Source organism: Pseudomonas lopnurensis, from assembly GCF_015070855.1.
In the GTDB taxonomy this organism is placed as follows: Bacteria; Pseudomonadota; Gammaproteobacteria; order Pseudomonadales; family Pseudomonadaceae; genus Stutzerimonas; species Stutzerimonas lopnurensis.
The window spans coordinates 88,517-146,187 of record NZ_JADDIX010000033.1 but is presented as its reverse complement, the minus strand read 5'-3'; the positions used below and the strand labels follow the sequence as shown (position 1 = coordinate 146,187).

Below are 57,671 nucleotides of genomic sequence, written 5' to 3'. Positions count from 1 at the left end.
CGGCTGTTCGCCCGCGACTTCGCCAGGACCTATGAGGAGCAGGTGCGCCTGATCGCCACGCTCGATTCCACCCATCAAGGATGATTCCCATGCCCCCTCGCATCACCCTGGCCCTGCTGGCCGCGCTGCTCATGCTGAGCGGCTGCTCGACGCTGTCGCCCTATTCCAGGCTGACCAAGCTGGACCTCGAACTGCACGGCAGCGACCGCCTCAACCCCGATCTCAACGGCCGTCCCTCGCCGATCGTGCTGCGCCTGCTGGAACTCAAGCACCCGGTGGCCTTCGAGAACGGCGAGTTCTTCGCCCTCTACCAGCGGCCCAAGGAAGCCCTGGCGCCGGATCTGGTGAGCTTCGAGGAACTCGAACTGCGCCCGGGCGAAAGCCGCGAGCTCAGGCTCTCGGTACAGGACGGCAGCCGTTACGTCGGCGTACTCGCCGCCTATCGCGACCTGCCGGAAGCCAGCTGGCGCTACGTCATCGCCCTGCCGCCGCAGGAGCGCACCCATGTTGCCCTGAGCCTGGACGAGCGCGGCATCGCCCCGTTCGATCCGCTCGCCGAAGAAGGGAAATGAGCATGAGCCTGCACAAAGTTGTCTGGCAGGAAGGCATGCTGCTGCGCCCGCAGCACTTCCAGCAGAATGATCGCTACTACGATCATCAACTCAAGGCGCGTACCCAGAAGCTGGCCAACTACGCCTGGGGCTTCTTCACCCTGGAGATCGACCGTCAGTTCCTCAACCAGGGCAAGCTGGTGCTCAGCCAGGCCAGCGGCATTCTCCCGGACGGTACGCTGTTCGAGCTGGGCAACGAGCGCGAGCCGCTGGCCCTGGACATTCCGCCGAACACCGGCAGCACGCCGGTGTACCTGGCGCTGCCGCTGGTCACCGGCAACCACATCGAAACCCGTCGTCCCGAGCAGAAGGACGTGCTGGCACGCTATACCGCCCATGAGCGTGACGTCGCCGACTCCAATGCCGGCGACAGCAGCACCAGCCAGGTCAGCACCGGCCTGCCGGATTTCCGCCTGCTGCTCGGCGAACAGCAGAGCGACCAGGCCTACGTGAAGCTGCAGCTCTGCGAGGTGCTGGACACCACGCCGGACGGTGTGATCGGCCTCGACCCGGAATTCATCCCCACCTACGTCAACTTCCAGGCCTCCGGCTACCTGCTGTCCTGCCTGAAGGAAGTGATCAGCATGCTCGCCCACCGCGGCGACACCCTCGCCGAGCGTATCAGCGCCACCGGCAAGGTCGGCGGCGCCGAAGTCGGCGATTTCATGATGCTGCAGCTGATCAACCGCCACGAACCGGTGCTGCGCCATTACCTGGGCGTCGAGCAGGTGCATCCGGAGCAGATCTATCGGGACCTGCTCGGGCTGCTCGGCGAGCTGGCGACCTTTTCCGGCGAGAGCAAGCGTCCGCGCCTGGATGGCCGCTATCAGCACAGCGACCAGGGCGCCAGCTTCCGCAAGCTGATGGATGCGATCCGCCAGGTGCTGTCGATGGTGCTCGAACAGCACGCCATCGAGCTGCTGCTGCAGCAGCGCCAGTACGGCATCCAGGTGTCGCCGCTGCACGATCACAAGTTGCTCGGCTCAGCCTCCTTCGTGCTCGCCGCCAGCGCCCAGTGCGACTCGGAGACCCTGCGCACGCGCCTGCCGGCGCACCTGAAGATCGGCCCGGTAGAGCGCATCCGCCAGCTGGTCAACCTGCATCTGCCCGGCATCCGCCTCAAGCCGCTGCCGGTGGCGCCGCGGCAGATCCCCTTTCACGCCGGCAAGACCTATTTCGCCCTGGAACTCAGCGCCGAGGACCAGGCGCAGCTGGAGCGCTCCGGCGGCTTCGCCTTCCATGTGTCCGGCGACTTCGCCGGGCTCGAACTGAAATTCTGGGCGGTCAGGGACTAGCGACATGATCAGGGAAATGCAACAGAACGACCGTACGGTCATCATCAACCGCACCGGGGAAGCGCCGGCGCAGAGCCCGTTGACCGACTTCGACACGCCGCCGCGCTTCGAACAGCTGGAAGAGCGGATGATCTACGCCGCCCGCCTGCGCCCGGCGGAAACCTTCAACATCAGCCTCAACCCGCTGGTGGCCGCCGCCTCGCCGCTGCTCTCCGAGGTGGTGCGGCTCAAGCACAGCCAGGAGAGCGAAGACCTGCAGGCGCTGCACCACCAGCTCGGCAGCGCGATCAAGCTGTTCGAGCACCGCGCCCTGCACGACGGCGCCGAGAGCAGCCAGGTGATGGCCGCACGCTACGTGCTCTGCACCGTGCTCGACGAAGCCGTGGTGACCACCCCCTGGGGCAACGAGAGCGAATGGTCGCAGATGAGCCTGCTGTCGAGCTTCCACAACGAGACCTTCGGCGGCGAGAAATTCTTCCAGCTGCTCGAGCGGCTGGCGCGCAACCCGGTCAAGCACCTGCCCATGCTGGAACTGATGTACCTCTGCCTGTCCCTCGGTTTCGAGGGCAAGTACCGGGTGCTGCCGCGCGGCATGCTCGAGCTGGAAGCGGTGCGCGACAGCCTCTACCGGCAGGTCCGGCAGATGCGTGGCGACGTCCCGCGCGAGCTGTCGCCGCACTGGGAAGGCCTCAGGGACACCCGCCGGCGCCTGGTGCGCATCGTGCCCTGGTGGCTGGTGGCGCTGTTCAGCCTGATTTGCCTTGGGGTGATCTATGGCGGCTTCGCCTGGGTACTGGGCGAACAACGCGAGGCCGTGCTGCAACCCTATCGGGCGCTCGAGACGGATGCCGTGGATTCAACGCTTTCAGGGATGGAATGAAATGAAGAACTTCTTCGCCAAACTCGGCGCCTTCCTGCGCCGGACCTGGGTCTGGAGCCTGCTGCTGGTGCTGCTGCTCGCGGTGCTGGTGTGGTTCGCCGGGCCGCTGCTGGCCATCGACGATTATAAATTCTGGGAATCCCCCAGCAGCCGCCTGCTGAGCATCAGCGTGCTGTTCCTCGGCTGGGGGCTGGCCATGGTCTTCGCCAGCTGGCGCGCCAGCGCGCGCAGGAAACGCGACGCGGAAGACCAGGACGTCCAGGAGCAGTTGCGCCGCGACGGCCTGATCGGCGAGGAACAGCAGGAACTGCGCCATCGCTTCAAACAGGCGCTGCGCACGCTGAGAACCTCCAGCCTCTATCGCGGGCGCAGCGAGAAATGGCGCAGCGAATTGCCCTGGTACCTGCTGCTAGGCCCGCAGGGCAGCGGCAAGACCAGCCTACTGGACTTCTCCGGCCTGGATTTCCCGCTCAACCGCGGCGAACGGCAGCGCCTGACCAAGGACGTTTCCGGCACCCGTCATGCCGACTGGTATTTCGCCGACCATGCGGTGCTCATCGACACCGCCGGCCGTTACCTGACCCAGCCCGACACGCAGGTGGACGGCAGCGCCTGGGACACCCTGCTCGGCCTGCTGCGCAAACGCCGTACGCGTCCGCTCAACGGCGTACTGGTGAACGTCCCGGTCGAGCAGTTGCAGGGCGGCAGCGAGCAGGAACTGGAAAAGCTCGCCCGCCTGACCCGCCAGCGCCTGCACGAAATCCACCAGCGCCTGAACGTCGACGTGCCGGTCTATCTGGTACTGAGCAAGGCCGACAAGGTGCTCGGTTTCGACGAGTTCTTCGACCCGCTGTCGCGCGAGGAAAGCGACCAGGTGCTCGGCGCCAGTTTCCGCAAGGAACAGGACGCCAGCGACGCGCAGGTGGTGCGCCAGGAATTCGAGGAACTGCTGCGCCGCCTGAACAGCCAGGTGATCATGCGCATGCATCAGGAACGCGATGCCCGGCGCCGCGGGCGAATCCTCGACTTCCCCCACCAACTGGGGCGGATCGGCGAGCGCCTGAGCCTGTTCATCGAACTGGCCTTCGCCGGCAATCGCTATCAGCGCGCCAGCCAGCTGCGCGGCTTCTACCTGACCAGCGCACCGCGGCTGCAGCAGGAACTCGACCCGCTCACCGCCGGCATCGGCCGCCAGCTGGGCCTGGCCAGCGACGCCCTGCCGACCTTGCGCAGCGGCCGGGCCCGCTTCATCAACCAGTTGCTCAGCCGGGTGATCTTCCCCGAAGCCGACCTGGCCGGCCTCGACCAGCGCGAAGTACGCCGCATCGACTGGGGCCAGCGCGCACTCCATGCCGGCGCCTTCGGTTGCCTGCTGCTGTTCGGCACGGCCTGGGCACTGAACTTCTCCGGCAACCACGAGCGCCTCGAGCAGCTGCGCCACATCGCGCAGCAACTCGGTGGCGAACGTCAGGCCATCGCGGCCGGGGACGAGGCCCTGAGCACCCTCGCGGTGCTGGACGGCAGCTATGCGGCGACCCAGGTCTTCCCACCCCGGGATGAAGTCTTCTGGCTGCGCCGCGGCGGCCTGTACCAGGGCGAAGCGGTCGATCCAACGCTGCACCTGGCCTACCGCCGTGACCTGGAAAGCCTGCTGCTGCCGCGCGTCGGTCGCCAGCTGGAGGCGCAGATACGCGCCAATATGAACGACCGCGAGCGGCTGCTCGGCAGCCTGCGCGCCTACCTCATGCTGAACCTCGCCGAGCGCCGCGATGCGGCGTTCCTCAAGGACTGGCTGGCCGCCGACTGGTCGCTGCGCCATGGCGGCAACGCCGTCGCCCAACAGGGCCTGAACACCCACTTCGCCCGTCTGCTGGAAGAGTCCTTCGCCCCGTACCGGCTGAACGACAACCTGGTGGCCAAGGCGCGCGCCCAACTGCGCAGCGAATCGCTGGCCAACGTGGTGTACCGCATGTTGCGCGACCAGGCCGGCAACTTACCGGACTATCGCCTGAACCAGCGGCTCGGCCCACAGGCCGGGCTCTTCGTCGGTGGCGACTACGCGATTCCCGGCTTCTATACCCAGCAGGGCTATCAGAAGCTGTTCGTCGCCCAGGGCACCGACCTGGTCCGCGAAATCCTGCGCGACAACTGGGTGCTCGGCGAAGGCGACAGCCTCAGCGCGAAGGACCTCGGCCGCCTGCTGACGGAAATGGAACAACTGTACTTCCGCGATTACGCCGCGCACTGGAGCGAGGCGATCGCTCAGCTGAACATTCTTCCGGCGGGCAGCGCGGCCCAGGGCGCGACCCAGCTCGCCGGCCTGACTGCCGCCAACTCGCCACTGCTGCAACTGCTGCTGGAAGTGCGCGAGAACACGCGCTTCGCCGGGCTGGCCGAGGCCTCCGAGCAGGCCGGCGAGGTGGCCGAGGCGGCCCACGGCGCCGGCGGCAAGCTCGGCAAGGCGGCCAGGCTGGCCACTGCCGCGGCCGAGCAGGCCCAGGCGGCGCTGCTGAAAAACCTGCCGGATACCGCGCGCAAAACCCTGGAGCGCCGCTTCACACCGCTGCACCAGCTGCTCGACGACAACGGTGGCGCGGGCCCCGAACTGGCCGCCAGCCTGCAGGCACTCGATGCCCTGCAGCTGCAACTGGCGTCGCTCGCCCATGCCAGCGCGCCGGAGCAGGCCGCCTTCGAACTGGCCAAGGCGCGCATGAGCGGCCAGCGCGATGCCATCAACCAGTTGCGCAACAGCGCCGCGCGACTGCCGCAGCCACTGGGCCAATGGCTCGGCCTGCTGGCCGAGGACAGCTGGTCGCTGGTGCTCAGCGATGCCTATCACTACCTCAACCAGCGCTATCGCAACGAGCTATACGCCAGCTACCGTGGCGCGCTGCGCGAGCGCTATCCGTTCAGCGCCCACAGCGCCAGCGACGTCGCCCTGGCCGACTTCCGCGAGTTCTTCAAGGCCCAGGGCCTGGCGGACAGCTTCTTCGAGCGCTACCTCAGGCCCTTCGTCAGCGGCAGCGCCGGCCAGTACCAGCTGCGCCGCGTCGACGGCCGCGGCCTGCCGCTGTCGGAACAGTTCCTCGTGCAGATGAGCCGGGCGCAGACCATTCGCCGCAGCTTCTTCGCCGAGAACCCCAACGAACCGCAGATCCTCTTCAAGCTCGAACCCTACTCGCTGGACTCCAGTCTCGGCCGCGCCGACTTCCGCTTCGGCAACCAGCAGCTGGAATACCGCCACGGCCCCATCGTGCAGACCGCCTTCCGCTGGCCCGCCGAGGCCGACGAAGGGCGCACCAGCCTGGTGGTGGAAGAGCTCGGCGGCCGCCGCGTCGGCATCGAGAAGAACACCGGGCCCTGGTCGCTGTTCCGCCTGATCGACCTGATGCAGGTCGACTACCACAGCGGCCGCGACGTGCTGATGCTCAAGGCCGACCTCGGCGGCCTGCGCGCCAACTACCTGCTGCATGCCCAGCGCTCGCCGAACCCGTTCGACCTCGCACTGCTGCGCGGCTTCAAGCTGCCGGCGACGCTGTGATGACTGCTACGGCCTGCAGCTGGCGCAGCACGGCGCGCACCGACACCGGCAAGGTCCGCGCGCGCAACGAGGATGCCTTTCTCGACCTGCCGCAGGCCGGCCTGTGGGCCGTGGCCGACGGCATGGGCGGACACCAGAACGGCGCGCTGGCCAGCCGGCTGATCGTCGAGCAGTTGGCCGAACTCCCGGTCATCGGCGATCTGTCGGAGCGGCTGCGGGCGCTGCGCCGTTGCCTGCACGAGCTGAACCGTCGGCTCAGCCAGGAACTCACGGTGACCGCCGCGCGCCCCGACCCGGTGATCGGCAGCACCGTGGTCGCCCTGCTGATGGACGAGGATCGCGCCGCCTGCGTCTGGGCCGGCGACAGTCGCTGCTACCTGTGGCGCGGCGGGCGGCTCTACCAACTGTCGCGCGACCATTCGCTGGTACAGCAACTGATCGATGAGCAGCAGCTTAGCCCCGAGCTGGCCGCCCGACACCCGGCCGCCCATGCCCTGACTCGCGCGATCGGTGCCAGCGACAGCCTGGAGCTGGATATTCTCGAATTCGCGGTCTACCCCGGCGACACCCTGTTGCTGTGCAGCGATGGTCTTTACCAGAGCATGTCCGCCGATGCCCTTGGCGCGGCAATGAGTCTGCCCTCGACCCAGCTGACACTGGAGCGCCTGTTTCGCCAGGCATTGAAGGGGCCGGCACGGGACAACCTCAGCGCCGTGGTGATCCGTCGATGAACGCGCAGCAGCCAGCCAGCGACCTCACCTACGTCGCCCTGGCGGCCACCGCCGCCACGCCAGCGCAAACCGAGCCACGCGTGACACCCGGCGAGCTGCCGGACGTGCTCGTCGGGCGCTACCGCATCGAACGGCTGCTCGGCGTCGGTGGCATGGGCGCGGTCTATCGCGCCCGCGACCTGCTGCGCGAGCAGTACGGCGATCCGCAGCCCTGCGTGGCGCTGAAGACCCTCAGCGAAGATTTCGCCGAATACCCCGACGCCAGCGCCCTGCTCTACAGCGAATACGCCCTGACCACGCGGCTCAGCCATCGCCATGTGGTACGCCTGTACAACTTCGAGGTCGACCCGGCCAGCCAGCGCGCCTTCATCACGCTGGAATTGCTCAAGGGGCCGACGCTCGACGAAGTGCTCGCCGAGCGTTCCGAGGGCTTGCCCTGGGAGGAGCTGCGCGGCATCGCCCTGCCGTTGCTGGAGGCCCTGGCCTATTCCCACGGCCGCGGCGTGCTGCACGGCGACCTCAAGCCGAGCAACGTGATGCTCGCCGACGACGGCCTGCGGCTGTTCGATTACGGTCTCGGCCAGCCGCTGGAAGGCCTGTTGCCCGGCCTGCCGCGCCTGTGCCGCAGCCGTTTCGCCGCTTGGACGCCGCGCTACGCGGCGCTGGAACTGCTCGATGGCGGCGAGCTGGCGGCCGCCTCCGACGTCTACGCGGTGGCCTGCGTGCTCTATGAGCTGGCCAGCGGCAATCACCCGTTTCGCCGCCTCGCGGCCCGCCAGGCCAAGGCCCTGCAGCTGGACCGCACGCTGCAGCGCCCACGGCATCTGCCGGCGCACTGCTGGCCGGCGCTGCGTACCGCACTGGCGTTCGAAGAAACGCAGCGGCGGATCGACGCGGCGGGGCTGCTGCAAGCCTTTCGCCATGCCGCCACCGGCCGCCTGCGGCGCTGGTTCGGATACACCCACGGATGACACGCACACAAGGAAATCGCCATGTTCAACGCGGCCAATGAAGCCCGCTTCAGCCTGACCATCGAGGGTATCGAACACGACCTGCAGGTGCTGGCCTTCGACGGCCACGAGGCCATCAGCCAGCCCTATCGCTTCGATCTCGAACTGGTCAGCGAACGCCCCGACCTGGACCTCGAAGCCCTGCTGCACCGGCCGGCATTCCTGACCCTCGATGCCGATGGCACGGGCATTCACGGTCTGATCCATCGCGCCGCCCAGGGCGAGTCCGGCAAACGCCTGACCCGCTACGGCCTGACGCTGGTGCCGCAACTGACCTACCTCGCCCACCGCACCGACCAGCGCATCTTCCAGCACCTCAGCGTGCCGCAGATCGTCGCGCAGGTGCTGGAAGGCCAGGGCATCCAGGCCGATGCCTACCGTTTCCAGCTCGGCCCGGTGCTCTATCCCGAACGCGACTACTGCGTGCAGTACGACGAATCCGACCTGCACTTCATCCAGCGCCTGTGCGAAGAAGAAGGCATTCACTACCACTTCGAGCACGGAAGCCGGGGGCATGTACTGGTCTTCGGCGACGATCAGTCCGCCTTCGCCAGGCTCGGCCGGCCCACCGCCTATTTGCAGGACAGCGGCATGACCGCCGACGAGCCGGTGATCAGGCGCTTCGGCATGCGCCTGGAAACCCGTACCCGCCGCGTCAGCCGCCGCGACTACGACTTCGAGCAGCCAAGGCTATGCATGGAGGCCACCTACCGCGGCGAGCAGGCAACTGACAACCACCCGCTGCCGGAGCTGGAAGACTACGACTACCCCGGCCGTTTCACCGACCGCGGTCGCGGCAAGCATCTGTCGCAGCGCGCCCTGGAGCGCCACCGCCACGACTATCAACTGGCCGAGGGCCACAGCGACCAGCCATTGCTGGTCAGCGGTCATCTGCTGGAAATTTCCGAACATCCGCGGCGGGAGTGGAACGACCTCTGGCTGCTCGGCGAAATCCATCACGAAGGCCGCCAGCCGCAGGTGCTGGAAGAAAGCATCACCTCCTCGAGCCCACACGGACCAACCCCCTCTCCCCTTGGGGGGGAGGGAGATAACTTCCAGCAAGGCTACCGCAACCGCTTCCTCGCCACGCCCTGGGACGTACCCTTCCGCCCGCCCCTGAAACACCCGAAACCGAAAATCCTCGGCAGCCAGACCGCCGTGGTTACCGGCCCCGCCGGCGAGGAAATCCACTGCGACGAATATGGCCGGATCAAGGTCCAGTTCCACTGGGACCGCGAAGGCGCGCATGACGACAAGGCCAGCTGCTGGCTGCGTGTCTCCAGCAGCTGGGCCGGTGACCGCTACGGCGGCATCGCCATCCCCCGGGTGGGCATGGAAGTGCTGGTCACCTTCCTCGAAGGCGACCCCGACCAGCCGTTGGTCACCGGCTGCCTCTATCACGCCGAGCACGTCGTGCCCTACGAGTTGCCGGCGCACAAGACCCGATCGGTATTCAAGACCCTCTCCAGCCCCGGCGGCGACGGCTACAACGAGCTGCGCATCGAGGACAGGACAGGCGCCGAACAGATCTTCATCCATGCCCAGCGCGACTGGGACCAGAACATCGAGCACGACCAGAAGATCCGCGTCGGTCACGAGCGTCACGACCGCGTGGAAGCCAATAGCTATAGCGAATTCCAGGCCGAAGAACACCTGACCGTCGTCGCCGATCGCAAGGTGGAAGTACGGCCCGACGACCACCTCATCATCGGCCAGGCGCAACACATCAGGCTCGGCAATACCCAGGCGCTCAAAACCGGCCGCGAAATCCACCTCAAGGCCGGGCAGAAGATGGTCATCGAGGCCGGCAGCGAACTCACCCTCGCGGCGGGCGGCAGCTTCATCAAACTCGACGCCGGCGGCATCACCCTCGGCGGCCCGCTGGTGCGGATCGATGCCGGTGGCTCGCCGGGCACAGGTTCCGGTATCGCCATCAAACTACCGGTATTGCCGGTAATGGCGAACGAGGATAACGCAGGCAAGAAAACTCGAATCGCGCCAACCAATTCTCAGCTTCAAATTGCTCCTAAAACACTCCAACTTAGAGCAAATGGTAGTCAGACTTTGGCTTTCGAGAAAGGTAATAGTTTTCTTCCATCGCAGGTATTGACTACTCCCCATAGCAATCTTCCAAATTCCGTAGCCTCAACATCCGACATCACGACTTCAATACATGCCCAAAGCGGTCCTGGTAAATGGGTTACGCAGGAAATTGATTACGACGGCATAAACAACTCATTAAAGATGCTCATGAACCGCCTGGGCTCGCTTGGTGACGAAGGGCGAGTCTTTGGCTCTGATGGCAAGGATTACCAAAACACCACCCGCAATGTTATCCAAGTTTGGCAAGCTCTGGATGAGAATGAGCAGCACTTGGCGGAAGGCTCGGCTACTCATGATTATGGCAAGCAACGCACTATCACTCAGCACTTTCTTGAAGGCACAGATAATTGGCATATTTCTGGAAAATCCTGGCACTGGCAGCCAGTAACAGCCAATACCGTTTATGAAAGAAAGGATCCCCAACTATGAAGACAGAAACAACACGTGATAAACGCAACACCATTTTTCTCTTTTGGGGAGTATTGGATGCCTTTTACATCGCCTGGTATTGCACTAATAGTTTGCTGGGTGGGCGCATGCCTTATCTCAGCGACCTCAGTGCGAGCGTTACATTACTTGAACGACAAGGCGGAGTTAATATAGCCACGGCCATCCTATCATGGCTGCTACAGTTTTCGATCATCATCTCATGCCTGATGTTCCTGTTACGAAAAGGCTGGGTGAAATACCTTGCTTACGCACAGATTCCTTTTCGTTTGTTTTTTCTTATACCCTCGCTCTCGGTAATATTGCTTGCTGCGCAGCTACTACCTGGCTATGGCTTGATGCTTCTAGCGCTGATCATTGTCTCTGAAATACTAAAAACCTGGTCATTATGGAGGTTTGCATGATGCAGGTTGAACAGCACCTTAACCAGACAGCTACTACGCATGAACGGCTCACTGACCCTCTTGCTCAAAAAAGCGAGCTGACTGATCGTTGACCACTTCAAAATCTGCTCAGATGTTGCAGAACTACAGTTGCGACGATATCAACGCCGACAACCCGCCCAGGCTCAGCGACAGCGGCAGCCAGGTCGGCGTCGACCTGATCATTCCCCAGGCCCTGCTGGACGGCCTGCCAGCGGCGAACAGGATTCAGGACAAGACCGCCGTTGAAGGCAGCACCACCGCCAGCACGACCTGTTGGTGGCGCTTGGATGGCCTGTTCGCCGACCAGGACGGCAACCCCATCGACGGCTGGCTCGCTGAACAGGAACTGATCACCACCCGCCACAGCCCCTGGGAATGGCCGGACTTCCAATGCGTCGAAGACACCGGAAGCCCTCTCGACAAGCTGGCCTACGCCTTCAACGCCAAAGGCATGCTGAATACCGAGGAGCAGCACAACTACCGCGCGCAGATCAGCAAGGCCGATGGCGGCCCCATCCTGGCGCTGGCCCGCCTCTACGACATCGTCGATTCCGATCGGGACGGGGTGCTGACCAGCAGCGAAATCCGCACAGCCCTGGCCAAGCCTTGGCACGCTCAGATGCTCGGCCGGCTGATTGCCAGATACGAAAGCGAGTGGTTCTGGAAAGAGGAAAAGTGGGATGAGCTGGATAAGCTCATGCACCACACCCCGGAAGACCCAAACCCCCAATGGGTCAATGAGAAAGAGCGAATTAAAAAGCTCAGTTTGTGGAGTGAGTTAGCGGGCAAGCAGGGAATAAATGCCGATGGAGCTGTTTGGCATTTCCATGCTATATCTATGCTCAACATATTCATGCAGAGAAGCGATCTAATAGATGTCGAGCGATTCATTCAAACTTACGTCAGCCAACATGGGTCCTTCGTAGTTAACACTCCAGTGCTATCGGAGGTATCGAAGGATAATCTGCGCACTATCGTGAAGCACATCAACAAGTACTATGAAAGCGCCCCAGCTAAAGCCAATGTTTTCGAGCTGGCATATATGCTCGCGACAGCCCGACATGAAGCGTACTACTTCCCTACCGGTGAGTTCTTTAGCTCCAGACCAGAGGTTGGTAATATAGCCTACTTCAATAAATATGATCCGGTACTAGCAGCCACACAGGAGCATCGCGATCGGGCTGTAGAGAACGAGAATACCGCACAAGGGGACGGCTATACCTACCGGGGGCGAGGCCTCGTACACCTCACTTGGAAGAAGAATTATCGCAAGGCCAAAGAGCATTTCGGCATTGACTTCGTGAACCTACCCGACAAGGCAGCCGAACCCAAGCACTCCGTGCCAATCATGATCTGGGGTATGAAAGAAGGTATTTTTACCGGCAAGAAACTAGCCCACTATATTAATGCCTCTGGCGTGGACTATGTGGAGGCCCGTAGGATAATCAACGGTACCGACCAACAACAACTCATCGCCGATTATGCCCGAAGATTCGAAACCATTCTTAGGAAAACTTCCTCAGCCAGGGAAACATTCACCACATGAAAAACACACTACCCATAACGCTACTGATATTGCTTGCGCTGGCCACCTCACTATATGCGCAGACTTACACCATCACAGTCAATAGAGGCGAAGCCACGGAAACGTACCAAGGAAATATGGACACTGGCGAATTGACGATACATTGGGAGAAGGAAACCAAGGTATTCGCCGATATTGTTGGTTACGCTGGCCAGACGTCAAGAACGTTGATCTCGTTCAACGGGGGCCCCGCTCTAGTCTATGAAAACGCCGGGTCAAATACACATTTCGAAATATTCTATACCTTCGCACTCAAAGATAAAGTTCCAGTCATCGATTGTGCGTACTTCAATATTCGCAATGGGCAGAACGGTGCCTCCATTCGCAAGGCTGTATGCAATTTGAATACACCACTGTCGAATGAAAGTCAGGACATGATCTCCACATACTCGGACAAGTGGATCGAAGCCTCCAACGCAGTGTCACTGCAATCCGTGATGGTCGAACCCTCCGAGCCGGCCGACCTGCCTCTCGGCCGACTGGGTGAGGTCGATGTGGCGTTGCGCTACAGCTCGGTCGACGACCTGATGTCTGCGACCCCAAAAACCATAGCGACGGCAGGTGTGAAAAACCATGAAGTAAGCAGTGGCAACGCCTATTTTGTGTATGACGCGGATGGCACTACACCACTGGCGTTAGATGTGGAAATGGATCCCGTCACTCATGAGCTGAAGCGCCTGACATCTGCTGAGCTATTGCTAGCCATCGAGGCTAACTGAAACGAGACTCCTTATGAGGTAACGCTGAATCATTGTGTGGCGCGCATGAGCAATCAGCGCTCGGATTACTTAGATCAAATCGCGTCGGATATCTAGGTCATACATTCGAGGGCCAAACAACATGAGCCATCGTTCGCTTATGCTGGAAAGAGCCAAAAACGCATTAGGACTGATGAAATGAAAAAGACGATATTTTCCTTGCTACTCGCAACACCGCTGACCTGCCAAGCGCCCCCCCGAAATACATGAAATAATCGCGTACAAAGGAAGCCTAGCCAATCAAGAAATCCATATGACCTTGGTAAACGATGGAGAGAAAATCAATGGGGAGTATTTTTACAGGAAATATAAAATCCCTATTAGCTTGCAAGGAAGCATAATAGACTCGACTTTATCCTTAACCGAGAGCACGGATAGGGGCAAAGCGTACATCAAGGCAAACATATCAGGAAATAAAATTGAAGGCGAATGGAAAAACAAGAATAAGTCTTATGAAATCCATGCTCAAGCCCTGAGCAACTCTTATAAGGATTTATTCACCGACATCATTATCGGGGGAACAGAAACCAACAGAGAACTGAAGGTAATCTTCAAGAACGGTATCATACAAGATTTGAGCTTTGACTCACTCACTAGCCGGCCATTAATAATATTCGAGGACTTTACTTTCGACGGACAACCAGACATGCGCATACTTGAATTAGAGACATCAGGCAATAGCTCATTTTCCTATTTTGAATATAACTCAGAGCGCAAGAGATTCATTAGTGCAGCGCCAGAAATATCCAACTTAGTTAGTCCAAGAATTTTGCATCACGAAAAAACCATACTATCTATTTCTAGAGATGGATGTTGCTTGTATCAAGCTCAAAAGATTCAGCCAAACGAATATCGTTTGGCTGAATACGACTATGATTCAAAATCTGGTCATGAGCAGATAGAGAACCTAGAAACAAAAGAAAAATCAAGCAAGTCGATAAACAAGGATTACTTTGAGCAAAACTATCTAAAGCTTATAGGCATCGGCGCCAACGATAAAAAACAACCATAGCCATTGCCTTATGAAAAGCCTATGGACATAAAAGCTACAACCGGCAAACGTAACGCTATCTTTCTCTTTTGGGGTATACTGGACGCCTTTTATATCGTTTGGTATTGCGCCAACAGTTGGCTGGGTGAGCGTATACCTTATTTCAGCGATCTCAGTTCGAGTATCGCACTACTGGAACAACAGGGTGGAGTTAATTTAGCTATAACCCTGTTATCGTGGCTGTTACAGTTTTCGATCATTGTTTCGTGCCTAATGTTCCTGTTCCGAAAAGGCTGGGTGAAATACCTTGCTTATGCACAAATTCCCTTTCGCTTATTTTTTCTTATACCTTCGTTCTCGGTAGTGTTGTTTGCCGCGCAGCTACGACCAGGCTATGGCCTGATATTTCTAGCACTGATCATCATCTCTGAAATATTAAAGGCGTGGTCGTTGTGGAGGTTTGCATGACGGATTGTAGTAGTAGCTGAGAGTACGAGAGTGGAGCCAGCAAACATGCAATGTCTTTTAAAGCGATACAAGGAGAAGGCCGAGTTTTACAGGAAGCGAATCTGAATGAGCTGATTCGTTCCGACAACACAGCCAATCCCCCCTGGGGCGCCCGCAACGAAGATGACGAAACCACCGGCCCAGCCCTCCCTCCAAGGCGGCGTATTGCCATTAACCCTCGACCCTGCCATAAAGCCGCATCTGTCATAACGCTACCTTTCATAACGCTACAAGGATGTACCGATGCGATTGCTGAAAAAGGTCCTGCTGGGGCTCCTGCTGCTGGCCGTGCTGGCGGTGGGTGTGGGGCTTTATTTCGTGGCCTATCCGAATCTGCCGGAGTATGAGGCGCCCGAGGCGCTGCATTATCTGGAGCAATGGGACGACGCGCAGCGGCAGACCTACTACTACACGCCGCAGGGTACGCAGGTAAAAGGGCTGGAGTACGACTGGTTCCGTGCGCTGGAGCTGCCCTTCAGCCGTGACAGGTTCGCCACGCCCGAGTACCTGGCGCGTTTCGGCTTCCTGGTCGATCCCGGGCAGCAGCCCACCGCGCTGAACCCGGGCAACCTGCCGGTCGGCTTCGCCCGCCACGAGGACGACGAAACCGGCCGAACCTACCTGGACGTGACCTGTGCGGCCTGCCATACCGGCGAGCTGCGCTACAACGGCCAGGCGGTACGCATCGATGGCGGCGCCGCCATGCATTCGCTGGCCTCGACCGTGCCGACCCTGCGCGGTGGCGCCTTTGGCCAGGCGCTCGGCATGAGCATGGCCTTCACCTATTACAACCCGCTCAAGTTCCGCCGCTTCGCCGAGGAAGTGCTCGGCGAGCGCTACGAGCAGGACCGTGCGCAGCTGCGCCAGGACTTCAAGCAGGTGCTCGACCGTCTGCTCGGCACCGCCTACAACGACTGGCACCGCGGCCTGTACCCGACCGAAGAGGGCTTCGGCCGCACCGATGCTTTCGGACGTATCGCCAACGGCGTGTTCGGCGATGCCATCGATCCGACCAACTACCGCGTGGCCAATGGCCCGGTGAGCTACCCGCACCTGTGGGACATCTGGAAATTCGACTGGGTGCAGTGGAACGGCTCGGCCATGCAGCCGATGGCGCGCAATATCGGCGAGGCGCTGGGCGTCGGAGCGACGCTGCAGTTGCTGCACGAGAACGGCCAGCCCGTTGCCGAGGCCGAGCGCTACGCCTCCGGCGTGCGGGTACGCGACCTGCACACGCTGGAAACCACGCTGATGCAGCTGGCGCCGCCACGCTGGCCGGAGGAAGTCCTGGGCCGGATCGACCTTGAACAGGCGAGCCTCGGCCGCGCGCTGTACCGGGAGAATTGCGCCCGCTGCCATGCTCCCGATCCGAAGCCGGCCGGCGAGCGCTTCGCGCCGGGACGCGATCCCGAATGGCGCATGAAGGTGATCCCCACCTCGGTGGTCGGCACCGACCCGACCACCGCCGACAATATTGCCGATCACCGTTTCGACCTGACCCGCCTGGGCTGGACGCAGGAAGAACTCGACTGGCTGGACGTGCAGCTCTACGGCGCACCGACCGGCCCACTGGACCTGAGCCGCCTGTCCAGCGCCAAGGGGCTGGCCTACATCACCGCCTACGTCGAGGAGCGCGCCTATCGCGAGGCGGGTATCGGCCAGGCCGAGCGCGCCGAGTTCGACGGCTTCGGCCTGCCGATCGGCGTGCAGGAGCTGCGCGGCTACAAGGCACGCCCGCTCGACGGCATCTGGGCGACGCCGCCGTTCCTGCACAACGGCTCGGTGGCGAACCTGTTCGAGCTGCTATCACCGGTCGCCGAGCGCCAGGCGCAGTTCTGGGTCGGCAACCGCGAATACGATCCCCGGCGCGCCGGCATCCGCACCGAACGCTTCGCCGGCGGCTTCCTGCTCGACACTGCGATCACCGGCAACGGCAACCGCGGCCATGAATTCCGCGCCGGCTGCCGCGGCGACGGCGTGATCGGCCGGGCGCTGGAGCCGCACGAGCGCTGGGCGCTGGTCGAGTACCTCAAGGTGCTGGGCGATCCGCGTTTCGAATCTCGCCTGGAAGACGTCCCGACACAGCCGTACACCCCCGGCCCGACCTGCTACTGACCGGCACCACTGAACAAGGATCGCGTCATGCTCAAGAGAATCTGGCTCTGGCTCGGTCGGCTGCTGGGCCGCCTGCTGCTCGCCACCGTCGCCCTCGGCCTGGCCGGCTGGGCCATCGGCGCGCTGTATTACCAGTCGAAATACAGCGGCCCGGTATCCACCGAGGAGGAGATCGCGCCGACCGAGGTGGCCGACACCCAGGCGATCATCGCCGACGCCATCGCCGTGGTGGAGCAGCACAGCGAGAATACCCGCGTGCTGCGCGACGCCCATGCCAAGGCGCACGGCTGCGTGCGTGCCGAGGTCAGCGTGCGCGCCGAGCTGGACGCCGACCTGCGCCACGGCGTATTCAGCGAACCGGGCAAGACCTGGCAGGCCTGGGTGCGACTGTCCAACGGCAACGCCTATCCGCAGTTCGACCGCATCAAGGATGCCCGCGGCATGGCCGTCAAGCTGCTCGACGTGCCGGGCGAGAAGCTCACCGCCGATCCGCGGCACGCCGGCGAGCAGGACTTCGTGATGTTCAATCATCCGGTGTTCTTCGTCCGCGACGTCGCCGAATACCGCAGCAACTTCGCCGCCCAGGCGCAGGGCAAGAAGGCGCTGGCGTTCTTCCCGAGCGCCGACCCGCGCAGCTGGGAGCTGCGCCACCTGCTGATCGCCCTGCAGACGCTGGCCCCGGCACCCGAGAGCCCGGTGGCCACCACCTACAGCTCGGTGGCGCCCTACAGGCTCGGCCCGCACAACATCAAATACCGGGTGATCCCGACTCCGGAACAGTGCCCGGACTACCGGTTGCCCGAGCAGAACCGCGACCTGCCGAACTTCCTGCGCAGCGCGCTCTACCGGCAGCTGTCGCTGGACCGCGCGCCGGCCTGCTTCGCCCTGCAGGTGCAGCGGCAGAACGCCGAGTACTACATGCCGATCGAGGACACCAGCATCGAGTGGGACGCGTCCATCTCGCCCTTCGAGACGGTCGCCGACATCCGCCTGCCGCCGCAGGATTTCGACAGTCCCGAGCAGAACCTGGCCTGCGACAACCTTTCCTTCAACCCCTGGCATGCGTTGCCGGCACACCGCCCCATCGGCGGCATCAACCGCCTGCGCAAGGCCGTGTACGAAGCGATCAGCCGCTACCGGCTCGAACGCAACGGCGCGTTGTAAGGCGCATAGGCGAGACGATATTCGTAGGATCCCGGGGGGACGCCGAGTCCTTGCCGGCGATCATCGGCGTTGCGACCGATCGCCCGCAAGCGGGCTCCTACCGGTGGGGCAAAAGGATAATCCGCGTTCATGCCCGGCAGACGCATGGGCAAGGCTTCGCCGTTGCCCACCCTACGAACAGGTGAAAACTCAAATTCATCCATACAAAGCATTATTTATTTTATGTTTGATAAGAGCGGGCGGGGACGCCGAGTCATGCCCGCGAAGCTTTTGCGCGCGGAATGTTCGCGGGCATGGCCCGCTCCTACAGATTTCCGCATTTCGCACACGTACTCGGGACATGACTCTCGCATCACGCCGCTCCGGCATTGCACGACGAGCGAAATCCCCCGTGCGCTGTCCAACCAGGCGCTGCTAGCATCAGTCAGTAACCGACTACACGGAGCAAGGCGGCCGTTTGCGGAAAATGAGCGCTATCACCTCACCGTCCCCCGGTTCCCTGGCGATCGACCGAAGCGCCCGGCAGCCGCGGGTATGCATCGCCGGCGACTGGACGCTCGCCCACTACGGCACGCTGCGCCGCGAGGTGGAACGACTGCTGCCGCAGATCGACGCGCGCAGTCAGGTCGAGCTGGAGCGGCTCGGTGCCCTGGACACCGCGGGTGCCGGGCTGCTGGTCGAGCTGCTGGGCCAGGAACGCATCGCCGCGATCGAAATCTGGGGGCCGCAGCTGCCCGCCGAGCGCCTGGCCCTGCTGCGCAGCGTCGCCGCGGCGCTGGACCGGCCCGAAGCGCCGGAGCCGACACACGGCTATGCCTTCGGCGATGTGCTGGCGCACGTCGGACGCGCGGTTTCCACGCTCTGGCGGCAACAGCGTGCCCTGCTCGGCTTCATCGGCCTGACCCTGCAGACCCTGCTGCTGACGCTGCCGCGCCCGCGCCGCTGGCGGCTGACCTCGCTGGTGGTGCACATCGAGCAGACCGGCCTCGACGCGATTCCCATCGTCGCCCTGCTGACCTTCCTGGTCGGCGCGGTGGTCGCCTTCCTCGGGGCCACGGTGCTGGCCGACTTCGGCGCGACCATCTACACGGTCAATCTGGTGGGCTTTTCCTTCCTGCGCGAATTCGGCGTGCTGCTGGCGGCGATCCTGCTGGCCGGGCGCAGCGCCAGCGCCTTCGCCGCGCAGATCGGCTCGATGAAGTCCAACGAGGAGATCGACGCGATCAGGACCCTGGGCCTGAGCCCCATCGAACTGCTGGTGCTGCCGCGGGTGCTGGCGATGCTGATCACCCTGCCGATCCTGACCTTCGTCGGCATGCTCAGCGGCATCCTCGGTGGGTTGACGGTCTGCGTGCTGGCGCTGGACATCTCGCCGACCATGTTCTTCAACATCCTGCAACGCGATATCGCCATCAACCACTTCTTCGTCGGCCTCGGCAAGGCGCCGGTGTTCGCCTTCCTGATCGCGGTGATCGGCTGCCTGGAAGGCTTCAAGGTCAGCGGCAGCGCGCAATCGGTCGGCGAGCACACCACCTCCAGCGTGGTGCAGGCGATCTTCATGGTGATCCTGCTCGATGCCATCGCCGCGCTGTTCTTCATGGAGATGGGCTGGTGACCAATGACGCGCTGATCCAGGTGCGCGGGCTGGTGAACCGCTTCGGCAGCCAGACCGTGCACGACAACCTCGACCTGGACATTCGCCGCGGCGAGATCCTCGGCGTGGTCGGCGGCTCCGGCACCGGCAAGTCGGTGCTGCTGCGCAGCATCGTCGGCCTGCGCCGGCCGACCGCCGGCAGCGTCCGGGTGTTCGGCGAGAACCTGCTGGAGCTGTCGCCGGACCGCCGCTCGCAGGTGGAGCGGCGCTTCGGCGTGCTGTTCCAGCGCGGCGCGCTGTTCACCTCGCTGAACCTGCAGGAGAACGTCGCCCTGCCGCTGATCGAGCATGCCGGGCTCGGGCGCGGGGATGCCGAGCACCTGGCACGGCTGAAACTGGCGCTGGCCGGCCTGCCGGCCGACGCCGCCTGCAAGTACCCCGACGAGCTGTCCGGCGGTATGATCAAGCGCGCCGCGCTGGCCCGCGCGCTGGCGCTGGACCCTGAGGTGCTGTTTCTCGACGAGCCCACCGCCGGCCTCGACCCCATCGGCGCGGCAGCCTTCGACCAATTGATCCTGACCCTGCGCGACGCGCTGGGCCTCAGCGTGTTCCTGGTCACCCACGATCTGGATACGCTCTACACCATCTGCGACCGGGTCGCGGTGCTCTCGCGCAAGCGGGTTCTGGTGGCCGACCGCCTGGNCCGACGACGCCTGGATCCGCGACTACTTCCACGGCCCGCGCGGCCGCGCGGCGCAACAGGCCGCCGACCTGCTGGAGAACTGACATGGAAACCCGCGCCCATCATGTGCTGATCGGCCTGTTCACCGTACTCGCGGTCGGCGGCGCCCTGCTGTTCGCCCTCTGGCTGGGCAAATCCAGCATGGACCGCGAATACAACTATTACGAGATCAGCTTCAACCGCGCCGTCAGCGGCCTGTCCAACGGCAGCTCGGTGGAATACAGCGGCATCAAGGTCGGCGACGTCGAGCAGCTCTGGCTCGAACCGGAGGACCCGCGCAAGGTGCGCGCACGCATTCGCGTGTACGCCGGCACGCCGATCAAGCAGGACACCCGCGCGCGCCTGGCGCTGGCCAACATCACCGGCAGCATGATCATCCAGCTGCACAGCGGTACGCCGCAAAGCCCGCCGCTGGTGGGCACGCGCGGCGAGCCGCCGCTGATCATCGCCGATCCGTCTCCGCTGAGCGCCCTGCTGGAGAATGGCGAGGACCTGCTGACCAACATCAACAACCTGCTGCGCAGCGCCAACCTGATGCTCTCCGAGGACAATGCCGAACGCATCGGCCGCACCCTGGCCAACCTCGAGCAGGCCACCGGCGTGCTCGCCGAACAACGCGGCGATCTCAGCCAGGCACTGACCCAGCTCGGCCAGCTCGGCCAGCAGACCAATACCGCGCTGGAGGAGATCACCCGCCTGACCCGCAACGCCAACGGCCTGCTCGACAAGGATGGCCGTGAGCTGCTGGCCAGCGCCGGCCAGTCGATGGCCGCCCTGGAACGCGCCACCACGCGGTTGGACGAGTTGCTCGCCGACAACCAGGGCGCGCTGGTCAACGGCCTGCAGGGCTTCAACGATCTCGGCCCGGCGATCACCGAACTGCGCGGCACCCTCGGCGCCCTGCGCCGCATGACCCAGCGCCTCGAAGACAACCCGAGCGGCTTCCTGCTCGGCCGCGAGAAGATCCAGGAGTTCACCCCATGAGCCGCCGTGTGCCGATCCGCTACCTCGTTCTCCCGATTCTGCTGGGCCTGCTCTCGGGCTGCACGCTGCTGCCCGAGGCCGAGCCGATTCGCGTCTTCCTGTTGCCGACCGGGGACGTAGCGGCTGCCAGCAGCGCCCCCCAGCTGGACCGGACGCTGCGCATCCATACCCCGCAGGCCAGCCGCGTCCTCGCCGGACCGCGCATCGCCGTGGTGCCGGAGGGCAACCAGATCAGCAGCTACCAGGGCGCGCGCTGGAGCGATGCGGCGCCCACCCTGCTGCGTGATCGCCTGATCGAAGCCTTCCGGCAGAGCGGCCAGTTGGGCGCCGTGAGCAGCGAGGATGGCGGCCTGCAGGCCGACCTCGCGCTGCTCAGCGATCTGCGCGCCTTCCAGAGCGAATATGTCGAAGGCACACCGCAGGTGGTGATTCGGCTCGATGCCCAGCTGGCATCCACAGCCGATCAGCGCATCCTCGCCAGCCGCCGCTTCGAGATTCGCCAACCGAGCGCCGGTACGCAGCTGGAAAACGTGGTCAGTGCCTTCGGCCAGGCCAGCGACGAGCTGAGCCGGCAATTGCTGGCCTGGACACGGCAGGCCGCCCACAGCCGCTAAGAGCCGCTAAGAGCCGCGTTCGCGAGCATGGCTCGCGCCTACCGGGGCGTCAGGGATCTCATGTGGAGCCCGCTTGCGGGCGATCCGCCGTAACGCCGATGATCGCCAGCAAGGACTCGGCGTCCCCCCGGCTCCTACGGTTCGGTGTTCACATGCTGCTTTTTGCGCCTACAGCGACGCCGTGACCATACCGAATCGCCTATGCGCGGCGCCTACGTCGGCGAACCATCGCGAACAAGGTGCGAAATCGGGGATTTAATTGATGCAGGCTAAACACTCTTCAGCCTGATCGCTTAGCATGCGAACCATCGCTTCGCCACAAGGACATCCCATGAAAGCACCAGCCCGGAAAACCCTGCGCAGGACCCTGATCGCGGTCGCAGCACTCATCGTCATCGGCGTGCTGGCCTGGTCGGAGCTGCGCACGGACGGGCTGGGCGATGGCTTCGCCAGCGGCAACGGGCGCATCGAGGCCACCGAGATCGACGTGGCGACCAAGCTGGGCGGACGCATCCGCGAGATCGCCGTCGACGAAGGCGACTTCGTCCAGCCCGGACAGGTGATCGCACGCATGGATACCGAAGTGCTGGAGGCGCAGCTCAACCAGGCCTGGGCCCAGGTGCGCCAGGCCGAGAACGCCATCCTCACCGCCCAGGCGCTGGTCGCCCAGCGCGAGAGCGAGAAAACCACCGCCGAAGCCGTGGTGCATCAGCGCCGCGCCGAGCTGACCGCCGCGCAGAAACGCCATCAGCGCACCGAGACCCTGGTCGCGCGCAATGCCATGCCGCGCCAGCAACTGGACGACGACCTGGCCGCCATGCAGAGCGCCCAGGCGGCGCTGGCCGCCTCGCGCTCGCAGGTACTGTCCGCCGAAGCCGGCATCGCCGCGGCGAAATCCCAGGTGATCGAAGCGCAGTCGGCGCTCGAAGCCGCCCAGGCCAGCGTCGTGCGGCTGCAGGCGGACATCCGCGACAGCGAACTGAAGACCGACCGCGTGGCCCGCGTGCAATACCGCGTGGCGCAGCCCGGCGAGGTGCTGGGGGCCGGCGGCAAGCTGCTCAACCTGGTGGACCTGGCCGACGTCTACATGACCTTCTTCCTCCCCGAGCGCCAGGCCGGGCGCGTGGCCATGGGCGCCGAGGTACGGGTGGTGATCGACGCCGCGCCGCAGTACGTGATCCCGGCCAGGGTCAGCTACGTCGCCAGCGTCGCGCAGTTCACGCCGAAGACGGTGGAGACCGAGAGCGAACGCGAGAAGCTGATGTTCCGGGTCAAGGCGCGGATCGATCCCGAGTTGCTGAAAAAGCACATGGAGCAGGTCAAGACCGGGCTGCCCGGCATGGCCTACCTGAAGCTGGACGCTGAGGCCGAGTGGCCCGCCCACCTGCAGATCAACGTCACCCCATGAGCGCGACGCTGGCGCCGGTGGCGCAGGTCGATGGGGTCAGCCTGCAGTACGGCGAGACCCGCGCGCTGGACGATCTCAGCGTGGCGCTGCCGGCCCGCTGCATGGTCGGCCTGATCGGCCCGGACGGCGTCGGCAAGTCCAGCCTGCTGGCGCTGATCGCCGGCGCGCGCAAACTGCAGCGGGGTCGGGTGCAGGTGCTCGACGGTGACATGGGCGATGCCGGCCACCGCCGCGCCGTCTGCCCGCGCATCGCCTACATGCCGCAGGGCCTGGGCAAGAACCTCTACCCGACGCTGACGGTGTTCGAGAACCTCGAATTCTTCGGCCGCCTGTTCGGCCAGGCCGCCGACGAGCGCCACTGGCGCATCGCCGAGCTGACCCGCAGCACGGGCCTGGCGCCCTTCGTCGAGCGACCGGCCGGCAAGCTGTCCGGCGGCATGAAGCAGAAGCTCGGGCTGTGCTGCGCGCTGATCCATGACCCCGACCTGCTGATCCTCGACGAACCGACCACCGGCGTCGACCCGCTGTCGCGCAGCCAGTTCTGGGCGCTGATCGAGCGTATCCGCCAGGACCGTCCGCAGATGAGCGTGCTGGTGGCCACCGCCTACATGGACGAGGCGCAGCGCTTCGACCACCTGGTGGCGATGGACGCCGGGCGCATCCTCGCCACCGGCACGCCGGACGAACTGCTGGCGCGCACCGCCAGCGACAACCTGGAAGAGGCCTTCATCCGCCTGCTGCCGGAAGAGAAGAGCCGCCGCCACCGCGCCCTGGAAATCCCGCCGCGCCAGGCCAGCGACAGCATCGCCATCGAAGCCCATGACCTGACCATGCGCTTCGGCGAGTTCGTCGCGGTGGATCGGGTGAACCTGCGCATCGAACGCGGGGAAATCTTCGGCTTTCTCGGCTCCAACGGCTGCGGCAAGACCACCACCATGAAGATGCTCACCGGGCTGCTGCCGGCCAGCGAGGGCCACGCCCTGCTGTTCGGCAAGCCGGTGGACCCGCACGACCTGCAGACCCGCCAGCGGGTCGGCTACATGTCCCAGGCGTTCTCGCTGTACAGCGAACTGACGGTGCGCCAGAACCTCGACCTGCACGCCCGGTTGTTCCATCTGCCGGCCGAACGCCGCGAGCCGCGCATCCGCGAGATGCTCGAGCGCTTCGAACTGGCCGGCGAGGCCGACAGCCTGCCCGAAGCGCTGCCGTTGGGCGTACGCCAGCGCCTGTCGCTGGCGGTGGCGGTGATCCATGCGCCGGAAATGCTGATCCTCGACGAACCCACTTCCGGCGTCGACCCGGTGGCGCGCGACGGCTTCTGGGAGCTGCTGGTGCAGCTGTCGCGCGAGGATGGCGTGACCATCTTCATCTCCACCCACTTCATGAACGAGGCGCTGCGCTGCGACCGCATCTCGCTGATGCACGCCGGCCGCGTGCTGGACAGCGACACGCCGCAGGCGCTGATGGACAAGCGCGGCCTGGCGACCCTCGAGGACACCTTCATCGCCTATCTCGAGGACGCGGTGGCCGAAGGCGCCACCAGCGGCCCGCAGGACGCCGCGGCGACCACCGAAAACACGCGCCCGACCAAGCTCGCGAGCAGCGCCGAACTGCGCGCGCGCTTCAGCCTGCGCCGCCTGCTCAGCTACACCCGCCGCGAATCCATGGAGCTGCGCCGCGACCCGATCCGCGCCACCCTGGCCATGCTCGGCACCGTGCTGCTGATGTTCATCATGGGCTACGGCATCAGCATGGACGTCGAAGACCTGACCTACGCGGTGCTCGACCGCGACCAGACCACCACCAGCCAGGCCTACGCGCTGAACATCGCCGGCTCGCGCTACTTCATCGAGAAGGCGCCGCTCGACAGCCCCACGGAACTGGAGCGGCGCCTGCGCAGCGGCGACATCAGCCTGGCCATCGAGATCCCGCCCAATTTCGGCCGCGACCTCAAGCGCGGCGCCGCCCCGCAGGTGGCGTTCTGGATCGACGGCGCCATGCCGATGCGCGCCGACACCATCAAGGGCTATGTGCAGGGCCTGCATGCCAGCTACCTGCAGGACCTGGCGCGCAGCGCCGGGGTGGACGGCAGCGGGCTCGTCGACGTGGCCATCCGCTACCGCTACAACCCGGACGTGCAGAGCCTGCCGGCCATGGTTCCGGCGATGATCCCGATCCTCTTGATGATGATCCCGGCGATGCTCACCGCGCTCGGCGTGGTGCGCGAGAAGGAGCTGGGCTCGATCACCAACTTCTACGTCACCCCGGTCACGCGCCTGGAATTTCTCATCGGCAAGCAGCTGCCCTACATCGCCCTGGGCATGGTCAACTTCGCCACCCTGGTGCTGCTGGCGGTGTTCGTCTTCGGCATCCCGATCAAGGGCAGCCTGCTCACCCTGGTGCTCGGCGCGCTGCTCTACGTCACCTGCGCCACCGGCCTGGGCCTGCTGATGTCGTCGGTGCTCAACAGCCAGATCGCGGCGATCTTCGGTACCGCCATCGCCACCCTGCTGCCGGCGGTGCAATTCTCCGGGCTGACCCACCCGGTGTCGGCGCTGGAGGGCGCCAGCGCCTTCTTCGGCCAGATCTACCCGACCAGTCACTTTCTGGTCATCAGCCGCGGGGTGTTCTCCAAGGCGCTGGGCATGGCCGATCTCTACGGGTACTTCATCCCCTTGCTGCTGGCGATCCCGCTGCTGACCCTGCTCAGCGTCGCCGGCCTGCGCAAGCAGGAAAAATGACATGCGCACACTCGGCAACGTCTTCCAGCTCGGCCTCAAGGAACTGCGCAGCCTGTACCGCGACCCGGCGCTGCTGGTGCTGATCGTCTACGCCTTCACCCTGGCCATCTACACCGCCGCCACCGCCTTGCCCGAAGCGCCGCACCGGGCCACCCTGGCGGTGGTCGACGAGGATCAGTCGCAGGCTTCGCAGCGCATCCTCAACGCCTTCCAGCTGCCCTACTTCCTGCCGCCGATCCCCATCGACCTGCGGCAGATGGACAGCGGCATGGACGCCGGTTTCTACACCTTCACCCTGAACATTCCGCCGGACTTCCAGGCCGACCTGCTGGCCGGGCGCACGCCGACCATCCAACTCAACGTCGACGCCACCCAGGTCAGCCAGGCGTTCACCGGCGCCGGGCACATCCAGCAGATCATCAACGACGAGGTCAGCGCCTTCGTCCAGCGCTACCGCGCCAATGCCGCGCTACCGGTGGAGGCGGTGGTGCGCACCGCCTTCAACCCCAACCTGACGCGCGCCTGGTTCGGCGCGGTGAACGAGGTGATCAACCAGATCACCATGCTCTCGATCATCCTCACCGGCGCCGCGCTGATCCGCGAACGCGAGCACGGCACCATCGAACACCTGCTGGTGATGCCGGTGACGCCGTTCGAGATCATGCTGGCCAAGGTCTGGGCGATGGGCCTGGTGGTGCTGCTGGCCTCGGCGTTCGCCCTGCGCGTGATCGTCGAGGGCTGGCTGCAGATCCCGATCCAGGGCTCGCTGCTGCTGTTCATGGGCGGCGCCGCGCTGCACCTGTTCGCCACCACCTCGATGGGCATTTTCTTCGGCACCGTGGCGCGCTCGATGCCGCAGCTGGGCCTGCTGATCATCCTCGTGCTGATGCCGCTGCAGATCCTTTCCGGCGGTATGACCCCACGCGAGAGCATGCCCGCGCTGGTGCAGCACATCATGCTGGCGGCGCCCACCACGCACTTCATCGAACTGGCCCAGGCGATCCTCTTCCGCGGCGCCGGCGTTTCGGTGATCTGGCCGCAGCTGCTGGCGCTGCTGGTGATCGGCGCGGTGTTCTTTCTCGGGGCGCTGTCGCGGCTGCGCAAGTCGTTGCGCTAGCGGCCGCCGCCGTTGCCTGCGCAGGCATAATCGCGCTTCACGCCACGTCAATGACTAACGCAACGGTGAGAATGTCGTCGGCAGGTACACTGTCGATTGCATCTGCCGCAACTGCGGGGTGGAGTTCTCCGGCGGCCAGGCACCCTCCGCCACCGAGCGGGTGCGCACGTCCAGGCGTTGTTCCAGGCTCGCATAAGGCCAGATATGCAGGATGCGCGGCAGCCTGCCGGAGGTGGCGTAGAACGCTCCGTAAATAGGCGAATAAGCCTCTGCCGTGCGCCGCCCGAGCGCTTGGCGCCAGCCATCCAAGGTGGGCGGCAGGCCATGAGCGATGAGTTCGTATTCGCGCAGTTCGTAGAACGGCCCATAGGTGCCGGGCGGCGGCAGCGAGAGGAAGGGGAATAGCCTGTAGTCGCCTACCTCCATCGTTTCCAGCCAGGCATCCACGCCGAAGGGGTCCGGGGTGAGCAGGTAGCGTTCACGCTCGACGTCCCGAACCACATCGTCGGGAAATCCGCGAAGCAGCGTCAGACGATTCAGCGTGCCGATTTCCGAATACCAGCAGCCGAGCAGGGTGACACCGGCGGTGCTGGCGGCCAAGGCGTCGCGCAGTGCCGGCTGGGCGACGCCCAGGCTTCCCGGGCGCAGGGTCAGTTGCAGCAGCTCGAAGGCGTTCATCGACCGATCTCCCGGGCCCGCAGCAACCAGTCGCCATCCAGCGCATCGATCCCGGCACAGCCCATCAGGTTGAGCGTCAGACGCAATTCGTCGGCGAGCAGATCGAGAGCCCGCCCCGCGCCGGCCTCGCCGGCCACCGCAACACCGTAGAGCGTGGCGCGACCGAGCAGCACCATGTCCGCGCCATGGGCCAGCGCCTTGACGATATCGCTGCCGCGGCGGATGCCGCTGTCGAGCAGCAGCGCAAGGCGCCCGCGGGCTACCGGCGCGATGGCCGCCACTGCTTCCAGGCTGGAGGGTGCGCCGTCCAATTGGCGGCCACCGTGATTGGTGATGACGATGCCATCCAGGCCCAGAGCGATGGCCCGCTCGGCGTCTGCCGGATGCAGCACCCCCTTGAGCAGTAGCCGGCCTTTCCACGCGTCGCGCAGGCGGGCCAGCTTCTCCCAGTCGAGCAGGGTGTCCATCTGCTGTGCCACGAATTGCATGGAACCCAGCGCGTTACGTTCGGATAGCGGGATGTACGGCGCCAGGTTGCCCATGATTGGCAACCCTTTCGGCCACATCACCCGGCGCAGCCAGCCCGGATGGCGCAGCACGTCGAGCTTATTGCGCAACGAGAGGCAGCGCGGCCGCGCGAAGTTGCGCCGGTCCCACTCCCGGTTGCCGAGCGTCGAGGCGTCGCTGGTCATCAGCAGGGTCGACACCCCCTGGCGTTCGGCGCGGGCGAGCAGGTCGGCCTGAATCTTCGGATCGCGCATCGGGTAGAGCTGGAACCACAGGTTGGCATCCGGCGCTGCCGCACGCACATTTTCCAGGGAGGCGTTGGAAACGGTACTCAGGCTGAACGGTAGGCCGCGCCGTGCGGCAGCGCGAGCCAGATGCAGATCCGCATCGGGAAACAGCATGGCGTTGTAACCGGTCGGAGCGATGCCGAACGGCAGCGGTGTTTCCTGGCCGAGTAAATGCCGACCGGTGGCCGGCGGGTGCGCCGGCACCAGGGTCCGTGACTGCAGCCCCCAGGCATCGAAGGCGGCGCGATTACGCCGCAGGGTCCATTCCTGCTCAGCACCGCCTTCCAGGTATTCCCAGGCGAAATATGGCAGGCGGCGACGGGCCGTGGCGGCCAGCTCGGCGATGCTGTGGTAGCGCTGCAGGTCGCCGCCGCAATAGTAGTTACGCATCTTCCATCCTTCCGACGGTCCGTGGGCCGCCGTTAAAAAAGCCCGGAAAGCGCTCCGGGCGAAGGGAGCAAAAACGGGGCCGAACGGCTTGCTCAGGCACACAACCTGGCGAGGTCGCTGCGCCTGAGCCCGCGCGCTTGCGCGCCGCCCGGAACCACGGCGCCGTGACGCGCCATGGGAAACACGAACCATCGAGTGCGCTATCGCGCTCCGACCGCCAGGTCGGAGCAAGCCCCAGCGCTTACCAGAAGTTCCAGGTGTAGGAGGTGATGAGGCGATTCTCGACGAAGTCGCTGCCGAAATTGTGCTGTTGCACGTGGTAGTTCTTCCATTCGAAAGCCAGGCCCTTGAGCGCGCCGTCCTGCAACACATAGCGCACGGCGATGTCACGCTCGTTCTCGGAACCGGTGGTGGCCCCCAGGTCGATGTCGGTTCCGCGAATGTAGCGGGTGTTGAAGGTCAGGCCCGGAATGCCCAGGTCGGCGAAATCATAGGCGTAGCCGATGCCCACCGAGCGCTCCTTCGGGCGCATGAACGGCTGGTTGGCCCAGTTCAGCAAGTAGAACTGCGGAATGTAACCGTTGGGAGTGGGAAACATGCTCTCGCCGTACATGCGCTGGTAGACCAGGCTCACCTTGTGGCCGCCCTTGGTCAGGGCGATGCCGGTGGACAGCGCGCGGTTGTCGATTTCGCCGTTGAGCGCGTCACCCTGCTCCTCGTTGTCGAACCAGCGCACGTCGGTACGCAGGCCGTAGCCGTTGCCCAGATCGGCGCGGTGCACCAAACCGAGATACTGCTGCCGGTAGATGTCGTTCATGACCGCGTGAAAGTAGCTGGCCTGCAGGCTCCGAGTGATGTCGTAGGTGGCGCCGGCGAAGTCCAGGCCATCGCTGTCGAGATCATCGGTGGAGCCGTATTTGTAGAATTTCTCGTGATCCGACGATTCCCGGGTCACCGCCGACCAGAAGCGGCCGCCGGTAAGGGTCAGGCCATCGATCTCCTTGGATTCGACTACCGCGCCCTGGTAGATGGTGTCCAACTGGCGGCTCGGATCATGGAAGGCGATGGGCAGCTGCGGACGCATGTCGCCGACCTTCAGCTCGGTCTTGGAGTATTTCATCTTCAAGGTCGCGCCCGCGCGGCTGTAGTTGTCCACCGCTTCGCCATCGCTGTCGAGCGGCAACGAACCATCGTTGCCCTGCGAGTCCATCACATAGGCGAACTGGGCGTTCAGGTCCAGGCCGAACTGGATCGGCGTGTCGGTGTAGCCGGAAGCGAACTGCAGGTCGAAGCCCTGCGACCAGTTGCCGATCCGCGACTCGGGCGCTCCGCTCTCGGTGAAATTGCGATGCAGGTAGTAGTTGCGCAGGTCGAGCTTCAGGTGGCTGTCGTCGACGAAATCGGCCTGGGCCGCGAGGGGGGCCCCCAGCGCCCCGAGGACGCAGGCGCCCCGGATGGCGCGCGCAAGCAAGGACTGATAGAACATGTGCCGCTCCTTTTCGTGTGCTGAGTTGGTGAGCAGTCCAAAGGTCCAAAGGTGGCAGTCGAAGGCGTGGCGCACTCTGGCGGTGCGCTCGACGCGAGAGCGGCAGGCTGAACCTTCCGCGCTGCCCGACTCGGCGGTCGGGTTCTGGTCATGGGGTTCAGCGGCTGGCCTTGGAGTCCTCGCAGAGCCGGTGGTAGGCGCGGTCGAAGTACACCAGCGCTTCGCGCGACGGCCCCTGGCGGATCTGCAGGACGTCGCAGTAGAAGATGTTGTGGGTCCCCACCTCGTGGATGTGGGCAATGCGGCAGTCGAAGTTGACCAGCGCCTCGTCCAGAGCAGGCGCGCCGCTTTGCAGGGCGGACCAGGCGTGCGAGGCGAAGCGCTCCTCGGTGCGCAGGTTACGATCGGCGAAGGTGCCGGAGACGACCTGGTGGTCGCCGGCCAGGACGTTCACGCAGAGCACGCCGTTGCTCTTGAAGTGCTCATTGGCGAAAGACGAACGGTTCATGCACACCAGCAGGGTGGGCGGGGTGTCGGTGACGGTGCACACCGCCGAGGCGGTGAAGCCGAAGCGACCGGCGGGGCCGTCGGTGGTGATCACCGTGACGGCGCCACCGAGCATGGCCATGGCATTGCGAAAATCGGTTACGGCAACCATGACGGGCCTCCTAGATATCCAGGACGAGGGTTTGCGACCGCGACCGCGAGCAACAGACCAGGATCTGGTCGCCGGCGGCCTTTTCTTCATCGGTCAGGTAGACGTCGCGGTGATCAGGCTCGCCTTCGAGCACGTCGCACAGGCAGGTGCCGCAAACGCCCTGCTCGCAGGATTTCTCCACCTTGATCCCGACGTCGGCGAGCGCATCGAGGATGCTCTGGCCCTGCGCGACCTGGACGGTCTTGCCGCTGCGCGCGGCGACCACCTCGAAGCCGGAGCCCGAGGCGTCCACCTCGACCTGGAAGTACTCGCGGTGGATCTGTTCATCCGGGTAGCCGCGCTGCGCGGCCTCGCCGATGATCCAGTCCATGAAGCCGGTGGGGCCGCAGGTATACAGGTGCACGCCCGGCTCGGCGCGGCCCAGTACGGCATCAGGATCGAGACGCTGCCCGGCCGCCTCGTCGTCAAAGTGGGTAAACACCCGCGAGGCGAAAGGCGAGGAGGCCAGCTCTTCGAGAAAGGCGCTGCGGCGGCGCGAGCGGCCGCAGTAGTGCAGCTCGAAATCGGCCCCACGGGCATGCAGCGCATAGGCCATGGCGATCATCGGGGTGATGCCGATGCCGCCGCCGACGAGGATCGAGCGCCTGGCCTCGGGCGCCAGCGGAAACAGGTTGCGTGGCGCGCCGATGATCACCTCGGCGCCTTCCAGCAGGGTCTCGTGAACGGCGTTCGAGCCGCCGCGCGAGGCCGGGTCCTTGAGCACGCCGAGGCGGTAGACGGCACGCTCGGCCGGGTCGCCGCACAGCGAGTACTGGCGCACCAGGCCGGGGGCGACGTGCAGGTCCACGTGGGCGCCGGCCTCGAAGGTCGGCAAACCGCTGCCGTCGGCAGGAATCAGGTCGAGCACGACGACGTCGTCGCCCTGCAACTGGCGCTTGTGCACCACGACCTTCACAAGTTGTTCAGTCATCGGGTCACCCCGTCCTACGTCAAAGGTTGTCGCGCGGCCCGAGGGCTCAGCGCAGGTACAGGCCGCCGTTCACGTCCCAGGTCGCGCCGGTGGCGAAATAGGCCTCCGGGCGCGCCAGCTGCACCACCAGGTCGCCGATGAAGTCGGCATCGCCCAGGCGCTTCACCGGGATGTTCTGGATCAGCGATTCCAGCCGGTCCGCCGGCACCACCGCATGCACCATGGGCGAGTCGATCGGGCCGGGCGCGATGGCATTGACCGTCACCCCGCTGGCCGCCAGCTCGCGGGCGAAGATCTTGGTCAGGGTGACGATGGCGCCCTTGGAGGCGGCGTAGTGCGCACCGGTGGAGGTACCGCCGTTCTGCCCGGCCAGCGAGGCCAGGTTGACGATGCGTCCGTAGCCGTTGGCGGCCATGTGCGCGCCTAGCACCTGGCAGCCAACGAAGGTGCCACGGGTGTTGGTCAGCAGCACTCGGTCGAACTCCTCCGGAGAGATCTGCATGACCGGCGTTGCCAGGGTCATGGCGGCGTTGTTGACGGCCACGTGCAGCGCGCCGAAACGCGCCAGGGTGGCGGCCAGCGCGGCCTCGAAGTCGGCCTTCGACGCGACGTCGAGCTTCACCGCCAGGACGCGCTCGCCACTCGGGTCGAGCTCGGCAGCGGCAGCCTGGGCGCCCACCAGCGAGAGGTCGCTGACGACGACGGCGTAGCCGGCGGCGAACAGCCGGCCGGCGATGGCGTTGCCCAGCCCCTGGGCCGCGCCGGTGACCAGTGCGATCTGGCTCATGGCGACCTCAGAGGATGTAGCCGATGCCGGCCAGGGCATCGTCGGAGTTGATCAGGCGGATCAGCTTGCGCTGGATCCTGAAGCCGTCGCCGGCACGCTCCAGCTCGTACACGATGTCCGCGCTGTAGTGCTTGAGGGCGTCCTTGCGGAATTCGCGCAGGTTCTGGGCGCAGCGCACGGTGACGTACTCGGCGTCCTCGTAGAGCACGCGAAAACGCGACAGGGTGCGCACCGTACGCGGCACCGGGGTGGTGGAGATGGACTCGCCGCCGGTCAGGCGCACCACGCGCTTCTCGCGCATGTGGGCGTCGTCGTAGGCGTAGTTGAGGCTGTTCTCGAAATCCTCTTCGGTGGGGTTGATGGGGATCACGTAGACCCCTTTCTCGCTCCACAGCGACAGCCAGGCATCGTATTCGCCGTGGTCGAGCATGTCGCCTTCCTGCCAGATGAAGGCGGTGACTTGCTGAAGCAGTTGCAGGTTCATCGAAGCACTCTCCGGTCGGTCAGGCCGACATCATCTTTTTCCACTGCTGGTAGGCGGCGCGCATGCCGGTCTCGGCCGAGACGTCGCTGACGCGGCCGTCCTCGGTCGGTTTCTCGCCGGGCAGGCCGCGGTTGAGCAGGATCCACAGGTCCTCGCCGGCATGGCTGCCCTTCTGCACGCGCTCCCAGGCTTCGGAATCGTCCGGGGTGCCGAAGCCCATGGGCCCCTGGAAGTGCTCGTGCAGGCGCAGGCGGTAGCGGTTGGCCACGGCCGGGCCGCCGTCCATGGTGATCACGGCGTGATGGATCTCGGTCTCGTTCACCGAAATCGGCTGCAGCACGCGGAAGAACGCCATCGAGCAGGCGACGTTGGGGAACAGATTGAGGTTGAAGCCCGAACCACCGACGGCGCGGACGATGCGGCGCACCTGCATCTCTTCGATGCCCTCGTCACGCAGCGCCTGGGCCAGTTCCTCGAAGCGCGCGGGGATCGGCTTGTCCAGGTCGGCTTCCAGGTCGACCAGCTCGGGGATCATCACCATCACGCTGTGGCCGTTGCCCAGGTCCTCGACGTAGCCGGGACCTTCGACGAAATCGAGCATGTCCAGGGTCTGCTGGTCGACCGAGGACAGGAACGACTTGTGCACCAGCGGGAAGTGATAGGCGTCGGTGGTGTTCTCCAGCTGGATCTTCCAGTTGCCGGGGAAGCGGAAGCGGTGCTCGCCGGGCACCTTGATGCCATAGCCGGCCCCCTGCTTCATGAACAGGTCCATCCATTTCTTCGCCGGGCCGAGGAAGTCCACCAGCGGCTCGATGTCGTCCTTGAAGGTGGCGAACAGCATGCCGGCGTAGGCCTCCACGCGCAGCGAAACCAGCGGGAACTCGCCCTTGTCCAGGCATTCGCCGTAGCTCTCCGGATGCGGTACGCCGCGCAGCGAGCCGTCCAGGGCGTAGCTCCAGCCGTGGTAGGGGCAGACGAAGCTGCTGGTCTTGCCCTTCTTGTGCTCGCAGACGGTGGCGCCGCGGTGGCGGCAGCGGTTGAGCAGCACGTGCACCTGCTTCTTGCGGTCGCGCACGACGATCACCGGCTGCTTGCCGATGTAGGTGCTCTTGTAGCTGCCGGCATCGGGTATTTCGCTTTCATGGGCCACCCAGACCCAGGTGCTGTAGAAGATCCTCTGCATCTCTTCATCGAAGATCTGCGGGTCGGTGTACAGGGAAGTGTGCACACGGTCCGGCTGGACCAGCTCGGCAGGCGAGCTCTCCAGCGTCACGGTTTCGATCAGCTTGTTCACGGTCACTCCTCGTCGGCGTTCGCGCGCCGACACGTGGATGGGGGTTGATTCACTGGCCCGGGCGTCCGGGCACCGGCAGCTCGGCATCGTCGTTCCATGCGCTCACCGGGCGTCCGAAGAGGTTCTCGGTCTGGAAGTGCGCCATCCGCCAGGCGCCGTCCTCGACCACGAAGCGCACCGTCAGGCGCGCCGCGTTCAGGTGCGAGCCACCGTCGGCGAAGGTCGAGCTCTGCAGCATCACCCAGTTGCCGGTGGCGCCGCCGGCGTCCACCTCGATCAGCTCCGAGGCGAGGAAATGCACGTTCAGGGCGAAGTGCGCCGGCGTCTTCATGTAGCCGGCGAACATGGCGCGGATCGCCGCGCGACCGCGGTAGCCGCCGAAGCTCCTGGCGTACTTCGCGCCCTTGCCTTCCCACACGGCGTCGACGGTGAACAGTTCGGCCAACTCGTCCAGCGGGGTGTTCGCATCCAGCGCGTCGCACAGCACCATGTAGCGATTCATGCAGGTGCGCGCCGCGTGCTCGGCCTGGAAACGCGCGAGCTGCGCTTCCAGTTCGGCGATTCGGACTTCATTGCTCATGCCGGTCACGCGCGCTGGATGATGAGTTCGCGACCCACGCGGGCCTCGACCTTGGCGTAGCGCCACAGCTTGTACGGGCCATCGCCCACCGGCGTGCTACGGAACAGGTTGCAGGCGGCATGCACGGTCTCGATGTCCGGCACGTCGGCGAGCAGGTAGGTGGTCCAGGGCCAGCCATCGGACGGGCCGACCATGCTCTGGTCGTCGTCCATGTTGCCCAGCACGGCGACGCCGGGCAGGTCGTGGATGCCGTTCCACATCTGGCTGAACGCCGCCCAGACCTCGAGCTGCTCCTCGCGCGGGGCGTCGAAGAAGTTCTGGTTGATGCCCATGCAGAACAGCACGCGCAGCGGTCTTTTCTCGCTCATGTCTCGCTCCTGTCAGAGGTAGCCGGGCAAGGGTTTCTTGCCGAAGAACACCGCACCGGCGTTCTGGAAGGTGATGTCGCCCATGAAGGCGTGCTGGGTGACGACCTGGGCGTCGTTGACGCAGCGCGCCAGGGGATGATCGTTGTAGACGCCGGTCATGCCGCTGAGCATCTGCGCCGTACGCGCCACGTCGGCGGCGACGCGGGTGGCATGGGTCGAGGACAGGCGCAGCAGATTGATCGTCTGCACCGGCACTGGGTCGCCCGCCAGCACGTGCGCCCAGGCCTCATCGATGGCCTCGTAGAAGAAGCAGCGCGCAGCGCGCAGGGAGGCCTCGGCCCGCGCCACGTCGGTCTGCGTCAGCGGGCGATCGCCGAGCCCGGGCGCGCCGGTCACCGAAACGCGATCGCCGGCCATGGCGTAAAGCTCGTCGAGCGCGGCGCGGGCGACACCCAGACCGACCACCGAGAGCACCTGGGTCGCGAAGGACAGCGACGGATAGCGGAAGAACGGCTCGTCGAGGTTCGGCTTGCCGCCACGCACGAAGGTCCATTCCTCCGGGACCAGCACGTCCTCGATCACCAGATCGTGGCTACCGGTGCCGAGCAGGCCGACGGTGTCCCAGGTTTCCTCGATGCTCGCCTTTTTCTGCGGCATGACTGCCAGACGCGGGAGGTCGAGCTTGTCGCCGTTCTTCGGTGCGATGCCGACGCCGACCAGTTGGGCGCCCATGCAGCCGCTGGAATATTTCCAGCGGCCGTTGACCCTGAAGCCGCCTTCGACCTGCTCGGCCGGCTGCGGCGGGAAGATGCCACCAGCGAAAACCACGTCCGGGCCATCGGCATAGACCTTGGCGATGGTGTCCGGTGGCAGGGAGGCCAGGTACACCGGGCTCATGCCGAAGCTCGCCACCCAGCCGGCGGAGCCGTCGGCGTGGGACAGCGCCTCGACCATCTCGCAGAACTCGCGAGGACTGCGTTCGTCGCCGCCGAAGCGGCGCGGCACCAGAGCGCGATACACGCCCAGCGCGCGGAAACGCTCGATGATGTCCTGAGGAATGTGCCGCAGGCGATCGAACTCGCCGGTACGGGCGCGCTGGCGGATGTTGTCGAGCAGGATCAGAAAATCCGGGCTCGAGGTGAGGGCGGCGGGCTCGCGAGTAGCCGCGTTCAGCGAAGTCATATCAGGCTCCACAATCGCTCGGGTTGGAATACAGGCGTCGCAGCAGCTCGCCGGCGACTGCCAGGAGCAGTTCGTCGGCGCCCTTGGCGGCAATCAGTTGCAGGCCCACCGGCAGGCCGTCGGCACTGGTGAAGGGCAGCGTCAGCGCCGGGTGGCCGGACAGGTTGAACGGCCGCACGAAGGCGGTCATGCCGAGCACCGCACGGGTGTCGGCGGCGTCTTCGATGCGCAGCGGGTAATCGGGCATCGTCGGCAGCACCAGTACGTCGAAGCGCTGCAGGGCGGCGTCCACTTCGGCCGTGAAGGCCGCGCGTACCGCCTCGGCGTCGGTCAACGCGGCATCGCCGGTCAGTGCGGCGGCACGCAGGCGGCCAGCGACATCGGGCGCGACCCGGCCGCCTTCGACCAGCGCGGCGCAGGCGTTCCAGGTCTCCCGGTTGATGACCACCATGCCGGCTTCATAGGCCGCGGTCATCTGTATCAGGGGGGCTTCGCCGAGCCGCAGGCCGCTGGCCTCGAGCACGTGCCGCAGGGTGCGCTCGACGCCTTCGGTGGCAGTCACCGGAACGACGCCGAGGGTCGGCGCCTGCACCTTGGGCAACGCGCCGAAACCGGGATCGATCAGGCGCATGGCCCGCTCCAGCATCGGCAGGGTGGCGGCGAAGGGACCGACGCAGTCCAGCGAGCTCTGCGCCGGCATCACACCGCGCCGGCTGATCCGGCCGAAGGTGGGCTTCAAACCGAACACGCCACAGCAGCAGGCGGGGATGCGTACCGAGCCACCGGTGTCGGTGCCCAGCGAGAAGTCGCACAGCCCGGCGGCCACGGCCGCGGCGGAGCCGCTGGAGGAACCACCCGGGATGCGTCCCGGAAAGTGCGGATTGGGCGCGGTCCCGAAGGCATGATTGATGCCGGTGGTGCCGAAGGCCAGCTCGTGCAGCACGGTCTTGCCGGTCAGGCGAGCGCCATTGCTCAACAGGGCTTCCACCACCTCGGCGTGGCGTTCGGCCGGGGCTGCAGCGGCCAGCGCAAGACTGGACGCACGGGTGGGATGGCCGGCGACGTCGATGGTGTCCTTCACCATCACACGCAGCCCGTTGCCTCCCAAGCTCAGTTGTTCGACGACGATCGTCACGGCACGGTCCTCTATTACGCTCGCCGCGACGACAGGTCGCAGCGATTTGCTAAATAGAAATTCGCGCCAATTACGTGAAATGTCAATTGAATTATGAAAAGAAAATTCGCTATAAATCAGTGCGTTAAGGCTGGTAAATGCACGAATTCAGTGCATTTTTTCGAGCCGAATCCGGCCTGGGCCCGACAGCCTCACGATGAGATTTTATTGATTTAAATCATGATGTTATGTTCATACATGTGCTTGCAGAGGAGTCTTTATATGACTTTCAAGTCAGTTATCTGTGCCTTCACCGGGCTAGACCATGAAAAAAATTTCACCTGCCGTTTAGGCTGAAGAAATGCCATTTTCAAACAGCTAAAAAATCCTGCCTAAACATGAAAATTCCAGTTCTTTTTCCGCTTTAAATCATTGTTTTTCCTGGGCTCGAGGCGCGCCTTGGCAAAAGGTCGAGAAGACGCCTGAACGATCGACCGCCGACCTCGCCGGGGAGATCCTGGAACCCTGGCGAGCAGAGCACAGCGATGGTGCAGGCGTTCAGCTGGCATACAACCTGCAATTCCCTCGCTGCGACCGAGGATGGCGATCGCCTTGTCGACGACGCCCCCGGCCAGCCTCGATTACTGCACGGAACGCACTTTCGCGAGCCGTTCACGAGCCGTAGAAGCCTTGCATCTGGAGAACGACATGCTGCTGAAGAAAGCTGCGCCATTCCTGCTATCGAGCGTACTGGGCCTGTCTCAGGCGCTGCCGGGCACCGCCCTGGCGGATGTGAAGATCGGCGTCATCACCTCCTCCACTGGCCCGATCGCCCTGGTCGGCATCCCGCAGAAGAACAGCGTCGCGCTGATGCCTACCGAGATCGGTGGACAGAAGGTGCGCTACATCCACTTCGACGACGGCAGCGACCCGACCGCCTCGGTGAAGGCCTTCAAGAAGCTCATCGACGAGGAACGCGTGGATGCGATCATCGGGCCGAGCGGGTCGCCCAACGCCATGGGCGTGATCCAGTTCGCCGCCGAGTCCGGGACCCCGATGCTCGCCCCCACCGGCAGCGCCGCCGTGGTGCTGCCGATGACCGAGCAGAAGAAGTGGGTGTTCAAGACCACCCAGAACGACGACCTGATCGCCGAGGCGCTGGTCGAACATATGGTCAAGACCGGCGTGAAGACCCTGGGCTTCCTCGGTACCGCCGACCCCTACGGTGAGAATTGGGCCAAGGTGATGGCCGCGCTGGCCGAGCGGCACGGCATCAAGATCACGGCCAACGAGCGCTTCCAGCGCCAGGACACGTCCATGACCGGCCAGGGCCTGAAGGTGCTGATGGCCAAGCCCGACGCCGTGCTCATCGCCGCCCCCGGCAGCTCCTCGGTGATGCCGCAGACCACCCTCGCCGACCAGGGCTACAAGGGCCAGATCTACCAGACCCACGGCGCGGCGCTGGATCCCTTCCTCAAGCTTGGCGGAAAGAAGGTCGAAGGCACCATCCTCGCTGCCAGCCTGATGCTGGTAATCGACGAGGTGGACGACAGCCACCCTTCCAAGGCCATCGCCGCCGACTACATCGATCGCTACAAAGAAAGGTATGGGGAGGCACCGGCCACCTTCGGCGCCAACGTCTACGACGCCGGGTTGCTGCTGGAACGAGCCATCCCGGAGGCCGAGAAGACCGCCCAGCCAGGTACTGCGGCGTTCCGCGCGGCACTGCGCGATGCCCTGGAAAAGACCGAGGAGCTGGCCGCCACCCAGGGCGTCTACAACATGACTCCCGAAGATCACAGCGGCTTCGATGAGCGCGGCCGCGAGCTGATCACCGTCAAGAACGGCCAGTGGGCTCTGCTCAAGGACTGAAGATCGGCCACGAGGCACGAGTCCGCTCCACTACCGGCACCTCCATCGCGGGCAGAAGAGCCAGATCGCGACAGGGTGCCGGCTCGAGTGGCATGTGTAACCCGGTCGGTGCCGTGTAGCCCACCTGGCGATATCCCGCAGGCGTGACCGCAATTCGAGGCCGAGCCTGCCAGTGTTTTCCAGCGCCATGCTCGCTGGGCCGTGGCGCCTGGCCGGGCATCGCCCGGAAAGCCCCTCGGCGGTCGCCTTTTCGCGACGGACAGAGCCCGAACGGCAATGGCGCGCCGATCAGGCGATACGACTTTTACTGCTCCAGGAAGACCCTTCTAGATGAATTTCCAAATAGCCATGTTGCTCGGCCAGGACGGCGTGACCAACGGTGCGATCTACGCATTGCTGGCGCTCTCCATCCTGCTGGTGTTCACCGTGACCCGGATCCTGCTGATCCCGCTCGGCGAGTTCGTGACCTTCGGCGCCCTGACCATGGCCGCGCTGCAGGCCGGTGAGCCGACCCGGCTGGTCTGGCTGCTGCTGGTCCTGACCCTGGTCGACTGCGCGCTGGACCTGCTCGGCGCCTTTCGTTCGGCCCACGGCTTGCGTCTGCCCAAATGGGTCCCGTTCAAGCTCGGCTATGCGCTCCTCCTGCTGCTGCTGATCAACAATCTGCAGCTGGCCGAACTGCCGATGGCCATGCAGGCGGTCCTCACCCTGGCCCTTGTGGTGCCGCTCGGGCCGCAGATGTACCGCTTGTTCTTCCAGCCGATCGCCGCCGCCCACTCGCTGGTGCTGCTGATCGTATCGATCGCCGTGCACGTGGCCATGGTCGGTGTCGGCCTGCTGCTGTTCGGTCCGGAAGGCGCCCGCACCCAGCCGTTCTCCGAGGCCGGCCTGGCGCTCGGCCCGGTCGTGCTGAACAGCCAGACCCTGTGGGTGATCGTCGTCTCGCTGGGACTGATCGTCGCGCTGTTCCTGTTCTTCGAACGCAGCCTCTACGGCAAGGCGCTGCGCGCCACCGCGGTCAACCGCATGGGCGCCCGCCTGATGGGCATCTCCCCGACCCTCGCCGGCAAGGCCACCTTCGCCCTCGCCAGCCTCATCGGCGCACTGTCCGGCATTCTCATCGCGCCCATCACCACGCTGTACTTCGACTCCGGTTTCATCATCAGCCTCAAGGGCTTCGTCGGCGCGATCATCGGCGGCCTGGCCAGTTATCCGGTCGCCGCGCTTGGCGCGCTGGCTGTCGGCCTGGTGGAAGCCTTCTCGATGTTCTGGGCCAGCAACTACAAAGAGGTCATCGTGTTCACCCTGATCATTCCCTTCCTGCTCTGGCGCTCGCTCACCAGCCGTCACGTGGAGGAGGAAGAATGAAACCCCGTTACCTCGTCCTCGCCCTGGTGATCCTGCTCGGCCTGGCGCCGCTGGTGCTGCCGTCCTTCCAGGTCACGCTGCTCAACTACATCGGCCTCTATACCCTGGTGGTGCTCGGCCTCGTCCTGCTTACCGGCGTCGGCGGCATGACCAGCTTCGGCCAGGCCGCCTTCGTCGGCCTGGGCGCCTATACCAGCGCCTACCTGACCACCACCGAGCAACTGCCCGGCTGGCTGGCCTGGGCCGGGAGCTCGCCCTGGCTGGCACTGCTGATCGGCATCCTGCTCACCGCCAGCGTGGCGCTGTTGCTCGGCGCGCTGACCCTGAAGCTGTCCGGGCACTACCTGCCGCTCGGCACCATCGCCTGGGGCATCTCGCTCTACTACCTGTTCGGCACGCTCGACGGGCTGGGTGGACAGAGCGGCGTGCCCGACCTGCCGCCGATCACCCTGTTCGGCCTCGCGCTCGACAAGGGCAACAAGATCTTCTACCTGATCTGGGCATTGCTGCTGCTCGCCATCCTGATCACCCAGAACCTGCTGAACTCTCGCGAGGGTCGCGCGATCCGCGCGCTCAAGGGCGGCCAGGTGATGGCCGAGTCGATGGGCGTGAACACCTTCCGCTCGAAGATGGTGATCTTTCTCATCGCCGCCCTGTTCGCCGCGCTCTCCGGCTGGCTCTACGCGCATACCCAGCGCTTCGTGAACCCCACCCCGTTCGGCCTGCACATGGGCATCGACTACCTGTTCATGGCGCTGATCGGCGGCGTCGGCAGCGTCTGGGGCGCACTGCTCGGCGCCGGCATCCTCACCATGCTCAAGCAGTGGCTGCAGGACTGGCTGCCCGCCCTGCTCGGCAGCCAGGGCAACTACGAGATCATCGTCTTCGGCCTGCTCATCGTGCTGCTCATGCAGCGCGCCCCGGGCGGTCTGTGGCCGATCCTGGTCCGCCTGGTGCCGGCGCGCCACCGACCGCGCACCCAGGCGCCAGCGGCCGACGCCCGACCCGGCGAATTGCCGCGGCGCGAACTGCCGGAGAAAGGCACGCTGATCCTGGAGGCGCGCGAGGTGACCAGGCGCTTCGGCGGCCTGGTGGCCAACGACCGGATGAACCTGTCGGTGCACGCCGGCGAGATTCTCGCCCTGATCGGTCCCAACGGCGCCGGCAAGAGCACCATGTTCAACCAGCTCTCCGGGGTCGACGTGCCCAGCGACGGCGAGGTGCGCTTTCTCGGCGAGAAGATCAACGGCGTGCCGTCCCGGCGCATCGCCCGCATGGGCATGAGCCGCACCTTCCAGCACGTCAAGCTGCTGCCGACCATGAGCGTGCTGGAAAACGTCGCCATCGGCGCCCACCTGCGCGGCAGCAAGGGCGTAGTCCCGGCCACTCTGCATCTGGAGCGCGCCGAGGAAGCCGACCTGCTCAACGAGGCCCGCCGTCAGCTCGACCGCGTGGGCCTGGGCGACTACCTGTACGAGGAAGCCGGCAGCCTGGCGCTCGGTCAGCAACGCATCCTGGAAATCGCCCGGGCACTGTGCGCCGACCCCTGCCTGCTGCTGCTCGACGAGCCGGCCGCCGGCCTGCGCCACAAGGAGAAGCAGGCCCTGGCCGAGCTGCTGCGCAAGCTGCGCGGCGAAGGCATGGCAATCCTGCTGGTGGAGCACGACATGGACTTCGTGATGGGGCTGGTCGATCGCGTGGTGGTGATGGAGTTCGGCCAGAAGATCGCCGAGGGGCTGCCCGAAGACATTCAGAAGAACCCGGCCGTACTCGAGGCCTATCTGGGCGGAGCGGAATGATGAACAGCAACGACCAACGCAACACCCTGCTCGAAGTGAAGGACCTGTGCGTCGCCTACGGCAAGGTGGAAGCCCTGAGCAACGCCAGCCTGCGCGTCGGCGAAGGCCAGATCGTCACCGTGATCGGCCCCAACGGCGCCGGCAAGACCACCCTGCTCTCGGCCATCATGGGCGTGCTCGGCTCCAAGGGACAGGTGCGTTTCGACGGCACCCTGGAAGCGGTACCTGAAGTAGAGGTGCTGGTGGGGCGCGGGCTCGGCCTGGTCCCGGAGAAGCGCGAGCTGTTCGGCAGCATGAGCGTGGAGGACAACCTCAGGCTCGGCGGCTTCATGCGCTACCGGCGCGGCGACGCCTACCTGGACGGCACTCTGGCCGAGATCTACAGCCTGTTCCCGCGCCTGTTCGAACGCCGCAAGCAGCTGGCCGCCACGCTCTCCGGCGGTGAACGGCAGATGCTCGCGGTGGGCCGTGCGCTGATGGCCAAACCCAAGCTGCTGATGCTCGACGAACCCAGCCTGGGCCTGGCGCCGCTGATCACCCGCGAGATCTTCCGCATCATCGCCGACCTGCGCCGTCAGGGCGTATCGATTCTGCTGGTGGAACAGAACGCGCGCGCCGCGTTGCGCGTGGCCGACTACGCCTATGTGCTGGAAACGGGACAGATCGCCATGCAGGGGCCGGCCCGTGAGCTGGCCGACGACTCGCGGGTGATCGAGGCCTACCTGGGGCTCGCCAGCAAGCACCAGGAAATGCTCGCCACCTGACGCCTCCCCGCGCCCGGAACCAACCGGGCGCCCCCTATTCAGCGAGAGAAATACGATGTCATCCCTGACTCCTCCACGCGTCTGTATCGTCGGCGCCGGCGCCATCGGCTGCACCCTGGCGGCGCGCCTNGCCGCCAGCGGCCAGCCGGTCAGCCTGCTGGCGCGCGGCGAGACCCTGGCGGCCATCCGCGCCAACGGCGTGCGCCTGCACGATCTGGACGGCGAACACGCCGTGCGCGTCGAGGCCAGTGACAGTTGCGCCGACCTCGGCGAACAGGACCTGGTCTTCCTCTGTACCAAGGCACCAGCCCTGGCCGATCTGCTGCCGACTCTCGGCCCCCTGATCGGTGCGCAGACTGTGCTCGTCCCGGTGGTCAACGGCGTGCCCTGGTGGTATTTCCACGGCGAGACCGGCCGCTTCGCCAATCACCGTGTGAAATCCGTGGACCCGGACGGCCGTCTGGCCGGTGCCCTGGACATGGGCCGCCTGCTCGGCTGCGTGGTGTTCATCACCGCCCAGGTCGAAGCGCCCGGCGTGGTACGTTCGAATAACCCGCACCTGATCATCCTCGGCGAGCCGACCAACCGCCTCAGCCAGCGCCTGGAAAGGGTCCGCGCGCTGATCGAGGCCGCCGGCATCGAGGCCCGCGCCACCGAGCGCATCCGCGACCAACTGTGGACAAAGATCCTCGCCAACCTGACGTCCAACCCGCTGTCGGTGGTTACCGGGGCGACCCTGGAGCAGCTCTACGGCGACCCCGAACTGAAATCGCTGGTCGGCAAGATTCTTCAGGAGGGCCTGCTCACCGCCGCAGCCTACGGCGCACGCATCGGCTTCGACCCACAGACCTTCATGGAACTCGGCGCCGGCATGGGCGCGGTGCGCACATCCATGCTGCAGGACTATGAACAGGGCCGCCCGCTGGAGCTGGCAGCGATCGGCGACGCGGTCGTCGAGCTCGCCGGCTACCAGGGCCTGAGCATGCCTGCCACCCGGGACATCCTTTCGCTCGCACGCTTTCTCACCCACCACCGCCCTGGCGCCGGCGATCGCCAGAGCACACCTGCGCGCGCCGCCCTCATGCCTGACGGCACGTCGTACCCAGCCCCCTGATCAACGGAGGAACCCACATGAAGACCCTGCTCACCCGGAAAATCGAGGCACCCTGCGCCTGGCGCGGCGAAGACCTGGCCCATGACCAGTCCTGGATTCATCACCTTTCCCCGAAAACCCTGGCGGCTCTGGACAAGGCACTGGCGCAGGTGTGCGAAAAAGGCCTGAAGGCCCCCAACTTCACCCGCGAGGATTTCCCTGTGCCAGCGCTGGCCGAGGAAATCCGCGGCTTCGCCGAGGCGCTCGAGAACGGCCGGGGCTTCCTGCTGCTGCGCGGCCTGCCGGCCGACCGTTACAGCGAGGAGGAAATGGCCATCATCTATTACGGCCTCGGGCTGCATATGGGCCAGCCGGTGACCCAGAATCCACGTGCCGAACTGCTCGGCATCGTCACCGCGGTCGGCGATCCCGGGCAGAAGACCACCCGCGTCTACGAGACCAATTCGTACCTGCCCTATCACACCGACCTGTCCGACGTGGTCGGCCTGCTCTCCATCCGCAAGGCCAGGGAAGGCGGGCTGAGCAGCCTGGTCAGCGCCGCCACCGTGTACAACGAGATCCTCGAAAAGAATCCCCACTACCTGGCCCTGCTCTATCGCCCGCTGTACTTCGCGCACCTGGGCGACGACCTGCCGGTGCCCTCGCCGGTCTTCAGCTACCACGAGGGCAAGCTGAGCTGTCGTTACCTGCGCGCCTACATCGAGCTGGGCCACGAGCTGAGCAACGTCAGGCTCTCCGAAGTGGAGATCGAGGCCCTGGACCTGATCGATTCGATCATCCACGACCCCGCCGTGCGCCTGGACATGATGCTCGAGCCGGGGGACATGCAGTTCGCCAACAACTATGCCGTGATGCACTCGCGCACCCGTTTCGAGGACTACGACGAGCCCGAGCGCAAACGCCGCCTGTTGCGTCTGTGGCTGAAGATGCCCAACGCCCGCACCCTGGCCCCGGAGTTTCCCGGCCGCAACGGCTTCCACGACCACGTCCACCTGGCCGCCAGCGCCTGAGCCGGCCCCTGCACGCATCCCCGCGGAACGCGTCCGTCCCAACCAGACCAGAGACACTGCCATGAACGCCATGACCGACATCACCCAACCCAGCCACTGCAGCGATGAAGAATGGGCGCTGCGGGTCCAGCTCGCCTATTGCTACCACCTGGTGGACTTCTTCGGCTGGACCGAAACCATCTTCAACCACATCTCGGCCCGCCTGCCCGGCCCGGCCCACCACTACCTGGTCAATCCGTTCGGGCTCAACTACACCGAGGTCACACCGGCCAACCTGCTGAAGGTCGATCTGCAGGGCCACAAGCTGGAAGAGTCCCCGTTCGACGCCAATCCTGCCGGCTTTGCCCTGCACAGCGCGGTGCACGGCGCCCGGGACGACATCCACTGCCTGATCCATACCCACACCACGCCGATCTCCGCGGTGGTGCAGAAGAAACGCGCCTTCAGCCATGACGACTTCTACGGCGCACAGCTCTACGGGCGCATCGGTTACCACACCTTCGAAGGCATCACGCTGTTCGACGACGAGAAGAAACGCATGATCGCCAGCCTCGGCGACAAGCACATTCTGGTGCTGCGCAACCACGGGATCGCGGTGGGCGAGAGCAGCATCGAAAAAGCCTTCTTCCTGCTCTGGACGGTGCAGCGCGCTGCCGAGAACCAGGTCGCCGCTGGCGCCCTGGGCGGCGAAGACAACCTGCTCGAGCCGGGTATCGCCGAGCGCTGTGCGCACCTGACCGCCATGCTGATCCGCGAGAGCGGCTTCGCCACCAAGTTCTTCGACGCCATGGTGCGCAAGCTGACCGCCGAGCGCGGCCGGCCCTTCTGACCCGACGGCCGGCCCGTTCGACGGAGCCGGCGCCCCAGCCCAGCCAGGAGCCACCTGATGAGCGTCACCGCCCGTCCCTTGGATGCATTCACCGAACCACCGATCTCGCGCCTCGACCCACGGGGCGTACTGCTGAACTGCAACCCGGCTTACCTCGCCATGTGCGGACGCGCCGAAGCGGAACTGGTCGGTCAACCCCACGAGACCATCAACGACCCGCAGATGCCCGTGGCGGTTCTCGCCGCCATGTGGCGGGCAGTGCAGGCCGGCCGCCCATGGGTCGGGCCTATGCGAATTCGCCGCAAGGACGGCATGTCCGTCTGGTACCGGCTGTATGTGATGCCGCTGTTCGACGATGACCGTCTCTGCGCACTCGGAACCGTCTACCTGCCCATCGACGAACGCAGCCGCCAGCGTGCCGATACGCTCTATGCGCGCCTGCATCGCGGCGCCTCGCCCTGGTCCCTGCGACAGCGTCTGAATGCGGCCCTGCAGACGCAAGGTGCCCTGCTGCTGCCGGGCCTGGGCCTGGGTGCGGCCGTCGCCTTCGGTCCAGTCGACGCCTCCACCGGCCTGGGTCTGCTGGCCCTGCTCGGCGCGGCTGCATGGCTGACCGGGTGGCGCAACCGGCGGCGGACTTCCGCGCTGCTGGAGATGCACCCCGAGGCCTACAGCGACGCGCTGTTCGCCCCGCTGCATGCCGCGCAGCCGGACCTCGCACCGCTGGCCATGGCCCTCGACAGCCAGCGGGCGCGCATGAGCACGGTGATGGCACGCATCTGCATCAATGGCGAGGTGCTGTTGCGCCAGGCGAACACGGCCGCCGAGGTAGTGGAAACTTCCGCCGGCCACCTCGACCGCCAAGTGCGGGAGACCGAGCAGACCGCCGCGGCAGTGAACCAGATGAGCGCAACCATCCAGGAGCTCTCACGCAATCTGCAGGACACCGCCCAGGCCGCGCAGACCGCCGACGAACTGGCCCGCGAGGGCGGTCGACTGTCCACCGACAGCCAGGCCTCGATGGTTGACATGCGTGCCGCCGTGGACGACATCGGCACCGCCGTCGGTCGCCTGGCCACCGCGGTCGAGTCCATCGGCAGCATCGCCGGAGTCATTCAGGGCATTGCCGAACAGACCAACCTGCTGGCCCTCAACGCCGCGATCGAGGCGGCACGCGCCGGCGAATCCGGCCGGGGCTTCGCGGTGGTCGCCGACGAGGTACGCAATCTCGCTTCGCGTACCAGCGAATCCACCCGCGAGATCCAGCGTTCCATCGAGACCCTGCGCGAAGGCAGCGCTCACGCCCTGGCCACCGCCCAGCGTGGAGAAAACGCCGCGAGTCGCTCCGCCGAGCACGTCGGCCAGGCTCGCCTGGCGCTGCAACGGATCTGTGAGGAAGTTGGACGAATCAGCGGCATGAGCCTGCAGATGGCCGCCGCCATCGAACAGCAGGGCCAGGTCGCCGAGCAGATCAACCAGCAGGTCACGCAGATCGCCGGGTTCAGCGAAAGTACCCTGCAGCAGGCCGGCCGTACCACCGAGGTCAGCCAGGCCCTGCACCAGTTGGCCGAATCGCAGCTCGGGCTGGCCAAGCGCTTCCTCGACGGCTGAACCGCTTGCTGCCCAGGGATCCGGCACGGGGGCTGGCGTCCCGCTTCGGATCAGGCCCTGCATTTGCTGCCCTGACCAGCACCCCGGCGCCATATGGCGCCGGCTGCCTTCCACCCGAGCACATCGGATTTCCCGTCACAGGTGCCGGAATTATGAGAAATATCTATGATTGGCGTTCGAGCCCAGGATACCCACTCAGGCATGAGCACTCAGAACAAGAAGCGTCGCAGCCGTTTCAACCCCGCCAGCGAGGATTTCCACAAGGAGGACTTTCCCTTCTATTGGCTGGCCCGGGTACACGGCCGCTATTCCATGGCCATGGAACGGCTGCTGAAGAAGGTCGATCTGGACATCCCCAGATGGCGCGTTCTCAACATCCTCTACGAGCACGGCGAATCGAGCATTTCGGAGATTTCCATACACGCCATCGCCAAGCTCTCGACAATCACCAAGATCGTCTACCGGATGAAGGAAGATGGCCTGGTTGAAACCGCTCAGAGCGCAACCGACGGACGGGTAACCCAGGTCACCATCACCGACAAGGGCCGCCAGGCCTTCATCGATATGCACAAGGTTACCGACAGCCTGTTCCACGACAGCTTCCGCGGTCTGACCGAGGCGCAAATCCGCAAGTTGAACCAGATTCTGGCCAAGATCTTCGACAATCTGCCGGAAAGCTGATTACCGTCTCGGTAAGTGGTCTCCAGCCCTAAGTGGAAACGACCGCCTCGCGCGGCGTGCAGCAGAATCGCACGCTTCGCCTGTATCGCCGCCAAGGGCAACGTGGCGAAAGTTGGCTCGGCCAGGCTTCCCCCGTTCCGACAATCCAACCCTTCTACCCCGGAGCCTGTCTGGCTCTACGCCACTACCCCATGATTACTCCGGTAACATAACGGTCACCCGCCTCCCCAAGGCACTCGGGAATTTTTGTATCGACGGCCGGTCTATCCTGCCGACATGCTAAGAGCCTGACGCTCGACAGCGCGCCAAGGAAGCCCAATCACTATGCGCATTCTCGTTACCGGCGGGGCCGGGTTCATCGGCTCGGCACTGATCCGTCATCTCATTCTCGATACCGAGCACCACGTGCTCAACCTGGACAAACTGACCTATGCCGGCAACCTCGAGTCGCTGGCCGCCGTGGAAGACAACCCGCGCTATCAGTTCCTCCAGGCCGACATCGCCGATCGTGAGCGGGTCAGCGAGGCGCTGCTGGACTTCCAGCCGGACGCCATCATGCACCTGGCCGCCGAATCCCACGTGGACCGCTCGATCGACGGCCCGGCCGAATTCATCCAGACCAACATCGTCGGCACCTACCAGCTGCTGGAAGCGACGCGCGCGTACTGGCAGAGCCTGCCAGCCGAGCGCCGCGAGGCGTTCCGCTTCCACCACATCTCCACCGACGAGGTGTACGGCGACCTGCACGGCGTCGAGGACCTGTTCACCGAGACCACGCCCTACGCGCCCAGCTCGCCCTATTCGGCGAGCAAGGCCTCGTCGGATCACCTGGTCCGCGCCTGGCAGCGCACCTACGGGCTGCCGGTGCTGGTGACCAACTGCTCGAACAACTACGGGCCGTTCCACTTCCCCGAGAAGCTGATCCCGCTGGTGATCCTCAACGCCCTGGATGGCAAGCCGCTGCCGGTCTACGGCGACGGCTCGCAGATCCGCGACTGGCTGTTCGTCGAGGATCACGCCCGCGCGCTGCTCAAGGTGGTCAGCGAGGGCAAGGTCGGCGAGACCTACAACATCGGCGGGCACAACGAGCAGAAGAACATCGAGGTGGTGCGCGGCATCTGCGCGCTGCTGGAAGAGCTGGCACCGAACAAGCCGGCGAGCCTGGCGCGCTATGAAGACCTGATCACCTTCGTCAGGGACCGCCCCGGCCACGACCTGCGCTATGCCATCGACGCCGGCAAGATCGAGCGCGAACTGGGCTGGGTCCCGCAGGAAACCTTCCAGAGCGGCCTGCGCAAGACCGTGCAGTGGTACCTGGACAACCTCGAATGGTGCCGGCGCGTGCAGGACGGCAGCTATCAACGCGAGCGCCTCGGCGCCCTGGAGAACATCGCATGAAAGGAATCATCCTCGCCGGCGGCTCCGGCACCCGGCTGCATCCGATCACCCTCGGCGTATCCAAGCAGCTCTTGCCGATCTACGACAAGCCGATGGCCTACTACCCGATCTCGGTGCTGATGCTCGCCGGCATCCGCGACATCCTGGTCATCTCCACCCCGCAGGACCTGCCGCAATACCGCAACCTGCTGGGCGACGGCAGCCAGTTCGGGGTGAATTTCAGCTACGCCGAGCAGCCCTCGCCGGACGGCCTGGCCCAGGCCTTCCTGATCGGCGAGGAATTCATCGGCGACGATTCGGTGTGCCTGATCCTCGGCGACAATATCTTCCATGGCCAGCACTTCACCGAGAAGCTGCAGCGCGCCGCCGCGCAGACCAGCGGCGCGACGGTGTTCGGCTACTGGGTCAAGGACCCGGAACGCTTCGGCGTGATCGACTTCGACGAGTCGGGCAAGGCGCTGTCCATCGAGGAAAAGCCGGCGAAGCCGAAGTCGAGCTACGCGGTGACCGGCCTGTACTTCTACGACAACGACGTGATCGAGATCGCCAAGTCGATCAAACCCTCGCCGCGCGGCGAGCTGGAGATCACCGACGTCAACATGGCCTACCTCAAGCGTGGCGATCTGAACGTCGAGCGCTTCGGCCGCGGCTTCGCCTGGCTCGACACCGGCACCCACGACAGCCTGCTGGAAGCCTCGCAGTACGTGCAGACCATCGAACACCGCCAGGGCCTGAAGGTCGCCTGCCTGGAGGAAATCGCCTACCAGAACCAGTGGATCGACCGCGAGCAGCTGCTGCGCCGCGCCGATGCGCTGGGCAAGACCGGCTATGGCCAGTACCTGTTCAAGCTGGCGGGTGAAGACGCATGAATGTGATCGAAACCAGCATTCCCGATGTTCTCATCATCGAGCCCAGGGTCTTCGGCGACGAACGCGGTTTCTTCTACGAGAGCTTCAACGCCGCCGCCTTCGAGGCCGCCACCGGCCTCAAGCGTCAGTTCGTCCAGGACAACCACTCCAAGTCTCAGCGCGGCGTGCTGCGCGGCCTGCATTACCAGATCCGCCAGCCGCAGGGGAAACTGGTGCGGGTCGTGGCCGGCGAGGTGTTCGACGTCGCCGTCGACCTGCGCAGGAGCTCGCCGAGCTTCGGCCGCTGGGTCGGTACCCGCCTGAACGCGCAGAACCAGCGCCAGCTGTGGATTCCCGAAGGCTTCGCGCATGGCTTCCTGGTCCTCAGCGAGACGGCCGAGTTCCTCTACAAGACCACCGACTACTACGCGCCCGAGCATGAGCGCAGCCTGCTGTGGAACGACCCGCAACTCGGCATCCAATGGCCGATCGACGAGCCACCGCAACTGTCCGCCAAGGACCAGGCCGGCAAGCGTCTCGGCGATGCGGAGCTGTTTCCATGAAGATCCTGATCACCGGCAGTAAAGGCCAGCTCGCCCGAGAACTGCAGCTCGAACTCGCCGGCGTCGGCAAGCTGCTCGCCCTCGGGCACAACGCCCTGGACCTGGCCGATCCCGAGCAGATTCGCCAGCAGGTGCGGCTGTTGCGCCCGGACCTGATCATCAACGCGGCCGCCTACACCGCGGTCGACCCGGCCGAGAGCCACCGCGAGCAGGCCTATGCGGTGAATGGCCGCGGCCCCGCCGCGCTCGCCGAAGAAGCGGCCCGACTCGGTGCGCCGCTTATCCACTATTCCACCGATTACGTGTTCGATGGCAGCAAGGCCGAACCCTATACCGAGCAGGACACGCCGCACCCGCTGAGCGTCTATGGCGCCAGCAAGCTGGCCGGTGAGCAGGCGATCCAGGCGGTCGGCGGCGAGCATCTGATCCTGCGCACCAGTTGGGTCTACTCGCAGCACGGCAAGAACTTCCTGCTGACCATGCAGCGCCTGCTGCAGGAGCGCGACTCACTGGCAGTGGTCAGCGATGAGATCGGCGCACCGACCTCGGCGACCAGTATCGCCCGGGCGACGGCCCAGATGGTGCGCAAGCGGCAGGTCGGCGAAGGCGGCCCCAGCGGCCTCTATCACCTCACCGCCACCGGCGAGACGTCCTGGTACGGCTTCGCCTGCAGCATCGCCGAGCATCTGCGCCAACAGGGCCGGTTGAAGGCGCGCATCGAACCGATCCTGTCCAGGGACTATCCCACCGCCGCCGCGCGCCCGCTGAACTCGCGGCTGAACTGCGCACGATTGCAGCGTGACTGGGACATCCGGCTACCGGACTGGGAAACCGCCTTGCATGAATGCCTGGCCCGCTCGCAGCAACAGCCCGTCGCCCAGACCGCCCCGGTGGCGCAGGCCGCATTCGTCAGCCGCTGAACCCGGCCGCGGCCGGGCAAACAACGTACGCCTCGCGCCATCCGGCGCTCCCCGGTCGTCGTTCCCCCCCGGCGCGTCGCTCTTCGCACGCCGGCAATGAACCGCAACGCGATCCGCGTGCATAATGCGCCCGACTCACAGGCGCCCATGCATGACCGCAACGCTCATACCCAACCGCCCTCGCTGGCGCAACCTCACCCTGCTGGCGCTGCTGCTGGTGCCCTTGCTCTGGCCGTTGCAGCAGCTCGCCGAGCGCTACTACCGCAACGAGCTGACCGAACAGAACCGGCAGACGCTGGATCTCTACGTCGCCAATCTGCTCGGCACGCTGCGGCGCTACGAAGTGCTGCCGGGCATCCTCGGCGCCCTGCCGGATCTGCGCGCGCCCCTGCTCGAGCCCGGCGTCCCGCGGCTGAAGGATCAGGCCAACCGGCAACTCAAGCACCTGCAGAGGCAGACCGGCGCCGACGTGATCTACCTGATGAGTCTGGACGGCACCACCCTCGCCGCCTCCAACTGGGACGAGGAGGACAGCTTCGTCGACCGCAACTTCGCCTTCCGCCCGTATTTCCGCCAGGCCATCGAAGGCCGCCTCGGACGCTTCTTCGGCCTCGGCACCACCTCCGGCAAGCGCGGCTACTACTTCGGCGCGGCGGTGCGCGACGGCAGCGAAGTGCTCGGCGTGCTGGTGGTCAAGGTCGACCTGGACCATACCGAAACCCTCTGGGGCAGCACGCCCGAACAACTGCTGGTGACCGACAACTTCGGCGTGGTGATCCTGACCTCGCAACCGCAGTGGCGGTTTCGCGCCACCCGTGCGCTGGAGCAGGAAGAACGCGAGCGGATCGCGTCCGACCAGCCCTACCCGACCCTGGAGCCGCGCCACCTGACCCTGGACATCGACGCCTGGCTGATCCAGAGCCGCGAATTGAAGGAGACCGGCTGGACCGTGCGCATCCTCGCCCCGGTCAGCCTGGTCGAACGGCCGGTGCGCACCGTGGTCGCCATCGGCGGCGCCACCCTGCTGGCGCTGCTGCTCTGGCTCGGCCTGCTGATGCAGCGGCGGCGCCACTTCGTCGAGCGCCTGGCCCTGGACAGCCGCGCCCGCCAGCAACTGGAGCAGCGCGTGCTGGAACGTACCCGCGACCTGGAAGCCCTGAACAGCCGACTGAAGGTCGAGGTACTGGAACGCGAGCAGGCCCAACAGGAACTGGTCCGCGCCCAGGACGAACTGCTGCAGGCCGGCAAGCTCTCGGCGCTGGGCACCATGTCGGCGAGCATCAGCCACGAACTCAACCAGCCGCTGGCGGCGATCCGCAGCTACGCCGACAATGCCGGCGTGCTGCTCGACCAGCAACGCAACGCCGAGGCGCGCGACAACCTCAGGCTGATCAGCGAACTGACCGCGCGCATGGCCTCGATCATCGCCCACCTGCGCGCCTTCGCCCGTCGCGACCAGCATGCGCCGGAGCGCGTGGCGCTGCAGCCAGCGCTGGACGACGCCCTCGCATTGATGGCCAAGCGCCGCCAGGCGATGGGCGTGGAACTGATCCGCGACCTGCCGGAAGCCACGCTGTGGGTCCAGGCGGGCGAGACGCGCCTGCGGCAGATCCTCGCCAACCTGCTGGCCAATGCCCTCGATGCGCTGGCCGAGCGGCCGCCGCCACGGCGCATCTGGCTGCGCGCCGAGCAGCAGGGCGACGGCGTACTGCTGAGCCTGCACGACAACGGCCCGGGGTTCAGCGCAGAAGCGCTGCAACGCGCCCGCGAGCCGTTCTTCACCACCAAGACCAGTGCCCAGGGGCTCGGCCTCGGCCTGGCGATCTGCGATACCCTCAGCCGTGCCCTGGGCGGCGAGCTGCGCATGAGCAACCATCCCCAGGGCGGCGCCCAGCTCAGCCTGTTCCTGCGCAGCGCCGAGCCCGGGGTCGCCTTCCCCACCGAGGATCATTTCCAATGAGCAGCGACAACCTGATCAGCGTCCAGGTCCAGGTGGTACTGATCGACGACGATCCGCACCTGCGCAAGGCCCTGAGCCAGACCCTCGACCTGGCCGGCCTGCAGGTTCTCAGCCTGGAGGACGCCCGTGAGCTGGCCGCGCAGTTGCCGCCGGACTGGCCCGGCGTGGTGGTCAGCGACATCCGCATGCCGGGCCTGGACGGCCTCGAACTGCTGCGCCAGCTGCAGGCGCGCGATGCCGAACTGCCGGTGCTGCTGATTACCGGCCACGGCGACATCCAGCTGGCGGTGCAGGCGATGCGCGCCGGCGCCTACGACTTCCTGGAGAAACCGTTTCCCAGCGAGGCGCTGCTGGACAGCGTGCGTCGGGCCCTGGCGCTGCGCCAGCTGGTGCTGGACAACCGCAGCCTGCGCCTGGCCCTGGCCGACCGCCAGCAGCTGTCGTCGCGCCTGCTCGGCCATTCCCAGGCGATGCAACGCCTGCGCGAACAGATCGGCGCGCTGGCCGGCACCCAGGCCGACGTGCTGATCCTCGGCGAGACCGGCGCCGGCAAGGAAGTGGTCGCGCGCGCCCTGCACGACCTGTCGAGCCGGCGCAGCGGCCCCTTCGTCGCGATCAATGCCGGCGCGCTGGCCGAGTCGGTGGTCGAAAGCGAGCTGTTCGGCCATGAACCGGGCGCCTTCACCGGCGCGCAGAAGCGCCGCATCGGCAAGTTCGAGTTCGCCAACGGCGGCACGCTGTTTCTCGACGAGATCGAAAGCATGAGCCTGGACGTGCAAGTCAAGCTGCTGCGCCTGCTGCAGGAGCGGGTGGTCGAGCGGCTCGGCGGCAACCAGTCGATCCCGCTGGACATCCGCATCATCGCCGCGACCAAGGAAGACCTGCGCATCGCCGCCGACCAGGGCCGCTTCCGTGCCGACCTGTACTATCGGCTGAACGTGGCACCGTTGCGCATCCCGCCCCTGCGCGAGCGCAACGAAGACATCTTCCTGCTGTTCCAGCATTTCGCCGAAGCCGCCGCCCAGCGCCATGGCCTGGCCACCCGCAGCCTGCTGCCTGAGCAGCGCGCGTTGCTGCTGCGCCATGGCTGGCCGGGCAACGTGCGCGAGCTGCAGAACACCGCGGAACGCTTCGCCCTCGGCCTGGGGCTGGGCCTGGAGCAGGCGGACGGCGAGCCGGCGGGCGCCCCCGCCGGCAGCGGCAGCCTCGGCGAACAGGTCGAAGGCTTCGAACGCATGCTGATCGCCGCCGAACTGGCACGCCCGCACGGCTCGCTGCGCAGCGTCGCGCAGGCCCTGGGCCTGCCGCGCAAGACACTACACGACAAATTGCGCAAACACGGGCTGAGCTTCACCGATGCTGGCGGAAGCCCGCCCGAGGAAACCGAGTAGGTGGCGGATTTCCGCCACCTGCTTCACCATCCCCGGCGCAGTCGTCACCGCCACCGGTACGCGGCCGGCGAGCGCGGCCATCCCGACTGATATGGCGCAAAGCTGCGACCTAGACGTGCTTGTTGGCATTTCGCCATTCAACTTTTCACCCTCGCCTGGTTAAACTCCTATCCCTCAGGCGGCTCTGTCGATATCTGGCACAGGCATTGCTCCTGAAAATCGATGAACCGGAAGGAACGAGTCGCATCGGCTTGGCAAATGCCGCCTAGACTTGTCCTGCTGGTTTCTGCCAGGGGAGCCTGTGAGGCGCCTCACCCACAACAAGAGGAAACGTCTAATGTTCAAACTGACTGCCAAGGCGCTGGCATGCGCCCTGTCGCTGAGCATCGCTGGTCTGGCCCAGGCGGCCGACCCGATCACCATCAAGTTCTCCCACGTGGTCGCCGAAAACACGCCGAAAGGCCAGGGCGCCCTGATGTTCAAGAAGCTGGTGGAAGAGCGTCTGGCCGGCAAGGTCGAGGTTCAGGTTTACCCGAACTCCTCGCTGTTCGGTGACGGCAAGGAAATGGAAGCCCTGTTGCTGGGCGACGTGCAGTTGATCGCCCCCTCCCTGGCCAAGTTCGAACACTACTCCAAGGGCGTACAGGTCTTCGATCTGCCGTTCCTGTTCAACGACATCGAGGCGGTCGACCGCTTCCAGAAGGGCGAGGCCGGCCAAAAGCTGCTGCGCTCCATGGAAGACAAGAACATCACCGGCCTGGGCTACTGGCACAACGGCATGAAGCAGCTGTCGGCCAACAAGCCGCTGCGCGAGCCGAAGGACGCCCGTGGCCTGAAGTTCCGCGTACAGGCTTCCGCCGTGCTGGACGAGCAGTTCAAGGCCGTACGCGCCAACCCGCGCAAGATGAGCTTCGCCGAGGTCTATCAGGGCCTGCAGACCGGCGTGGTCAACGGTGCCGAGAACCCGTACTCGAACATCTACTCGCAGAAGATGCACGAAGTACAGAAGTACATCACCGAGTCCAACCACGGTCTGCTGGACTACATGGTGATCACCAACACCAAGTTCTGGAACGGTCTGCCGGCTGACGTACGCGGCGAGCTGGAAAACATCCTGAACGAAGTGACCGTCGCGGTGAACCAGCAGGCTGACGAGCTGAACCAGGGCGACAAGCAGCGCATCCTTGACGCCGGCACCACCGAAATCATCGATCTGACCCCGGAGCAGCGTGAAATGTGGCGCGAAGCCATGAAGCCGGTCTGGAAGAAGTTCGAAGGCGACATCGGTGCTGACCTGATCCAGGCCGCCGAAGCGGCCAACCAGGCCCAATAAGCCTTGCCGGGGACGGGCGGGCCGCGCTCGCCCGTCCCTCTGCCGTACCACCATGCGACACC

Annotated in this window: 48 protein-coding genes and 3 pseudogenes (1 of these 51 cut by a window edge); 39 read left to right on the top strand and 12 right to left on the bottom strand. The window is 65.2% G+C overall.

The annotated features are described in order from the left end of the window. From tagH to IN820_RS07185, 22 genes and pseudogenes are all read left to right on the top strand, one after another. Positions 1-84, top strand: partial view of a type VI secretion system-associated FHA domain protein TagH gene (gene tagH, locus IN820_RS07290; RefSeq protein ID WP_193680338.1) — the final stretch only. It extends 1,113 nt beyond the left edge of the window; the window shows 84 of its 1,197 coding nt (coding positions 1,114-1,197); its start codon lies beyond the left edge, outside the window; the stop codon is at positions 82-84. A gap of 5 nt (positions 85-89) precedes the next feature. Beyond that, positions 90-572, top strand: coding sequence for a type VI secretion system lipoprotein TssJ (tssJ, locus tag IN820_RS07285; RefSeq protein WP_193680337.1), 483 nt, complete (start codon positions 90-92; stop codon positions 570-572). A gap of 2 nt (positions 573-574) precedes the next feature. Next, positions 575-1,906 carry a type VI secretion system baseplate subunit TssK gene (gene tssK / locus IN820_RS07280; protein WP_193680336.1) on the top strand — a complete coding sequence of 444 codons (1,332 nt, stop codon included), beginning with the start codon at positions 575-577 and terminating at the stop codon, positions 1,904-1,906. A 4-nt stretch (positions 1,907-1,910) separates the two neighbouring features. After that, a complete protein-coding gene (gene icmH, locus IN820_RS07275; protein WP_193680335.1) occupies positions 1,911-2,786 on the top strand; it encodes a type IVB secretion system protein IcmH/DotU in 876 nt (291 codons plus the stop codon). Position 2,787: 1 nt separating this feature from the next. Then, positions 2,788-6,327, top strand: a complete 3,540-nt coding sequence (gene tssM, locus IN820_RS07270) for a type VI secretion system membrane subunit TssM (protein WP_193680334.1) — start codon at positions 2,788-2,790, stop codon at positions 6,325-6,327. Next, positions 6,327-7,058 carry a PP2C family protein-serine/threonine phosphatase gene (locus IN820_RS07265; RefSeq protein ID WP_193680333.1) on the top strand — a complete coding sequence of 244 codons (732 nt, stop codon included), beginning with the start codon at positions 6,327-6,329 and terminating at the stop codon, positions 7,056-7,058. The genes tssM and IN820_RS07265 overlap by 1 nt, the downstream gene beginning before the upstream one ends. Further along, positions 7,055-8,029: a serine/threonine-protein kinase gene (locus tag IN820_RS07260; protein ID WP_193680332.1), complete on the top strand. Its 975-nt coding sequence runs from the start codon at positions 7,055-7,057 to the stop codon at positions 8,027-8,029. Before IN820_RS07265 ends, IN820_RS07260 begins: the two co-directional genes overlap by 4 nt. A gap of 21 nt (positions 8,030-8,050) precedes the next feature. After that, positions 8,051-10,049, top strand: a pseudogene (tssI, locus tag IN820_RS07255) (type VI secretion system tip protein TssI/VgrG); the annotation flags it as partial. 547 nt (positions 10,050-10,596) lie between these two features. Then, complete coding sequence (locus IN820_RS07250; protein ID WP_193680331.1) at positions 10,597-11,022, top strand: hypothetical protein; 426 nt, start codon at positions 10,597-10,599, stop codon at positions 11,020-11,022. A gap of 112 nt (positions 11,023-11,134) precedes the next feature. Next, a complete protein-coding gene (locus IN820_RS07245) occupies positions 11,135-12,589 on the top strand; it encodes a hypothetical protein (RefSeq protein WP_193680330.1) in 1,455 nt (484 codons plus the stop codon). Next, positions 12,586-13,347, top strand: coding sequence for a hypothetical protein (locus tag IN820_RS07240; RefSeq protein WP_193680329.1), 762 nt, complete (start codon positions 12,586-12,588; stop codon positions 13,345-13,347). The genes IN820_RS07245 and IN820_RS07240 overlap by 4 nt, the downstream gene beginning before the upstream one ends. A gap of 292 nt (positions 13,348-13,639) precedes the next feature. Then, the gene (locus IN820_RS07235) at positions 13,640-14,398 is read left to right on the top strand and encodes an XAC2610-related protein (protein ID WP_193680328.1); all 759 of its coding nucleotides are present in this window, start codon (positions 13,640-13,642) and stop codon (positions 14,396-14,398) included. A 21-nt stretch (positions 14,399-14,419) separates the two neighbouring features. Next, entirely contained in the window at positions 14,420-14,845 is a 426-nt protein-coding gene (locus IN820_RS07230) for a hypothetical protein (RefSeq protein ID WP_193680327.1), read from the top strand. Between the two features lie 282 nt (positions 14,846-15,127). Further along, positions 15,128-16,999 carry a di-heme-cytochrome C peroxidase gene (locus tag IN820_RS07225; RefSeq protein WP_193680326.1) on the top strand — a complete coding sequence of 624 codons (1,872 nt, stop codon included), beginning with the start codon at positions 15,128-15,130 and terminating at the stop codon, positions 16,997-16,999. Positions 17,000-17,026: 27 nt separating this feature from the next. Next, positions 17,027-18,163 carry a catalase family protein gene (locus IN820_RS07220; protein ID WP_193680325.1) on the top strand — a complete coding sequence of 379 codons (1,137 nt, stop codon included), beginning with the start codon at positions 17,027-17,029 and terminating at the stop codon, positions 18,161-18,163. Positions 18,164-18,629: 466 nt separating this feature from the next. Next, complete coding sequence (locus IN820_RS07215) at positions 18,630-19,778, top strand: MlaE family ABC transporter permease (protein WP_193680324.1); 1,149 nt, start codon at positions 18,630-18,632, stop codon at positions 19,776-19,778. Next, a pseudogene (locus IN820_RS07210) lies at positions 19,772-20,543 on the top strand (ABC transporter ATP-binding protein). The gene IN820_RS07215 and the pseudogene IN820_RS07210 overlap by 7 nt, the downstream one beginning before the upstream one ends. A gap of 1 nt (position 20,544) precedes the next feature. Further along, positions 20,545-21,483 carry an MlaD family protein gene (locus IN820_RS07205; protein WP_193680323.1) on the top strand — a complete coding sequence of 313 codons (939 nt, stop codon included), beginning with the start codon at positions 20,545-20,547 and terminating at the stop codon, positions 21,481-21,483. Further along, positions 21,480-22,097 carry an ABC-type transport auxiliary lipoprotein family protein gene (locus IN820_RS07200; RefSeq protein ID WP_193680322.1) on the top strand — a complete coding sequence of 206 codons (618 nt, stop codon included), beginning with the start codon at positions 21,480-21,482 and terminating at the stop codon, positions 22,095-22,097. The genes IN820_RS07205 and IN820_RS07200 overlap by 4 nt, the downstream gene beginning before the upstream one ends. Before the next feature lie 331 nt (positions 22,098-22,428). Beyond that, on the top strand, positions 22,429-23,505 hold the full coding sequence (locus IN820_RS07195; protein WP_193680321.1) for an HlyD family secretion protein: 1,077 nt from the start codon (positions 22,429-22,431) through the stop codon (positions 23,503-23,505). Next, entirely contained in the window at positions 23,502-26,246 is a 2,745-nt protein-coding gene (gene rbbA / locus IN820_RS07190) for a ribosome-associated ATPase/putative transporter RbbA (protein ID WP_193680320.1), read from the top strand. Before IN820_RS07195 ends, rbbA begins: the two co-directional genes overlap by 4 nt. 1 nt (position 26,247) lies before the next feature. Beyond that, the gene (locus tag IN820_RS07185; protein ID WP_193680319.1) at positions 26,248-27,363 is read left to right on the top strand and encodes an ABC transporter permease; all 1,116 of its coding nucleotides are present in this window, start codon (positions 26,248-26,250) and stop codon (positions 27,361-27,363) included. A 54-nt stretch (positions 27,364-27,417) separates the two neighbouring features. Here the strand turns inward: IN820_RS07185 and IN820_RS07180 are convergent, their stop codons facing one another. From IN820_RS07180 to IN820_RS07125, 12 genes are all read right to left on the bottom strand, one after another. Beyond that, positions 27,418-28,041, bottom strand: a complete 624-nt coding sequence (locus tag IN820_RS07180; protein ID WP_193680318.1) for an NIPSNAP family protein — start codon at positions 28,039-28,041, stop codon at positions 27,418-27,420. Continuing rightward, a complete protein-coding gene (locus IN820_RS07175; protein WP_193680317.1) occupies positions 28,038-29,225 on the bottom strand; it encodes an alpha-hydroxy acid oxidase in 1,188 nt (395 codons plus the stop codon). Before IN820_RS07175 ends, IN820_RS07180 begins: the two co-directional genes overlap by 4 nt. 241 nt (positions 29,226-29,466) lie before the next feature. Beyond that, complete coding sequence (locus IN820_RS07170; protein ID WP_193680316.1) at positions 29,467-30,711, bottom strand: OprD family porin; 1,245 nt, start codon at positions 30,709-30,711, stop codon at positions 29,467-29,469. Between the two features lie 157 nt (positions 30,712-30,868). Further along, positions 30,869-31,369, bottom strand: coding sequence for a flavin reductase (locus IN820_RS07165; RefSeq protein WP_193680315.1), 501 nt, complete (start codon positions 31,367-31,369; stop codon positions 30,869-30,871). A gap of 10 nt (positions 31,370-31,379) precedes the next feature. Then, complete coding sequence (locus IN820_RS07160) at positions 31,380-32,339, bottom strand: PDR/VanB family oxidoreductase (RefSeq protein WP_193680314.1); 960 nt, start codon at positions 32,337-32,339, stop codon at positions 31,380-31,382. Between the two features lie 46 nt (positions 32,340-32,385). After that, complete coding sequence (locus tag IN820_RS07155; RefSeq protein WP_193680313.1) at positions 32,386-33,126, bottom strand: SDR family NAD(P)-dependent oxidoreductase; 741 nt, start codon at positions 33,124-33,126, stop codon at positions 32,386-32,388. Between the two features lie 7 nt (positions 33,127-33,133). Further along, positions 33,134-33,610, bottom strand: coding sequence for an aromatic-ring-hydroxylating dioxygenase subunit beta (locus IN820_RS07150; protein WP_193680312.1), 477 nt, complete (start codon positions 33,608-33,610; stop codon positions 33,134-33,136). A 19-nt stretch (positions 33,611-33,629) separates the two neighbouring features. Beyond that, complete coding sequence (locus tag IN820_RS07145; protein ID WP_193680311.1) at positions 33,630-34,904, bottom strand: aromatic ring-hydroxylating oxygenase subunit alpha; 1,275 nt, start codon at positions 34,902-34,904, stop codon at positions 33,630-33,632. Between the two features lie 49 nt (positions 34,905-34,953). Further along, complete coding sequence (locus tag IN820_RS07140; protein WP_193680310.1) at positions 34,954-35,484, bottom strand: nuclear transport factor 2 family protein; 531 nt, start codon at positions 35,482-35,484, stop codon at positions 34,954-34,956. Between the two features lie 5 nt (positions 35,485-35,489). Further along, on the bottom strand, positions 35,490-35,852 hold the full coding sequence (locus IN820_RS07135; RefSeq protein ID WP_193680309.1) for an IacB protein: 363 nt from the start codon (positions 35,850-35,852) through the stop codon (positions 35,490-35,492). 12 nt (positions 35,853-35,864) lie between these two features. Continuing rightward, positions 35,865-37,034, bottom strand: coding sequence for an indole-3-acetate monooxygenase (gene iacA / locus IN820_RS07130; RefSeq protein ID WP_193680308.1), 1,170 nt, complete (start codon positions 37,032-37,034; stop codon positions 35,865-35,867). Between the two features lies 1 nt (position 37,035). Then, a complete protein-coding gene (locus tag IN820_RS07125; protein WP_193680307.1) occupies positions 37,036-38,169 on the bottom strand; it encodes an amidase in 1,134 nt (377 codons plus the stop codon). Positions 38,170-38,856: 687 nt separating this feature from the next. Here IN820_RS07125 and IN820_RS07120 point away from each other — a divergent pair. The 17 genes and pseudogenes from IN820_RS07120 to dctP all read left to right on the top strand — a co-directional run bounded on the left by IN820_RS07120 (position 38,857) and on the right by dctP (position 57,609). Next, the gene (locus IN820_RS07120) at positions 38,857-40,020 is read left to right on the top strand and encodes an ABC transporter substrate-binding protein (protein WP_193680306.1); all 1,164 of its coding nucleotides are present in this window, start codon (positions 38,857-38,859) and stop codon (positions 40,018-40,020) included. Positions 40,021-40,350: 330 nt separating this feature from the next. Continuing rightward, positions 40,351-41,388: a branched-chain amino acid ABC transporter permease gene (locus tag IN820_RS07115; protein ID WP_193680305.1), complete on the top strand. Its 1,038-nt coding sequence runs from the start codon at positions 40,351-40,353 to the stop codon at positions 41,386-41,388. Then, positions 41,385-43,187 (top strand): branched-chain amino acid ABC transporter ATP-binding protein/permease, encoded by a 1,803-nt coding sequence (locus IN820_RS07110; protein WP_193680304.1) that lies wholly within the window; start codon positions 41,385-41,387, stop codon positions 43,185-43,187. Before IN820_RS07115 ends, IN820_RS07110 begins: the two co-directional genes overlap by 4 nt. Then, positions 43,187-43,951, top strand: a complete 765-nt coding sequence (locus IN820_RS07105; protein ID WP_235989091.1) for an ABC transporter ATP-binding protein — start codon at positions 43,187-43,189, stop codon at positions 43,949-43,951. Before IN820_RS07110 ends, IN820_RS07105 begins: the two co-directional genes overlap by 1 nt. Positions 43,952-44,006: 55 nt before the next feature. Further along, positions 44,007-45,065 (top strand): ketopantoate reductase family protein, encoded by a 1,059-nt coding sequence (locus tag IN820_RS07100; RefSeq protein WP_193680302.1) that lies wholly within the window; start codon positions 44,007-44,009, stop codon positions 45,063-45,065. Between the two features lie 17 nt (positions 45,066-45,082). Next, entirely contained in the window at positions 45,083-46,075 is a 993-nt protein-coding gene (locus tag IN820_RS07095; RefSeq protein WP_193680301.1) for a TauD/TfdA family dioxygenase, read from the top strand. Positions 46,076-46,136: 61 nt separating this feature from the next. Beyond that, the gene (locus IN820_RS07090) at positions 46,137-46,904 is read left to right on the top strand and encodes a class II aldolase/adducin family protein (protein ID WP_193680300.1); all 768 of its coding nucleotides are present in this window, start codon (positions 46,137-46,139) and stop codon (positions 46,902-46,904) included. 57 nt (positions 46,905-46,961) lie between these two features. After that, a pseudogene (locus IN820_RS22945) lies at positions 46,962-47,276 on the top strand (PAS domain-containing protein); the annotation flags it as partial. Positions 47,277-47,558: 282 nt separating this feature from the next. Beyond that, on the top strand, positions 47,559-48,515 hold the full coding sequence (locus IN820_RS22940; protein ID WP_408005207.1) for a methyl-accepting chemotaxis protein: 957 nt from the start codon (positions 47,559-47,561) through the stop codon (positions 48,513-48,515). A 201-nt stretch (positions 48,516-48,716) separates the two neighbouring features. After that, positions 48,717-49,196: a MarR family winged helix-turn-helix transcriptional regulator gene (locus tag IN820_RS07080; RefSeq protein WP_193680298.1), complete on the top strand. Its 480-nt coding sequence runs from the start codon at positions 48,717-48,719 to the stop codon at positions 49,194-49,196. A 324-nt stretch (positions 49,197-49,520) separates the two neighbouring features. Beyond that, positions 49,521-50,594, top strand: coding sequence for a dTDP-glucose 4,6-dehydratase (rfbB, locus tag IN820_RS07075; RefSeq protein ID WP_193680297.1), 1,074 nt, complete (start codon positions 49,521-49,523; stop codon positions 50,592-50,594). After that, positions 50,591-51,463 (top strand): glucose-1-phosphate thymidylyltransferase RfbA, encoded by an 873-nt coding sequence (gene rfbA, locus IN820_RS07070; protein ID WP_193680296.1) that lies wholly within the window; start codon positions 50,591-50,593, stop codon positions 51,461-51,463. Before rfbB ends, rfbA begins: the two co-directional genes overlap by 4 nt. Further along, complete coding sequence (gene rfbC, locus IN820_RS07065) at positions 51,460-52,005, top strand: dTDP-4-dehydrorhamnose 3,5-epimerase (RefSeq protein ID WP_193680295.1); 546 nt, start codon at positions 51,460-51,462, stop codon at positions 52,003-52,005. The genes rfbA and rfbC overlap by 4 nt, the downstream gene beginning before the upstream one ends. Continuing rightward, positions 52,002-52,925 (top strand): dTDP-4-dehydrorhamnose reductase, encoded by a 924-nt coding sequence (gene rfbD / locus IN820_RS07060; RefSeq protein ID WP_193680294.1) that lies wholly within the window; start codon positions 52,002-52,004, stop codon positions 52,923-52,925. Before rfbC ends, rfbD begins: the two co-directional genes overlap by 4 nt. Before the next feature lie 151 nt (positions 52,926-53,076). After that, a complete protein-coding gene (locus IN820_RS07055; protein WP_193680293.1) occupies positions 53,077-54,885 on the top strand; it encodes a sensor histidine kinase in 1,809 nt (602 codons plus the stop codon). Further along, positions 54,882-56,276, top strand: coding sequence for a sigma-54-dependent transcriptional regulator (locus IN820_RS07050; RefSeq protein ID WP_193680292.1), 1,395 nt, complete (start codon positions 54,882-54,884; stop codon positions 56,274-56,276). Before IN820_RS07055 ends, IN820_RS07050 begins: the two co-directional genes overlap by 4 nt. A gap of 337 nt (positions 56,277-56,613) precedes the next feature. Next, a complete protein-coding gene (gene dctP / locus IN820_RS07045) occupies positions 56,614-57,609 on the top strand; it encodes a C4-dicarboxylate TRAP substrate-binding protein DctP (RefSeq protein ID WP_193680291.1) in 996 nt (331 codons plus the stop codon). Positions 57,610-57,671: the final 62 nt, after the last annotated feature.

Coding starts and splice junctions, on each gene's coding strand:
- tssJ (WP_193680337.1), top strand. CDS start 90: ATGCCCCCTCGCATCACCCTGGCCCTGCTGGCCGCGCTGCTCATGCTG.
- tssK (WP_193680336.1), top strand. CDS start 575: ATGAGCCTGCACAAAGTTGTCTGGCAGGAAGGCATGCTGCTGCGCCCG.
- icmH (WP_193680335.1), top strand. CDS start 1,911: ATGATCAGGGAAATGCAACAGAACGACCGTACGGTCATCATCAACCGC.
- tssM (WP_193680334.1), top strand. CDS start 2,788: ATGAAGAACTTCTTCGCCAAACTCGGCGCCTTCCTGCGCCGGACCTGG.
- IN820_RS07265 (WP_193680333.1), top strand. CDS start 6,327: ATGACTGCTACGGCCTGCAGCTGGCGCAGCACGGCGCGCACCGACACC.
- IN820_RS07260 (WP_193680332.1), top strand. CDS start 7,055: ATGAACGCGCAGCAGCCAGCCAGCGACCTCACCTACGTCGCCCTGGCG.
- IN820_RS07250 (WP_193680331.1), top strand. CDS start 10,597: ATGAAGACAGAAACAACACGTGATAAACGCAACACCATTTTTCTCTTT.
- IN820_RS07245 (WP_193680330.1), top strand. CDS start 11,135: ATGTTGCAGAACTACAGTTGCGACGATATCAACGCCGACAACCCGCCC.
- IN820_RS07240 (WP_193680329.1), top strand. CDS start 12,586: ATGAAAAACACACTACCCATAACGCTACTGATATTGCTTGCGCTGGCC.
- IN820_RS07235 (WP_193680328.1), top strand. CDS start 13,640: ATGACCTTGGTAAACGATGGAGAGAAAATCAATGGGGAGTATTTTTAC.
- IN820_RS07230 (WP_193680327.1), top strand. CDS start 14,420: ATGGACATAAAAGCTACAACCGGCAAACGTAACGCTATCTTTCTCTTT.
- IN820_RS07225 (WP_193680326.1), top strand. CDS start 15,128: ATGCGATTGCTGAAAAAGGTCCTGCTGGGGCTCCTGCTGCTGGCCGTG.
- IN820_RS07220 (WP_193680325.1), top strand. CDS start 17,027: ATGCTCAAGAGAATCTGGCTCTGGCTCGGTCGGCTGCTGGGCCGCCTG.
- IN820_RS07215 (WP_193680324.1), top strand. CDS start 18,630: ATGAGCGCTATCACCTCACCGTCCCCCGGTTCCCTGGCGATCGACCGA.
- IN820_RS07205 (WP_193680323.1), top strand. CDS start 20,545: ATGGAAACCCGCGCCCATCATGTGCTGATCGGCCTGTTCACCGTACTC.
- IN820_RS07200 (WP_193680322.1), top strand. CDS start 21,480: ATGAGCCGCCGTGTGCCGATCCGCTACCTCGTTCTCCCGATTCTGCTG.
- IN820_RS07195 (WP_193680321.1), top strand. CDS start 22,429: ATGAAAGCACCAGCCCGGAAAACCCTGCGCAGGACCCTGATCGCGGTC.
- rbbA (WP_193680320.1), top strand. CDS start 23,502: ATGAGCGCGACGCTGGCGCCGGTGGCGCAGGTCGATGGGGTCAGCCTG.
- IN820_RS07185 (WP_193680319.1), top strand. CDS start 26,248: ATGCGCACACTCGGCAACGTCTTCCAGCTCGGCCTCAAGGAACTGCGC.
- IN820_RS07180 (WP_193680318.1), bottom strand. CDS start 28,041: ATGAACGCCTTCGAGCTGCTGCAACTGACCCTGCGCCCGGGAAGCCTG.
- IN820_RS07175 (WP_193680317.1), bottom strand. CDS start 29,225: ATGCGTAACTACTATTGCGGCGGCGACCTGCAGCGCTACCACAGCATC.
- IN820_RS07170 (WP_193680316.1), bottom strand. CDS start 30,711: ATGTTCTATCAGTCCTTGCTTGCGCGCGCCATCCGGGGCGCCTGCGTC.
- IN820_RS07165 (WP_193680315.1), bottom strand. CDS start 31,369: ATGGTTGCCGTAACCGATTTTCGCAATGCCATGGCCATGCTCGGTGGC.
- IN820_RS07160 (WP_193680314.1), bottom strand. CDS start 32,339: ATGACTGAACAACTTGTGAAGGTCGTGGTGCACAAGCGCCAGTTGCAG.
- IN820_RS07155 (WP_193680313.1), bottom strand. CDS start 33,126: ATGAGCCAGATCGCACTGGTCACCGGCGCGGCCCAGGGGCTGGGCAAC.
- IN820_RS07150 (WP_193680312.1), bottom strand. CDS start 33,610: ATGAACCTGCAACTGCTTCAGCAAGTCACCGCCTTCATCTGGCAGGAA.
- IN820_RS07140 (WP_193680310.1), bottom strand. CDS start 35,484: ATGAGCAATGAAGTCCGAATCGCCGAACTGGAAGCGCAGCTCGCGCGT.
- IN820_RS07135 (WP_193680309.1), bottom strand. CDS start 35,852: ATGAGCGAGAAAAGACCGCTGCGCGTGCTGTTCTGCATGGGCATCAAC.
- iacA (WP_193680308.1), bottom strand. CDS start 37,034: ATGACTTCGCTGAACGCGGCTACTCGCGAGCCCGCCGCCCTCACCTCG.
- IN820_RS07120 (WP_193680306.1), top strand. CDS start 38,857: ATGCTGCTGAAGAAAGCTGCGCCATTCCTGCTATCGAGCGTACTGGGC.
- IN820_RS07115 (WP_193680305.1), top strand. CDS start 40,351: ATGAATTTCCAAATAGCCATGTTGCTCGGCCAGGACGGCGTGACCAAC.
- IN820_RS07110 (WP_193680304.1), top strand. CDS start 41,385: ATGAAACCCCGTTACCTCGTCCTCGCCCTGGTGATCCTGCTCGGCCTG.
- IN820_RS07105 (WP_235989091.1), top strand. CDS start 43,187: ATGAACAGCAACGACCAACGCAACACCCTGCTCGAAGTGAAGGACCTG.
- IN820_RS07095 (WP_193680301.1), top strand. CDS start 45,083: ATGAAGACCCTGCTCACCCGGAAAATCGAGGCACCCTGCGCCTGGCGC.
- IN820_RS07090 (WP_193680300.1), top strand. CDS start 46,137: ATGAACGCCATGACCGACATCACCCAACCCAGCCACTGCAGCGATGAA.
- IN820_RS22940 (WP_408005207.1), top strand. CDS start 47,559: ATGCACCCCGAGGCCTACAGCGACGCGCTGTTCGCCCCGCTGCATGCC.
- IN820_RS07080 (WP_193680298.1), top strand. CDS start 48,717: ATGAGCACTCAGAACAAGAAGCGTCGCAGCCGTTTCAACCCCGCCAGC.
- rfbB (WP_193680297.1), top strand. CDS start 49,521: ATGCGCATTCTCGTTACCGGCGGGGCCGGGTTCATCGGCTCGGCACTG.
- rfbA (WP_193680296.1), top strand. CDS start 50,591: ATGAAAGGAATCATCCTCGCCGGCGGCTCCGGCACCCGGCTGCATCCG.
- rfbC (WP_193680295.1), top strand. CDS start 51,460: ATGAATGTGATCGAAACCAGCATTCCCGATGTTCTCATCATCGAGCCC.
- rfbD (WP_193680294.1), top strand. CDS start 52,002: ATGAAGATCCTGATCACCGGCAGTAAAGGCCAGCTCGCCCGAGAACTG.
- IN820_RS07055 (WP_193680293.1), top strand. CDS start 53,077: ATGACCGCAACGCTCATACCCAACCGCCCTCGCTGGCGCAACCTCACC.
- IN820_RS07050 (WP_193680292.1), top strand. CDS start 54,882: ATGAGCAGCGACAACCTGATCAGCGTCCAGGTCCAGGTGGTACTGATC.
- dctP (WP_193680291.1), top strand. CDS start 56,614: ATGTTCAAACTGACTGCCAAGGCGCTGGCATGCGCCCTGTCGCTGAGC.